Annotated in this window: 48 protein-coding genes (1 of these 48 running past the window's edge); 13 read left to right on the forward strand and 35 right to left on the reverse strand. The window is 63.4% G+C overall.

Annotated features, from left to right (window positions below):
- Positions 1-212: 212 nt before the first annotated feature.
- The 7 genes from SB822_RS07415 to SB822_RS07445 form a co-directional block, all read right to left on the reverse strand.
- Complete coding sequence (locus SB822_RS07415; protein ID WP_090835996.1) at positions 213-950, reverse strand: SDR family oxidoreductase; 738 nt, start codon at positions 948-950, stop codon at positions 213-215.
- On the reverse strand, positions 947-2491 hold the full coding sequence (locus tag SB822_RS07420; RefSeq protein ID WP_090835995.1) for an FGGY-family carbohydrate kinase: 1545 nt from the start codon (positions 2489-2491) through the stop codon (positions 947-949). Before SB822_RS07420 ends, SB822_RS07415 begins: the two co-directional genes overlap by 4 nt.
- A gap of 51 nt (positions 2492-2542) precedes the next feature.
- Positions 2543-3631: an erythritol/L-threitol dehydrogenase gene (locus SB822_RS07425; RefSeq protein WP_007578918.1), complete on the reverse strand. Its 1089-nt coding sequence runs from the start codon at positions 3629-3631 to the stop codon at positions 2543-2545.
- A gap of 42 nt (positions 3632-3673) precedes the next feature.
- Positions 3674-4675 (reverse strand): ABC transporter permease, encoded by a 1002-nt coding sequence (locus tag SB822_RS07430; protein WP_007578919.1) that lies wholly within the window; start codon positions 4673-4675, stop codon positions 3674-3676.
- Positions 4662-6197, reverse strand: coding sequence for a sugar ABC transporter ATP-binding protein (locus SB822_RS07435; RefSeq protein ID WP_090835994.1), 1536 nt, complete (start codon positions 6195-6197; stop codon positions 4662-4664). The genes SB822_RS07430 and SB822_RS07435 overlap by 14 nt, the downstream gene beginning before the upstream one ends.
- Before the next feature lie 69 nt (positions 6198-6266).
- A complete protein-coding gene (locus SB822_RS07440) occupies positions 6267-7214 on the reverse strand; it encodes an ABC transporter substrate-binding protein (protein WP_090835993.1) in 948 nt (315 codons plus the stop codon).
- A 100-nt stretch (positions 7215-7314) separates the two neighbouring features.
- Entirely contained in the window at positions 7315-8337 is a 1023-nt protein-coding gene (locus SB822_RS07445; RefSeq protein ID WP_090836002.1) for an AraC family transcriptional regulator, read from the reverse strand.
- Between the two features lie 574 nt (positions 8338-8911).
- Between SB822_RS07445 and dalD the strand changes: the two genes are divergently transcribed.
- From dalD to SB822_RS07460, 3 genes are all read left to right on the forward strand, one after another.
- Positions 8912-10321: a D-arabinitol 4-dehydrogenase gene (gene dalD / locus SB822_RS07450; RefSeq protein ID WP_090835992.1), complete on the forward strand. Its 1410-nt coding sequence runs from the start codon at positions 8912-8914 to the stop codon at positions 10319-10321.
- 192 nt (positions 10322-10513) lie between these two features.
- Positions 10514-11998: a xylulokinase gene (xylB, locus tag SB822_RS07455; RefSeq protein WP_410854443.1), complete on the forward strand. Its 1485-nt coding sequence runs from the start codon at positions 10514-10516 to the stop codon at positions 11996-11998.
- Between the two features lie 127 nt (positions 11999-12125).
- Complete coding sequence (locus SB822_RS07460; protein ID WP_410854444.1) at positions 12126-13082, forward strand: sugar-binding transcriptional regulator; 957 nt, start codon at positions 12126-12128, stop codon at positions 13080-13082.
- Between the two features lie 27 nt (positions 13083-13109).
- On the opposite strand, the gene SB822_RS07465 is transcribed toward SB822_RS07460, so the two are convergent.
- From SB822_RS07465 to SB822_RS07495, 7 genes are all read right to left on the reverse strand, one after another.
- Positions 13110-14894 (reverse strand): tetratricopeptide repeat protein, encoded by a 1785-nt coding sequence (locus tag SB822_RS07465; RefSeq protein ID WP_244144572.1) that lies wholly within the window; start codon positions 14892-14894, stop codon positions 13110-13112.
- Positions 14895-15138: 244 nt separating this feature from the next.
- Positions 15139-16248 (reverse strand): ABC transporter ATP-binding protein, encoded by a 1110-nt coding sequence (locus SB822_RS07470; RefSeq protein WP_007578929.1) that lies wholly within the window; start codon positions 16246-16248, stop codon positions 15139-15141.
- A gap of 49 nt (positions 16249-16297) precedes the next feature.
- Positions 16298-16993 carry an HAD family hydrolase gene (locus SB822_RS07475; protein ID WP_086919524.1) on the reverse strand — a complete coding sequence of 232 codons (696 nt, stop codon included), beginning with the start codon at positions 16991-16993 and terminating at the stop codon, positions 16298-16300.
- Positions 16990-17856 (reverse strand): carbohydrate ABC transporter permease, encoded by an 867-nt coding sequence (locus SB822_RS07480; protein WP_007744646.1) that lies wholly within the window; start codon positions 17854-17856, stop codon positions 16990-16992. Before SB822_RS07480 ends, SB822_RS07475 begins: the two co-directional genes overlap by 4 nt.
- The gene (locus SB822_RS07485) at positions 17853-18791 is read right to left on the reverse strand and encodes a carbohydrate ABC transporter permease (protein WP_007744648.1); all 939 of its coding nucleotides are present in this window, start codon (positions 18789-18791) and stop codon (positions 17853-17855) included. Before SB822_RS07485 ends, SB822_RS07480 begins: the two co-directional genes overlap by 4 nt.
- Before the next feature lie 197 nt (positions 18792-18988).
- On the reverse strand, positions 18989-20311 hold the full coding sequence (locus tag SB822_RS07490; protein ID WP_007744650.1) for an ABC transporter substrate-binding protein: 1323 nt from the start codon (positions 20309-20311) through the stop codon (positions 18989-18991).
- Between the two features lie 108 nt (positions 20312-20419).
- Positions 20420-21202: an L-iditol 2-dehydrogenase gene (locus tag SB822_RS07495; protein WP_007744652.1), complete on the reverse strand. Its 783-nt coding sequence runs from the start codon at positions 21200-21202 to the stop codon at positions 20420-20422.
- A 279-nt stretch (positions 21203-21481) separates the two neighbouring features.
- Between SB822_RS07495 and SB822_RS07500 the strand changes: the two genes are divergently transcribed.
- From SB822_RS07500 to SB822_RS07515, 4 genes are read left to right on the forward strand one after another with little or no spacing between them, the layout of a single operon-like run.
- Positions 21482-21982: a Fur family transcriptional regulator gene (locus SB822_RS07500; RefSeq protein WP_090835990.1), complete on the forward strand. Its 501-nt coding sequence runs from the start codon at positions 21482-21484 to the stop codon at positions 21980-21982.
- Positions 21983-22037: 55 nt separating this feature from the next.
- On the forward strand, positions 22038-22958 hold the full coding sequence (locus tag SB822_RS07505) for a metal ABC transporter solute-binding protein (protein ID WP_007744654.1): 921 nt from the start codon (positions 22038-22040) through the stop codon (positions 22956-22958).
- A complete protein-coding gene (locus SB822_RS07510; RefSeq protein WP_090835989.1) occupies positions 22955-23881 on the forward strand; it encodes an ABC transporter ATP-binding protein in 927 nt (308 codons plus the stop codon). The genes SB822_RS07505 and SB822_RS07510 overlap by 4 nt, the downstream gene beginning before the upstream one ends.
- Positions 23874-24665, forward strand: a complete 792-nt coding sequence (locus SB822_RS07515) for a metal ABC transporter permease (protein ID WP_090835988.1) — start codon at positions 23874-23876, stop codon at positions 24663-24665. The genes SB822_RS07510 and SB822_RS07515 overlap by 8 nt, the downstream gene beginning before the upstream one ends.
- A 268-nt stretch (positions 24666-24933) precedes the next feature.
- Here SB822_RS07515 and fghA read toward each other — a convergent pair whose 3' ends face one another.
- From fghA to SB822_RS07530, 3 genes are all read right to left on the reverse strand, one after another.
- The gene (fghA, locus tag SB822_RS07520) at positions 24934-25779 is read right to left on the reverse strand and encodes an S-formylglutathione hydrolase (protein WP_090835987.1); all 846 of its coding nucleotides are present in this window, start codon (positions 25777-25779) and stop codon (positions 24934-24936) included.
- A 12-nt stretch (positions 25780-25791) separates the two neighbouring features.
- A complete protein-coding gene (locus tag SB822_RS07525; protein WP_007581381.1) occupies positions 25792-26898 on the reverse strand; it encodes an S-(hydroxymethyl)glutathione dehydrogenase/class III alcohol dehydrogenase in 1107 nt (368 codons plus the stop codon).
- A 206-nt stretch (positions 26899-27104) separates the two neighbouring features.
- The gene (locus SB822_RS07530) at positions 27105-28529 is read right to left on the reverse strand and encodes a xylulokinase (RefSeq protein WP_090835986.1); all 1425 of its coding nucleotides are present in this window, start codon (positions 28527-28529) and stop codon (positions 27105-27107) included.
- Between the two features lie 409 nt (positions 28530-28938).
- On the opposite strand from SB822_RS07530, the gene SB822_RS07535 reads away from it, so the two are divergent.
- On the forward strand, positions 28939-30354 hold the full coding sequence (locus SB822_RS07535) for a nucleobase:cation symporter-2 family protein (RefSeq protein WP_090835985.1): 1416 nt from the start codon (positions 28939-28941) through the stop codon (positions 30352-30354).
- Between the two features lie 88 nt (positions 30355-30442).
- Here SB822_RS07535 and SB822_RS07540 read toward each other — a convergent pair whose 3' ends face one another.
- From SB822_RS07540 to SB822_RS07560, 5 genes are all read right to left on the reverse strand, one after another.
- The gene (locus SB822_RS07540) at positions 30443-30967 is read right to left on the reverse strand and encodes a helix-turn-helix transcriptional regulator (RefSeq protein WP_007581387.1); all 525 of its coding nucleotides are present in this window, start codon (positions 30965-30967) and stop codon (positions 30443-30445) included.
- Complete coding sequence (locus SB822_RS07545; protein WP_090835984.1) at positions 30946-31323, reverse strand: hypothetical protein; 378 nt, start codon at positions 31321-31323, stop codon at positions 30946-30948. Before SB822_RS07545 ends, SB822_RS07540 begins: the two co-directional genes overlap by 22 nt.
- 244 nt (positions 31324-31567) lie before the next feature.
- A complete protein-coding gene (locus tag SB822_RS07550; protein WP_007742600.1) occupies positions 31568-33085 on the reverse strand; it encodes an efflux transporter outer membrane subunit in 1518 nt (505 codons plus the stop codon).
- 10 nt (positions 33086-33095) lie between these two features.
- Positions 33096-36290: an efflux RND transporter permease subunit gene (locus SB822_RS07555; protein WP_079484378.1), complete on the reverse strand. Its 3195-nt coding sequence runs from the start codon at positions 36288-36290 to the stop codon at positions 33096-33098.
- Between the two features lie 18 nt (positions 36291-36308).
- Entirely contained in the window at positions 36309-37538 is a 1230-nt protein-coding gene (locus SB822_RS07560) for an efflux RND transporter periplasmic adaptor subunit (protein WP_007581395.1), read from the reverse strand.
- Between the two features lie 427 nt (positions 37539-37965).
- Between SB822_RS07560 and SB822_RS07565 the strand changes: the two genes are divergently transcribed.
- Positions 37966-38601: a TetR family transcriptional regulator gene (locus SB822_RS07565; protein WP_090835983.1), complete on the forward strand. Its 636-nt coding sequence runs from the start codon at positions 37966-37968 to the stop codon at positions 38599-38601.
- Positions 38602-38701: 100 nt separating this feature from the next.
- Here the strand turns inward: SB822_RS07565 and SB822_RS07570 are convergent, their stop codons facing one another.
- Entirely contained in the window at positions 38702-39331 is a 630-nt protein-coding gene (locus tag SB822_RS07570; protein WP_079484375.1) for a cysteine hydrolase family protein, read from the reverse strand.
- Positions 39332-39479: 148 nt separating this feature from the next.
- Here SB822_RS07570 and SB822_RS07575 point away from each other — a divergent pair, with 148 nt between their 5' ends.
- Positions 39480-40562 carry a helix-turn-helix domain-containing protein gene (locus SB822_RS07575; RefSeq protein WP_090835982.1) on the forward strand — a complete coding sequence of 361 codons (1083 nt, stop codon included), beginning with the start codon at positions 39480-39482 and terminating at the stop codon, positions 40560-40562.
- Between the two features lie 28 nt (positions 40563-40590).
- Here SB822_RS07575 and SB822_RS07580 read toward each other — a convergent pair whose 3' ends face one another.
- The 6 genes from SB822_RS07580 to SB822_RS07605 form a co-directional block, all read right to left on the reverse strand.
- Entirely contained in the window at positions 40591-41343 is a 753-nt protein-coding gene (locus tag SB822_RS07580) for a CoxG family protein (protein WP_007581403.1), read from the reverse strand.
- 33 nt (positions 41344-41376) lie between these two features.
- Entirely contained in the window at positions 41377-41832 is a 456-nt protein-coding gene (locus SB822_RS07585; RefSeq protein WP_042310993.1) for a DUF427 domain-containing protein, read from the reverse strand.
- A 355-nt stretch (positions 41833-42187) separates the two neighbouring features.
- Positions 42188-42685, reverse strand: coding sequence for a hypothetical protein (locus tag SB822_RS07590; protein ID WP_007581409.1), 498 nt, complete (start codon positions 42683-42685; stop codon positions 42188-42190).
- 229 nt (positions 42686-42914) lie between these two features.
- A complete protein-coding gene (locus tag SB822_RS07595; RefSeq protein WP_090835980.1) occupies positions 42915-44429 on the reverse strand; it encodes a DegQ family serine endoprotease in 1515 nt (504 codons plus the stop codon).
- A 125-nt stretch (positions 44430-44554) separates the two neighbouring features.
- A complete protein-coding gene (locus SB822_RS07600) occupies positions 44555-45856 on the reverse strand; it encodes an ATP-binding protein (protein ID WP_090835979.1) in 1302 nt (433 codons plus the stop codon).
- Positions 45857-45860: 4 nt separating this feature from the next.
- Positions 45861-46523: a response regulator gene (locus SB822_RS07605; RefSeq protein ID WP_007581415.1), complete on the reverse strand. Its 663-nt coding sequence runs from the start codon at positions 46521-46523 to the stop codon at positions 45861-45863.
- Between the two features lie 348 nt (positions 46524-46871).
- On the opposite strand from SB822_RS07605, the gene dacB reads away from it, so the two are divergent.
- The 3 genes from dacB to SB822_RS07620 all read left to right on the forward strand — a co-directional run bounded on the left by dacB (position 46872) and on the right by SB822_RS07620 (position 51019).
- Positions 46872-48584, forward strand: a complete 1713-nt coding sequence (dacB, locus tag SB822_RS07610) for a D-alanyl-D-alanine carboxypeptidase/D-alanyl-D-alanine-endopeptidase (protein WP_090835978.1) — start codon at positions 46872-46874, stop codon at positions 48582-48584.
- 196 nt (positions 48585-48780) lie between these two features.
- Entirely contained in the window at positions 48781-49701 is a 921-nt protein-coding gene (locus SB822_RS07615; protein ID WP_090835977.1) for a sterol desaturase family protein, read from the forward strand.
- A 118-nt stretch (positions 49702-49819) separates the two neighbouring features.
- The gene (locus tag SB822_RS07620) at positions 49820-51019 is read left to right on the forward strand and encodes an SGNH/GDSL hydrolase family protein (RefSeq protein ID WP_090835976.1); all 1200 of its coding nucleotides are present in this window, start codon (positions 49820-49822) and stop codon (positions 51017-51019) included.
- A 161-nt stretch (positions 51020-51180) separates the two neighbouring features.
- Here the strand turns inward: SB822_RS07620 and SB822_RS07625 are convergent, their stop codons facing one another.
- The 6 genes from SB822_RS07625 to pyk form a co-directional block, all read right to left on the reverse strand.
- Positions 51181-52224, reverse strand: coding sequence for an L-threonylcarbamoyladenylate synthase (locus SB822_RS07625; RefSeq protein WP_090835975.1), 1044 nt, complete (start codon positions 52222-52224; stop codon positions 51181-51183).
- Between the two features lie 12 nt (positions 52225-52236).
- A complete protein-coding gene (locus SB822_RS07630; RefSeq protein ID WP_086919515.1) occupies positions 52237-53445 on the reverse strand; it encodes a 5-(carboxyamino)imidazole ribonucleotide synthase in 1209 nt (402 codons plus the stop codon).
- Between the two features lie 113 nt (positions 53446-53558).
- Positions 53559-54077 carry a 5-(carboxyamino)imidazole ribonucleotide mutase gene (gene purE, locus SB822_RS07635; RefSeq protein WP_042311006.1) on the reverse strand — a complete coding sequence of 173 codons (519 nt, stop codon included), beginning with the start codon at positions 54075-54077 and terminating at the stop codon, positions 53559-53561.
- Positions 54078-54104: 27 nt separating this feature from the next.
- The gene (locus SB822_RS07640) at positions 54105-54995 is read right to left on the reverse strand and encodes a phosphoribosylaminoimidazolesuccinocarboxamide synthase (RefSeq protein ID WP_007581426.1); all 891 of its coding nucleotides are present in this window, start codon (positions 54993-54995) and stop codon (positions 54105-54107) included.
- A 175-nt stretch (positions 54996-55170) separates the two neighbouring features.
- A complete protein-coding gene (gene fba, locus SB822_RS07645; protein ID WP_007581427.1) occupies positions 55171-56235 on the reverse strand; it encodes a class II fructose-bisphosphate aldolase in 1065 nt (354 codons plus the stop codon).
- 230 nt (positions 56236-56465) lie between these two features.
- A protein-coding gene (gene pyk, locus SB822_RS07650) for a pyruvate kinase (protein WP_090836001.1) crosses the window boundary here: on the reverse strand, positions 56466-57671 show its 3' portion. It continues 231 nt past the right edge of the window; 1206 of the gene's 1437 nt are visible here — the last part of the coding sequence; its start codon lies off the right edge, out of view; its stop codon occupies positions 56466-56468.

Consider the following 57671-nt stretch of genomic DNA (forward strand, 5'->3'; position numbering starts at 1 on the left):
GTTCGCTGATCGATGCGCTGGCATTGGGCTTTGCCGGATTCGTCGTTTCGCCTCTGGTTACCGCTGAATAGTTACGCGGCGGCAAAGAAAAGTAGGTGCCGCCCCGCACAGGGGCGACGCTTGAACGGCCAACACCATCACGCGGATGCCAGCGCAAACACAAGCAACCCACCCAGCGTCGCAAACAAAACCAAACCACCAAACCCAAAAAATCACCTGGCGGTATACCCCCCATCGATTGGCAAAGTCACGCCAGTGATCATAGAAGCCGCATCACTAAGCAAAAACAATATCGGCTCAGCAACTTCCCGCGGTTCAGCGAACCGCTTAAGCGGAATAGCCTGCAACGCAGGATCGCGTTTCGAAGGCTCGCTCCATGCCTTCACCGCCATCGGCGTCAAAGTGACAGTCGGATTAACGCTATTCACGCGAATCCCATACCCCCCAAGCTCGACACACAAAACCCGCGTAATCGCATCCATCGCAGCTTTAGAAGCGCAATAACTCAAATGATCCTCAAGCCCAACAAGCGCCGCCTGGCTAGAAACATTAACAATACTGCCTGCGCGCTTGGCATCGATCATCGCCCGCGCCACATGCCGCGCAACCAGTATCGCGCCGCGAGCATTAACGCTCATCACAGAATCAAAGCTCGACGCAGTCGTATCAATCGCACGTTCAAGCATCGCCGTGCCTGCACAATTCACGAGCCCATCGAACACATCGAGCGACGCAAGCGCCTCATCAATCGCAGCCTCATCACCGACATCGAGCACCAGGGGCTCACACCCCGTCTCCTCCGCAAGACGTGCAAGTTCGCCGACATTGCGCGCCGCCGCAACAACCTGCGCGCCGCTCGCGCACAACATCTCCACCGTCACGCGGCCAATGCCGCTCGATGCCCCCGTCACGAGTATCGAGCGCCCGGAAAAATCGAAGATCGTCTTCATTTCGCTTGCAGCCGATGCATGACCGGCTTCAACGCCGGATACAGGTCCGTATAAATGCCAAAGCGCTCCGCGTACACCGCCTGCCGCGCAGGATCGGGCTTCGCGCGCTCGATCAGCTTCACCCAGCCGCCGCGCGCCGTTTCCTGCGAAATCAGCTTCGTGCCGTACGCGGCAAGCAGCGCCGCGCCCATTGCCGCTTCCACGTCCTGCTCGATCGTGTAGACGGGAAAGCCCGTGATGTCCGCAATGATCGACATCCACAGGTCCGAATGCGCGGCGCCGCCGACGACGATCAGCTTGTCGTCGAGTGACTTCGCGCCCTTGCGCCCCGCGACGATGTTGTGCTGCAACGCGTACGCAACGCCTTCGAGCACCGCGCGATACAGATGCGCCCGCGTGTGATATAGGTTCAACCCGACAAACGCACCGCTCGCCTTCGCGTCCCACACCGGGCTGCGCTCGCCCATCAGATACGGCAGGAACATCACGCCATCCGAACCCGCAGGAATCTGCGCCGCGTCCTCTTCGAGTAATCGATGCGGATCGCCATGTGGGATCGCTTTCGCCGCTTCAATTTCCGCATGGCAGAACTGCTCGCGATACCACGTCACCGACGCGCCCGCCGTGATCGCGCCGCCGAACACATAGATATCCTGCAACCCGTTGAACACGTGCGGCATGCTGATAAGGCCATGATGCGCGTCAACGCTCTGATTGATATAGCCCCAGCACATGCTCGTGCCGATCATCGCAACGTGCTGGCCAGCGCGCGTGACACCCGCCGCATATGTGGCCATCGCCGCATCGACGCCGCCCGCGACGATCGACGTGCCCGCTTCGAGTCCAAGCTGCTCCGTCCATTGCGACAGCAAACCACCCACCACATCCGATGATTCGACCAGATGCTCCGGCATCATCGTCGCGGGTATGCCGAGCATGTCGAGGGCCTCGTCGGACCAGTCGCGCTTCGCGATGTCATACACGCCGCCGATGTTGCCCGCCGAACTGTGATCGACAGCCACTTCGCCCGTCAGCAGATAGATCACGTACGCGTTCGGCGGCAGGAAGAAGCGCGTGTTCGCCCACACATTCGGCTCGTTGTCGCGCAGCCACAGCATCTTCGTGTAGCCGTAGTAGCTGTCGACGCCATTGCCCGTGATCGCATACAGACGTTCTAGATCGACGTTCGCACGCACCGATTCGACCTGTGCCGTCGCGCGCCGGTCCATCCAGATCAGGCACGGATACAGCGGCTTCATGTCGGTATCGACGGGAATGCCCGAGCCGCCATACAGACTGCTCACGCACACGGACTTGATCGCATTCGACGCGACGCCCGCTTCACGCGCCTTCGCCACACAGCGCGAGATACATTCGATCACCGCTTTCATCCACACGGTCGGCCATTGCTCGGCCCACAACGGCTTCGGTGTGTCCGGGTGATAGCCGCTCGAATGCTGCGCGACGATTGCGCCGTTCTGGTCGACGAGCACGGCCTTCGTGCTCTGCGTGCCGATATCGACGCCGATGACGTAATTCATAGTGTCTCCGTGTGCGCGCCTCGAACGACGCGCACTGTTCATTTTTTCGGACTATCGGGCCGGCTTCATCAACACCTTGATCGAGTCGAGCGAATTCGCGACCTTGATCGCTTCGTCCCACTCTTCGAGCGAAAAGCCATGCGTGACGATGCCTTTCGATGTGACGAGCCCGCGCGCCAGTAGATCGATAGCAATCGGATAACAGTAAGGGCCCAGATGCGCGCCGCGCACGTCGAGTTCCTTGCGGTCGCCGATGATCGACCAGTCCATTGTAGTCTCCGCGCCGAACACGGAAAACTCGACAAAACGCCCGAGCTTGCGAATCAGGTCCATGCCCTGATTCACGCCCACCGGCACGCCCGTCGTTTCGATGTAGACATCGCAGCCGTAGTTGTCCGTCAGCGATTTGACGATGGCCAGCGCGTCGTCGTTCTTCGGATTGATCGTCACGTCAGCGCCGTATTCGCGCGCCAGCTCCAGCCGTTCGTCGACGAGATCGATCACGACCAGTTTCTTCGGCGTCTTCAGGTGCGCGACCTGCGTCATCATCAGACCAAGCGGCCCCGCGCCCGCGATCACGACCACATCGTCCAGTTGAACGTCGCCGCGATTGACGGTGTGAATCGCGCACGCGAGCGGCTCGATGATCGCGGCATCTTCGAGCGAGATGCCATCGGGAATCTTGTGGACAATAGCCGTCGGCGGAATGCGCATGTATTCGGCCATGCCGCCGTCCGCGACCTCGCGCTGAAAGCCGAAGATGTTGTGCACTTCGCACATCCAGTACTGGCCGGATTTGCAATAGCGGCATTTACCGCACGGCACGATCTGTTCGGCGATCACGCGGTCGCCCTTCCCCACGCCGAAATGTTCGGCCGCGCCTTCACCGATTTCTTCGACGTAGCCGAAAAATTCATGGCCCGGAATCACGGGCGCTTTCACCCACGGGCTCGGGCCGCCCCAGAACATTTTTGCGCCGGAATGGCACTTGCAGTCGCTGGCGCAGATGCCGCACGCGGCGATACGGATCACGAGTTCATGCGCGCGCGCCTGCGGCTTCGTCACGCGTTCGACGCGATAGTCTTCCGGCGCGTGACACACGATCGCCGTCATGCTTTTGCTGTTGTCCTGAGTGGTCATTGCATTGCCTTGCGATTAATGGAAACAAAGGAGTATGTGATTTCACTTCTTGCGTTCGCGGCTGATGTAGATCGCGAGCAGGATGATTCCGCCCTTGATCACGTTCTGCACGTACGGATTCACGCCGACCATGTTGAGGCCGTTGTTCAGCACGCCGAGCAGCAGCGCACCGATCAGCGTGCCGATAATCGAGCCGCGTCCGCCCGATATCGACGTGCCGCCCATCACCACAGCTGCAATCGCATCGAGTTCGAAGCCGACACCCGCGTTCGGCTGGCCGCTCATCAAACGCGACGTGAGCACCATGGCCGCGAACGACGACGTCAGGCCAGCCAGCGTGTAGACGATCAGCTTGACGCGCGCGACACGCACGCCGGACAGGCGCGTCGCCTGTTCGTTGCCGCCGATCGCGTACACATAGCGGCCAAACGGCATGCGTTCGAGCAACAGCCATGCAATCGCGTAGATCACGAGCATGATCAGCACGGGCGCCTGAATGCCGAGCACCTTGCCGCTGCCGAAGAAGCTGACCCAGTCCGGCAGGCCGTCGATCGGATAACCGCCCGTATAGATCAACGCGAGGCCGCGTGCGATACCCATCGTCGCCAGCGTGACGATGATGGGCGGCATGCCAGCGAACGCGACGAAAAAGCCATTCGCAAAGCCGAAGCCAAGCCCCACGGCAATGCCGATCGCGATCGCCGCGACGCCGTTGAGGCCCGCCACCATCAGACCCGCCGCGAGCGTGCCCGACAGCGCCATCACCGAACCGACGGACAGATCGATGCCGCCCGTCAGGATCACAGCCGTCATGCCGACGGCGATGATCGCGTTGATCGACACCTGGCGCAGCACGTTCTCGAGATTCGCCGCTGACAGAAAACTGTCGCTGGCAAACACCATCACGATGCACACAACAAGCAAACCGATAAACGGATAGAACAAGGTCGAGCGTTTGATGCTCGCCCAGTTGAGGCGAAACGGCGTGCCGGGCGTATCGGATGCGACCGTCGATGTCTTGGGAGAAGTATTAGGCGTGTTCATGCTGTGTTGCTCCACGAGTTGCAGCCGATGCACCAGCCGTTGCATAAGTCATCACGGCATTCGATTCGATCTGGTCGCCTTCGAGAATCGCTTCGATGCGCCCCTGCCGGAACACGGCGACGCGATCGCACATGCCGACGATCTCCGGCAATTCCGATGAAATCATGATGATCGAGTAGCCGCGCGCCGTGAGTTCGCGCATCAGTAGATAGATTTCCGCTTTCGCACCGACGTCGATGCCGCGCGTCGGCTCGTCGAAGATAAGGATGTTCGTGTGGTGATTCAGCCAGCGCGCGATCACCACTTTCTGCTGATTGCCGCCCGACAGCGTCGCGACTTCGGTGTGCATCGTCGGCGCCTTCACGCCAACGCGCTTCATGATGTCGGCGGTTGCCTTCGCTTCGCTGCGGTGATCGATGAAGAAGCGGCCGGTGCGGTACTTGCCGAGGTTATTGATCGAGATGTTCTGCTTGATCGAGAACGATGTGATCAGCCCTTCCGTCTTGCGGCTTTCCGGCAGAATGCCGATGCCGGACTTCAGCGCGTCGGCGGGATCGGACAGGTTCGCCGCCGCGCCGTTGATGCGGATGTCCTTCACATGTGCGGCATCCGCGCCGATCACGGCGAGCGCCGTCTCCGTGCGGCCCGAGCCGACCAGTCCCGCGAAGCCGAGAATCTCGCCTTTACGCAGCGTGAAGCGGTTGGTCGGTCCGTCCTTGTGCAACTGCAATGCGTTCACTTCGAGCACAGCTTTCGCATCGGCGGGCAATGTGGGCTTCGGCGGAAAACTGTTCTCGATCTTGCGCCCGACCATCATCTCGACGAGCCGGCTCACATCCGTCTTTGCGACATCCGTCATCCCAACATACTGACCGTCGCGCAACACGGTGATGCGGTCGCACACTTCGAAAATCTCTTCGAGATGATGCGAGATGAAAATCATCGCGACACCTTGCTGCTTCAGATCGCGCATGATCGTGAACAGATGCTCGGCTTCGGCGGGTGTGAGCGTGGCCGTCGGCTCGTCGAGAATCAGGATGCGCGCATTCAGCGACAACGCCTTGCCGATCTCGACGAACTGCTGCTGCGCAACCGATAGTTCGCGGATCGGCACGGACAGATCGATCGCAACGCCGAGCCGCCCGAAAATCTCCGACGCCGCGCGCCGCATCTTCGTCCGATCGAGCATGCCGAGCCGGTTGCGCAACTCGCGTCCGAGGAACATGTTCTCGACGGCATTCAGATACGGAATCAGACTGAACTCCTGGAACACAATGCCGACGCCCGCCGCGACGGCATCGTGATAATTCGTGAAGTGCCGTTCCTGTCCGTCGATCACGATCGTGCCGTCGTCGGGCTGATAGATGCCGCTCAGAATTTTCATCAACGTCGACTTGCCCGCGCCGTTCTCGCCGAGCAACGCGTGAATCTCGCCGCGCGCAATGTCCAGGTGTATGCCTTGCAGCGCCTTCACACCCGGAAAGCTCTTCGTGATGTTGTCGAGTTTGAGAATCGTGTCCATCGCCTTTCCTTTGCGTTTCACGGGGTGACGCAGGGCTTCGCCTGCGTCACCCCATGCACGACACGTCGCTTACCAGCTGAAACCCTTCGCGTTGTCCTTGTCGACGAGCTTCACGTCGACGGGAATCGTCTTCGGCACATTGGCGCCCCACTTCTTCGCGAGCGCCACGCCGATCGCGAGGCGAATCTGGTCACGCGGAAATTGCGCCGACGTTTCGATGAACTTCGAGTTCGGCTTCTGGAGCGCGGTGATCGCTTCCGGCGCACCGTCGACGCTCGTCAGCTTGATGTCCTTGCCCGACGATTCGATCGCGGACAACGCGCCCATCGATCCGCCATCGTTCACGCTGAAGATGCCCTTCAGGTTCGGATGCGCCTGGATCATGTTCTCGGTGACGGACAGCGCCGTCGCGCGTTCCTGCTTGCCGTTCTGCGTATCGACGATCTTCACGTTCGGAAACTTCGCGAGCGCCGCCTTGCAGCCGCGCACGCGTTCGAGAATTGGCACGACGGGAATGCCATCGAGTATCGCCACTTCGCCGCTGCCGCCAATGGCTTTCGCGAGGTACTCGCACGACATCTGGCCAGCGTCGAAATTCTTCGAGCCGACGAACGAATCGACGGGACCGTTCGCGTTCGCATCCACGGCAACGACCACGGCGCCCGCCTTCTTCGCCGCCGCAACGGCGGACTGAATGCCCGTCGAATCCGTCGGGTTCACCAGCAGAATGTCGATCTTCTTCTGCAGCATGTCTTCGACATCGCTTACCTGCTTGCTCACGTCATGATGCGCGTCGGTGACGACGACCGTTGCGCCGATCGATGCGGCCGCATCGTTCAGCGCCTTTTGCATCGTCACGAAGTACGGGTTGTTCAGTTCCTGGAACGTCATGCCGATCTTCAGCGGCGCGGGTTCGGCGGCGTGCGCAGCGAGCGGCGCGCCGAGCATCACGGCGGCAAAAGTCAGCGTGGCCCGCAGGCGCAAGGCGTGCGACTGAAGCGAAGTGTTGTGCGTCATGGCTTGTCTCCGTTTTTGAGGATGAGTGCGTCCCTCACGCGGTTTCAGCGCGTGATTAGACGATGCAGCGGTGAGCTACAGAAACGCTAGAGAAAGTGCCCTAGGTCGTCGCGAGCGGCGAGCCGTGAGGCGGATACGCCGCGGGCGCGGCGCGTGGCTGACCGTGCGTATGACTGGGCGTCTGCGCGGCCGGCACGATCGAAGGCGCGTTGGCGATGCCCTTGCCGAGCGCCGCCGCCGCTTCCGAAGCGACGCGGCTCGCGTCGTTCAGTTGCTGGAAGCGGCGGAACTTCGACGGAGCCATGCCTTTCGCGGTGAGAAACTGCCGGTTGAAGTTCGACAGATTGTTGAAGCCGACCTTGTAGCAGATGTCGGTGACGCTCAACTCGTCGTCCATCAGCAACTGGCACGCGAGATTGATACGCATGCGGTTCACGTACTGCACGAACGGCAGGCCCGTATGACGGCGGAAGTAGCGCGAGAACGCGCTCACGCTCTGACCCGCGAGTTGTGCGAGATCGGATTCGCGCAGCTCCGATGCGAGGTTCTTTCCGATATACGACAGCACATGATTGATGCGCGTCGAAGCGTAGCTGGTCGGATCGATCTGATACGCGGGGCTCGCAAGCAGTTCGCGGTCGCTCGCATTCAGCAGGATTTCCATCATCGAAAGAAACAGCACGATGCGGCGCAGGCCGCGCGCTTCGAGCAGTTCCATGAAGAGCGGCTGAATCAATGCGCTGGTCTGCGGGCCGAACGACACGCCGCGCCGCGAATCGGCGAGCAGCGCTTCGAGCGTACGCCACTCGGGAAAGCTCTCCATGCAATGCGCGACGAAGTCCTGGCCGAACTGCACGACGAGATTGCGCTGCGCAATCGTCACGCCTTCGGGCACTTCGCTGACCCAGTTGTGCGGCAGGTTCGGCCCCATCAGCACGAGATTGCCCGGTGCAAAGCCGCCGATGTAATCGCCGACGAACATCTTGCCCGTCGTCGCGACGATCAGATGGATTTCGAATTCGGGGTGGAAATGCCAGCGCACCGTGCGGTAGGGAAAGCCGTGATACCACGCTTTGAACGACTCATCGCGGCGCACGCTGACCAGTTCGAGATCGGGTTGCACGTCAGTCTCCTGTGGGCGCGGTTCAGAGCGAGGGCCGCGCATATTGCGCGCATTCCGCGCGACGCACATGCAGATCCGCATGTCGATGCGCGTGCAACCAGGTAACCGGCGTGACGATGCCCTTCATCTGTCTTCCTCCTGTTTCTTCATCAGCAGCGCGAGTTGAAGGCTCGCGGCATGAACATGCTTTATTGCTCTTGTCGTGTGTACCGAAAGTTAGACCCATGGCGCAATGGCGGCCACTAGAAATGAGACCGCCGACCGATACTTTTTTGCATTCGGGTTAGTCCTGGCCTCTGCGCTGTCAAATTTGATGCAATGCAACAGTCACGCGAATGCTTGCGCGACAGCATTCCGCGCATGTCGCGTGCGCTGCAGAAGCCCGTCCCACCGCGCTGCGCCACGAAAAGCCACGTGCTGTGCCTTGACTTTCAATCGGCCGAATACGATCATTAGTTCAAATGCAGAGCAAATGCTCTCATATTCTTCTGACATCGGCTCACAACGCCGGGACACCTTCTAGACTTATCCCAAGGAACGCACGCGAAAGACCGTGCGCATTTAGGAGACACATATGAACAGCGGCCAAAGCAGCGGCGCAAGCAAGCAGGTGATCCTGCATATCGGCGCGGGCTCGTTCCATCGCGCGCATCAGGCCTGGTATCTGCACCGGCTCAACGAAGCGCGCAAGCCAGGCGATCCGCACTGGTCGCTCAGCGTCGGCAACATCCGCAGCGACATGAACGCCGTCGCCGAAGCGCTCGCCGCGCAGAACGGCGTCTACACGCTCGAAACCGTCACGCCGCAAGGCAAGCGCGCGTACGAGACGATCCGCTCGATCGAACGTGTGGTGCCGTGGTCGGAGAATCTCGATGCGCTCGTCGAAGCAGGCGCCGATCCCGCGTGCAAGATCGTCGCCTTCACCGTGACGGAAGGCGGCTATTACCTCGACGAACACGACAAGCTCGACACGGCCAACCCCGACCTCGCCGCCGACCTGAACGGTGCGCGCACCACCATCTACGGCGCGCTCGCGGCGATTCTCGAAGCGCGCATGCAGCGCAACGCGGGCGCCGTCACGCTGCAGACCTGCGACAACCTGCGCAGCAACGGCGACCGCTTCCGCGCGGGCATGACGCAGTTCCTCGAGCGGCGCGGCGCGAGCGAATTGCGCAATTGGTTCGATGCGAATACCGCGTGCCCGAATTCGATGGTCGATCGCATCACGCCGCGTCCCACACCGGATGTGCGCGAACGCGTGAAGGCAGCCACGGGCTTCGACGATGCATGCCCCGTGATGGGCGAATCGTTCATCCAGTGGGTGATCGAGGATCACTTCATCGCCGGACGGCCGGCGTGGGAGCAGGTCGGCGCCGAGTTGGTCGAATCGGTACTGCCGTACGAAGAAGCGAAAATCCGCATTCTCAACGCGACGCATAGCTGTATCGCTTGGGCGGGTACGCTCGCCGGGCTTTCGTATATCCACGAAGGCACGCTCGACGCCGAGATTCGCCAGTTCGCTTACGACTACGTGACGCAAGACGTGATTCCGTGCCTCACGCCGAGTCCGCTCGATCTCGCGAAGTATCGCGACGTCGTGCTCGAACGCTTCGGCAATCCTTATATCCAGGACACGAATCAGCGCGTCGCGGCCGATGGCTTCTCGAAGATTCCAGGCTTCATCGCGCCGACGCTGTCCGAGTGCTTCGAGCGCAAGGTCGAGCCGAACGCGACGGCAATGCTGCCCGCGCTGTTTTTCCGCTTTCTCGACAGGTGGCAGCAAGGCAAGCTGCCGTACACGTATCAGGATGGCGTGATGGACGAAGGCGTCGCGCGCGGCTTCTTCAGCGCAGCCGATCCCGTGCAGGCGTTCTGCTCGGACAAACTGCTGTGGGGCAGCATGGCGGGCACGGCTTCGCTCGAGAAGGTGGTCCGTTCGGCAGTCGGTCGCGTCGATGCGTGGCTTGCAAAGCGCAACGGCTGAGCGCATTCATACCGGCTCGTTCTGCACATGACATCCCGGCCGCGCATGGCGACGAACCACGCGCGGTCGATCCCATTGAGCGCCGTATCCGATGGATGCGATACATGCGATGCGTCAGGTCTTTTGCGCATGGCATCGCACGCGGCATGCGGCTAAAGTAGCGCATCTCCTACCGACGAAGGTTTCGCGCCCATGTATCTCGGCATCGACCTCGGCACGTCCGAAGTAAAAGTTCTGCTGCTCGCGTCCGACGGACGCGTGGTCGGCACGGCAGGTTCTCCGTTCACCGTTTCGCGTCCGCATCAACGCTGGTCGGAGCAGAACCCGTCCGACTGGTGGCAAGGCACGCGCGCCGCGCTATTCGCGCTGCGCGACCGCTACCCGGAGCAGTTCGCGCAGATTCGCGGCATCGGGCTGTCAGGACAGATGCACGGTGCCGTGCTGCTCGACAGCGAAGACCGCGTGCTGCGCCCCGCGATCCTGTGGAACGACATGCGCGCCGTCGAAGAATGCGAGGAGCTGCTTCGGCGCGCGCCGGATCTGCATCGGATCGCCGGCAATCTGGCGATGCCCGGCTTCACTGCGCCGAAGCTGCTGTGGGTTGCGCGTCACGAGCCGGAGATCTTCCGTCAAACGGCCTGCGTGCTGCTGCCGAAGGATTATTTGCGCCTGCAACTGACGGGCGACAAGGTTTCCGATCCGTCCGACGCCGCCGGCACGCTCTGGCTCGACGTCGCACAGCGAGACTGGTCCGATACGCTGCTCGCCGCCTGCGATCTGAACCGCTCGCACATGCCGCGTCTGGCTGAAGGCAGCGCGCCGTCGGGCATGCTGCGGCCCGAACTCGCGCGCGAACTAGGCTTGCGCGAACCCGTCGTGGTCGCGGCGGGCGGCGGCGACAACGCGACGAGCGCAATCGGCATCGGCGCGACGCAACCCGGCGACGGCTTCGTGTCGCTCGGTACGTCGGGCGTGTTGTGCGTGATCGGCAACAGCTTCCGCCCGAACCCCGAATCCGCTGTGCATGCGTTCTGTCATGCGATCCCCGACCGCTGGCATCAGATGAGCGTGGTGCTGTCGGCGGCGAGCTGCCTGCGCTGGGTCTGCAAGCTCACCTCCACCGACGAGCCGACGCTGCTCGCCGAAGTCGAAAAGCTACCCGACGATGCGCTCGCAACCGCGCCATTGTTCCTGCCGTATCTGTCGGGCGAACGCACGCCGCACAACGATCCGTATTCGCAAGGCGTGTTCTTCGGCATGACGCACGCAACCGATCGCGCGCTGCTCGGCTATGCGGTGCTCGAAGGCGTGACGCTTGCGCTGACGGACGGCCTCGACGCGCTGCGCGCGGCGGGCGCCGAAGTACACGCGCTGTCGCTGCTGGGCGGCGGCGCGCGCAGCAACTACTGGGCGCAACTGCTCGCCGATTCGCTGAACACCACCACGCGCAAGCACGGCGGCGGCGAAACGGGCGCGGCGCTCGGTGCGGCGCGTCTGGGCTGGCTCGCGGCGGGCGGCGATCCGGCGAAGGTGCTGACCAAGCCGCCCGTCGAAATCGAATTCACGCCGAACGCGCGGCGACATGCGATGCTGCGCGAGCGGCTCGCGAGTTATCGCGCGCTGTACCGTCATGTGAAGCCGATGTTTGCGCCAGCGCCTGAAGCAGACGCGACGTGAACGCGTGAACCACCCGTGAAGACAGCGATGAATCTCCACAACAGGCAGCGCACCAGATCGCCTGACACTAGCTTCCTGGTGACATATCGACGTTGTGCGCATTAGAGACATTAAGACCGACAACATCGTGCCCAAGTCCACTGAAAAGCTCGATCTCGCGACGCGCGCCGCCTGGCTCTACTACGTCGCCGGCAATACGCAGAATGAGATCGCGGAAAAACTGCAGGTGTCGCGGCCCGTCGCGCAACGGCTCGTCGCGTTCGCCGTCGAGAAGAACCTGATTCGCGTGCGTGTCGATCATCGGCTGGCGGACTGTCTGTCGCTCGCCGATCAGCTGTCGAAGCGCTATGGCCTGTCGATGTGCGAAGTCGTCCCCGTCGACAACGACAAGCCCGAAGAAATTGACCGCAAGCTCGCCGTCGCGGGCGCGCAGGTGATGGAACGCTATCTCGGCGAAGAAAAGCCGATGGTCGTCGCGGTGAGCAGCGGCCGTACGCTGAAGGCCGTCGTCGATCAGGTCGGGCAACTGGAGCGGCCGCAGCATCGGCTGGTGTCGATGGTCGGTGCGATTGCGCAGGACGGCTCGTCCAACCGCTACGACGTCGCGCTGCACATCTCGGAGAAGACGGGCGGCAAGCACTTTCTGTTGCCCGCGCCGTTGATCGCCGATAGCGAAGCGGAACGCGCGCAGTGGTGCAATCACCGTCTGTACCGGATCGTCGAATCGCTGTCGGGCGACGCGGATGTCGCGTTCGTCGGGATCGGCAATATCGGGCTGCGTTGCCCGCTGCATGAAGACGGCTTCATCACATCGGATGAAGTGGAAGAACTGGTGTCGCTGGGCGCGGTGGCGGAACTGCTCGGACTACCGATCGATGCGAACGGCGCGCGCGTCGAATCACCGACGGGGCGCCGCGTGACGAGCTTGCGACTCGATTCACCGCCCAAGCGGCCCGTGATCGGCTTCGCGGGCGGCGAACGCAAGCGCAATGCGGTGATTGCCGCGTTGAAGGGCGGCTGGCTGTCGGGGCTCGTGACCGACGAGTTGTGCGCGCGCGCCGCGCTGAATCACGGCGCCGCTTAGTCCGCGCCTGCGCGCGGCTCGCTTGCGCTAGAGGGCTTCGAGCGCGCTGCGCAGCGCTTCGACGACGGGCGACCAGTCGCCCAACACCTGCTGCCGGAAAAGCCGCGCGCCTGGGTACCACGGGTTCGTCTCACCCGACATCATCCAGCGCCAGTCGGCCTGCTTCGGCAGCATCACCCATACCGGTTTGCCGAGCGCGCCCGCCAGATGCGCGACGGACGTATCGACGGTGATGACGAGATCCAGTGATTGGATCACGGCTGCCGTCGTGTAAAAGCTGTCGAGCGACTGGCCAAGCGCGCAGATCGGCCAGCGATGCGCAACGCCATCGAGTTGCGTCTCTGGCGCTCCCTTCTGCAACCCGAACCATGCAAGACCGCCGACCGACGCAAGCGGTTCCAGCGCCGCGAGCCGCGCCGAACGGTAGACATCGAGGTAATGCCCCGGATTGCCCGCCCATACCAGGCCGATCTTCTTGCGCGACCCTGCGGTCTGTTCGAGCCGCGCGCGCCATGCGGCAACCTGCGTGTCATCCACGGACAGATACGGCACTGCGCTCGGAATCGCGTCGTCGTGTAGCCACGCGGGCACGCTCATCATCGGGCAGCAGTAGTCGTAACCGGCGCCTTTGGGTAACGCCGTCAACACGTCGTTCACGCCGCGCACGCGGGCAAAGAGCGGCGCCAGTTCCTCGCTGGTCCACACGTCGACGGTTGCGCCCATGTCGTGCAGCACGCTCGCATAGCGAATGAACTGCAACTGATCGCCTGCACCCTGTTCACGCGTCAGCAGAAAGCGCTTGCCTTCGACCGGCTCGCCCCGCCATTCGGGCATCTCGCACTCTGGGTAATCGCGCAATCCGCTCGGTGTCGTCTTGCGATGCTCGTAGTGCTCCCAGCCCTTGCGAAAATTTCCGCGCCGCAACTCCGACATGCCGAGCAGCTTGTACGCATTCGAAAGATCCGGCGTGAGTTCGATTGCGCGCCGTAAGTGATGATCCGCTTCGTCGTAACGCGACATGCACGTCAGCGTGAACGCGACGTTGTTGTGCAGCGTCGGCGAATCGGGCAAGGCCTCCAGCGCGCGCTGATATCTGACGAGCGCATCCTCGAACTTCAACTGGCCATCCGTTGCAAACGCGATCCCGAACAGCGCGTGCACGTTTTCCGGTTCCTTTTGCAATGCGCGTTCGAAACAATCCGCGGCTTCCGCATGGCGGCGCACGGCGTTCAGCGTCAAGCCGAGACCCAGCAGCACGCGCAGATCGTCGGGCGCGTAACGTGCGGCGTATTCATAGGCTGCCACGGCATCATGTGGACGGGAAAGGACTTCGAGCATGTCCGCGCTGCCGAGCGCCGCTTCGAACAAGTCGTGATCGAGAGCAAGTGCGCGCTGGAAGTGGTTCAGCGCTTCTTCGGGTTTGGACAGACGCCGCAGCGCCTTGCCCAAGTTGCAGTGCGCGAGCGCATCCTGCGGCGCGCATTCGACTGCTCTTCGAAAAAAATCGGCCGCGCCTTCGTTGTCACTGCGCGAAAGCGCAGCGATTCCGCGATCGTTCAGACAGTCCGCGTCGTCAGGCCGCAGCGCAAGCGACGTATCGAAGCATTCGATTGCGCGCTCGAGATCCGCGCGCTGCAAGTACAGCACGCCAAGCATGTAGAACGTGTTCGCATCGTGGGGCTGTGCGTCGAGGATCGCGCGATACGCCTGTTCGGCGCGATCGAGCTGGCCGGCGCTGTGCAGCGCGAGCGCGTGATCGACAGCCGGTGTCGAGACGGTTTCTTGAGGTGTGAGAGTGGAAGCGTTGTGCATGGCGTCTTGAGTCGGCCGCACGCGCATGGTCGCGCGGTCTTGGGAGCAATCGCGCGGATGACGTGTTCGGGGCAATGGACGGAGAACGGACAGAACCCACCTGAAGAACCGCTCAGATGCGCGCTGTCAGACGATGCACAATTTTGATATGAGATAGGTGGCAGATAAATCGGAAAAGTCCGAGTCTGCAAATAGGAAAGGCGCCGTTGCAAAGCATGCAACGGCGCCTTCTTTGCGTGCAGGATCAGGCCGCGAGCACTTCGACGATCTTGCGATGGAACGCCTGTCCGTCGCTGTCGAACAGATGGCAGTGATCGGGCGTTGCGCCGACCCGGATCGTGCCGCCCTTCTCATGTCGCTCGAGCGGCGGAATACGCGCGATCAGGCCATCCGGCGCAACGCTGCTTTCAGCGTACAGATACGCTGCATCGCCGAGCGATTCGATCGCCATGACGCTGGCCGACACGCCATTGTCGGGCAGGTCGAGATGCAGATGCTCGGGGCGAATACCGACGGTCACCTTGTCGCCTTCTTTCGCGCGGCCCGGCTCGACCAGCACGAGCTGCGTCTCGCCCGTTTCGTACTTGACGAGCACACCGCTCGCCGACACCGACTGCACGACGCCTTCGAGGAAGTTCATCTTCGGCGAGCCGATGAAGCCCGCCACAAACCGGTTCGCCGGCGCGTGATACAGCATGTTCGGGCTGCCGACCTGCTCGAGATTCCCCGCCGACAACACGACGATCTTGTCGGCGAGCGTCATCGCTTCGACCTGATCGTGCGTCACGTAGATCATCGTGGTCTTCAACTCGTCGTGCAGGCGCGCAAATTCGAGGCGCATCTTCACACGCAGCGCGGCGTCGAGGTTCGACAGCGGTTCGTCGAACAGGAACACCTTCGGCTTGCGCGTGATCGCGCGGCCGATCGCCACACGTTGACGCTGGCCGCCCGACAGCTGCTTCGGCTTGCGTTCGAGCAAATGGTCGATATGCAGGATCTTCGCGGCGTTGCGCACGGCGGCGTCGATCTCCGGCTTCTTCGTGCCCGCGAGCTTCAGGCCGAACGCCATGTTGTCGTACAGCGTCATGTGCGGATACAGCGCGTACGACTGGAACACCATCGCGATGCCGCGCTTGGCGGGCGGCACGTCGTTCATGCGTGTACCGTCGATATTCAGGTCGCCGCCCGAGATGTCTTCGAGGCCGGCAATCATCCGCATCAGCGTGGACTTGCCGCAGCCGCTTGGGCCGACGAACACGACGAACTCGCCGTCCTGGATGTCGAGGTTGATGTTGCGCATCACCTCGTTGTCGTCGTAAGCCTTTCTGATGTTGCGCAGAGTTACGCTTGCCATGATGTGTCTCCGAATTTCCGTACTACGTTTAATCGTTTCGCCGATGCCTTCACGCCACCGTCACGCGCTGCAACCATCGCGCGACCAGTTCCGGCAATTGCGTCATGTCGTCGAATACGTGTTGCGCGCCCACGCGGCGCAGCGCGCCGACCTGATCCTCGCTCGCATGGCCGCCGCCGATGAACCCATACACCGTCATGCCCGCTGCCGTCGCAGCCGTCACGCCCGCCACGCTGTCCTCGATCACGAGGCACGCTTCCGGGTTCACGCCCAGCCCGCGCGCGGCGGCGAGATAAACGTCGGGCGCCGGCTTCGGATGCGCGACGGAATCGGCGCAGAAAAGCCGGTCGCCGAAATGCTTCACGAGGCCCGTGCGCGCCAGCGCCGCTTCGACATACGCGCGAAAGCTGTTGCTCGCGCAGGCCTTCGTCAACGGAATGCTCGCGAGCGCGGCCTCGATGCCGTCGACCATCGGTGCCTTGACGGCCGCGCGTTCGACTGCGCTGCGAATCGCTTCGACGTCGACTTCGGCGAGCGTCCTGCCGAGCGCCGATGCCGTGCCTGAGAGCACGCGTTCCGTGCGCAGGCCGAGCAACGGCATCACGACGGGCGCGACATCCGTGCCGGGCCAGCGCGCTTCCAGCTCCTCGACGAGCACCGCGGCGGCGACGGCTTCGCTGTCGATCAGCACGCCGTCGCAATCGCAGATGAGCGCAAGCTTCGCCTCTGTTCTGATCTCCGTCACTTGACCGCCCCGAAGGTAAGGCCACGCACCAGCTGTTTCTGCGAAACCCAGCCGACGATCAGGATAGGCGCGACGGCCAGCAGCGACGCCGCCGACAGCTTCGCCCAGAACAAGCCTTCAGGACTCGAATACGACGCGATGAACACCGTCAGCGGCGCGGCGTTAGAACTGGACAGGTTGATGCTCCAGAACGCCTCGTTCCACGACAGGATCACGAGCAGCAGCCCTGTAGATGCAAGCCCCGGCAACGACATCGGCATCAGCAGATAGACGATTTCCTGCCACGTCGCCGCGCCGTCGATGCGCCCCGCTTCGAGAATGTCGCGCGGAATTTCCGCGAAGTACGTGAACGACATCCACACGGCAATGGGCAGATTGATCAGCGTGTAGACGATCACGAGGCCGCTCACGCTGTCGAGCAGTCCGCTGTTCTTCCACAGCAGATAGATCGGCACCAGCACGCCGACGGACGGCATCATCTTCGTCGACAGCATCCACAGCAGCACTTTCTGCGTGCGCCGCGTCGGGAAGAACGCCATCGCGTAGGCGCACGGCACGGCCAGAATCAGGCACAGCAGCGTGACGCCAACCGAGATCAGGATCGAGTTCCACGCGAAGCCGAAGTAATTGCTGCGCGCGAACACTTCGCGGAAGCTTTCGAGCGTCGGCATGAAGAACAGCGACGACGCGTAAGCCTGCTGCTCCGTCTTGAATGCCGTGATGGTCATCCAGAAGATCGGGAAGAACAGCAGCAGCGCAATCAGCCACGCGAGGATGCCCGGAATGCTGCGCCGGACGATGGCCAACGGCGAGTTCGTTTTCGAAAGATTCGTCGTAACAGGTGTAGCGGCGACCTGGCTCATTTTTCGTACTCCCCTTTCAGGTTCTTCGCGAGCATGCGCACGAGGAAGAACGACACGATATTCGCGAGCACCACAGCGAGAATCCCGCCTGCGGACGCGAGGCCAACGTCGAACTGTTGCAGGCCGAGCGCGTAGATCAGGTACGACAGGTTGGTCGTCGCGTTGCCCGGACCGCCGCCCGTCGTCGTGTAGATTTCAGCGAAGATCGACAGCAGGAAAATGGTTTCCATCATCACCACGACCGCGATCGCGCGTCTCAGGTGTGGCAGCGTGATGAAGAAGAACATCGCGAACGGACCGGCGCCGTCGATCTTCGCCGCTTCCTTCTGCTCCTGATCGAGCGACTGGATCGCCGTGAACAGAATGAGAAACGCGAACGGCAACCACTGCCACGCGACGATGATGATCACGGCGATCAACGGATAGTCGGCGAACCAGTCGATCGGCGTCATACCGAGCGCACGCATGCCTTGCGCGATCAATCCATACACCGGGTGCAGGATCATGTTCTTCCAGATCAGCGCGGAGACGGTCGGCATCACGAAGAACGGCGCGATGGCGAGCAGCCGCGCGACGCCCTGCCCGTAGAACTTGCGGTCGAACAGCACCGAGAGCAGCACGCCGCCAACCACCGTGATCACCAGCACCGAGATGATCAACTGCATCGTGTGCAGGATCGACGGGCCGAAGGACGGGTCACTGGCAAGAAACTTATAGTTTTCGAGACCCGCGAAGCCCTTTACGTCAGGATTCAGCAGGTTGTAGCGCGAGAACGAAAACCAGATCGTCATCGCGAGAGGAATCGCCATCCACAGGACGAGAACGCCTACGGACGGCATGACGAGCCAGCGCGCGTGCGCGGCCTTGCGCTCTTCGCGCTCGTGTTCGGTTTGGGGATGGGCATGCATGAGGGGTAGACGCAAGTGTTGACGCATGATGGACCACCTCTTCGGTAGTGCGCGGTCCGCGGGGCGTGCGGCACGCTGTGCTGCCAGGGTCCGGCTGACGATGCGCTGTCAGCCGGCGCTTTCCATCTGATCCGGCTTACTTACTTCGAGGCTGCGATTCAATTCCTGGACACGCCGCGTCCGCGTAGGGATCGAGCAGACGGCATGCCATTAGGCCTTGACGCTTATTTCTGATAGCCGGCCTGCTTGACGGCGCGATCCGCCGTCGCGTTGCCGGCTGCCAGCGCCTGATCGACCGTCATCTGGCCTGCCACCGCGCCCGAAACGCTCTGACCGACCACCGTGCCGAACGACTGGAACTCGGGGATGCCGACGAACTGCACGCCCGTGTACGGCACCGGCTTCAACGTCGGATGATCGGGATCGGCGGTTTCGATCGCCTTCAGCACGAAGTCGCCGAATGGCGCGGCCTGCTTGTACTCGGGGCGCGCATAGGTCGACTGACGCGTGCCGGGCGGCACCGAGGCCCAGCCTTCATCCTTCGCTGCGAGCTCGATGTACTGCTTCGACGTCGCCCACGTGATGAACTTCTTCGCCGCGTCCGCCTGCTTCGACGACTTCGGAATCGCGAGCGCCCACGCCCACAGCCAGTGCGAGCCCTTCGGCGTGACGGCCGTCGGCGCGGCTGCAAAGCCGACCTTGTCGGCGATCTGCGATTGCTGCTTGTTGTAGAGCATGCCGGCGGCAACCGTCGCGTCGATCCAGATCCCGCATTTGCCCGACGACATCAGCGTGAGGTTTTCGTTGAAGCCGTTCGAACTGGCTCCCGGCGGGCCGTACTTCTTCAGCAGATCGACGTAGAAGGAGATCGCCTTCTTCCATTCGGGCGTCGTCAGTTGCGCGTTCCACTTCTCGTCGAACCAGCGGCCGCCGAACGTGTTCACGACGGTCGTCGCGTAGGCCATGTTCTCGCCCCAGCCCGCCTTGCCGCGCAGACAGATGCCGTAGACGCCGTTGGCCTTGTCCGTCAGCTTTTCGGCGAACTGCGCGATCTGGTCGTAGGTCGGCTGATCGGGCATCTTCAGGCCCTTCGCCGCGAACAGATCCTTGCGGTAATACGTCATCGAGCTTTCGACGTAGAACGGCAGCGCGTACAGCGAGCCGTTGTACGACAGGCCGTCGCGCGCCGTTTTCACGACGTCGTTCAGGTCGTAATCGGCGGGCAGGTTCGTGAGCGGCGTGAGCCAGCCGCGCTTGCCCCATTGTGGCGTTTCATAGGCGCCGATCGTCATCACGTCGAACTGGCCGCTGCCCGTCGTGATGTCCGTCGTGGCGCGCTGACGCAGCACGTTTTCTTCGAGAATCACCCAGTTGAGCTTGATGTCGGGATTCGCTTTCTCGAATGCCGGCGACAGCTTCTTCAACTCGATCATGTCGGGGTTGTTCAACGTGGCGATCGTGACGGTCGCCGCGTTCGCGCTGAATGCGGCGCACGCGAGTGCCGCTGCGCCGAATACGTTGAGCGCGGGTTTGCAGGTGGGCTTCATCGTTTGTCTCCTTTATTCGTACTTTGCGTTTTGGTACTTGATCGGGTACGTGACCGGCGCTTGCGGTTGTGTGGCGCCGTATTGCGGATGCCGGTGAATGAATGACGGTCAGCTCATCCAGTTGCCGCCGTCGACGTTCAGGGTTTGCGCGGTGATGTAATCCGCATCCGAAGACGCGAGGAACAGCGCCGCCCCCGTCAGATCCGCGGGCAGCCCCATCCTGCCCAGCGGCACCGCTTCACCGACGAGACGCTTCTTCTCGCCCAGCGGCCGGTTCTCGTAACGCGCGAAAAGCGCATCGACCTGTTCCCACATCGGCGTATCGACGACGCCCGGTGCGATGCCGTTCACGTTGATCTTGTGCGGCGCGAGCGCCAGCGCGGCCGACTGCGTGTAGCTCAGCACGGCTGCCTTGGTCGCGCAGTAGTGCGACACGAGCGCCTCGCCGCGGCGGCCCGCCTGCGACGACATGTTGATGATCTTGCCGCCGTGGCCCTGGTCGACCATGCGCTGTGCGACGGACTGCATCAGAAAGAACATGCCCTTTACGTTGACCGCGAAGAGCTTGTCGAAGATGTCCCAGGATTCGTCTAGTAGCGGACGCATGTCGAACAGCGCCGCGTTGTTGAAGAGAATGTCGATCTGGCCGAAGCGCTGCACCGTCTGCTCGACAATGCGCGCGATGTCTTCGCGCTTCGTGACGTCCGCGCTGAGTGTCAGCACGCGGTCGCCGTCCGTTTCGCGCAGTGCGTGTGCGAATTCGTTGGCCGGCTTCACGTCCACCAGCACGCAGCGCGCGCCCTCGTCGAGATACCGGCGCGCCACCGCTTCGCCGATACCGCTCGCCGCGCCCGTGAGAATCGCCACTTTGCCTTGCAGTCGGGCTGTCACAACCTGTCTCCGGTTCGTTTGATTCTTCGATTCAACCTGAGCTAACGCTCGGTGATCGAGCAATTGCTCTCGTTGTGATCGAATGATCGGATACGTGTCCGGTCATGTCAAGGCGCGCCGCGCAATTTCGATGGTGCAGCGCGGCAGCACCGGAATGCGCGCCTACGGTTGTTCCTTCCTAAGAATCGGCGATGACTTTGCAACGGGCAATGACATTTTTTCGAGATACGTTATATCATTGCGCCTTCGTTCAAACTGACGCTGTCCGGAGTTCGCGCCATGGCCCGCTCATCCGATGCTCATGTTCATCCTGTCGCAGATCCTGCACAGCAAGCCGCCCGTCTCGCGCACAAGCTCGCGCGCGCCGATGCGCTCGCCGCCGAGCGCGGTCTTGCACTGACGACGCTGCGTCGTCAGGTCTACGCGCTGATCGCGCAGAGTGAGCGTCCCGTCGGCGCGTACGACCTGCTGGCCGCACTGCAACCGCAGCGCGGCCGCGTGCCGCCCACTACCGTCTATCGCGCGCTCGATTTCCTCGTCGAGCATGGCCTCGTGCATCGGATCGAATCGAAGAATGCGTTTTTCGCGTGCTGCCAGATGGGCGAGCCGCATCAGAGCCAGTTCCTGATGTGCGATTCATGCGGCGAAACCGTCGAGATTCCCGGCGACGGAGTGGCCGCGCAGTTGTCGGGCAGTGCGCCCGCCCATGGATTCGAAGTGCATCACCAGGTCGTCGAGCTGAGCGGGCTGTGCGCCGCCTGCAAGCACGGCCATCCCTGACCAAAACAAACCGCTCCATTCAACCCAGACGCCTCTCAGGCAACAGGTCATCCCGATGAAGAAGAACAATTCGATGTGGAAGTTTCTGATGCGCGCCGTCGCTTCGACGGTATTCGTCTTTGCATTCGGCCAGGCCGCGCACGCGCAGGACGCGAAGATTCCCGTGGTCGCCGCGGAGAATTTCTACGGCGATGTCGTGCAGCAACTGGGCGGCGACCGCGTCGACGTGACGAGCATTCTCAGCAATCCGGACCAGGACCCGCATCTCTTCGAAGCCAGCCCGAAGACGGCGCGCGCATTGCAGCACGCGAGCCTTGTCGTCTACAACGGCGCCGACTACGATCCGTGGATGACGAAGCTGCTGAACGTGTCGAAGAACGACAAGCGCAAGACGATCGTCGCGGCAGAACTCATCGGCAAGAAAAGCGGCGACAATCCGCATCTGTGGTACGACCCGTCGACGATGCCCGCTGTCGCACGCGCGGTGAGCGCGGCGCTCGCATCGGCTGATCCGGCGCACAAGGCGGCGTATGATGCGAACCTCGCGAAGTTTCTCGACTCGCTCAAGCCGATCGCCGACAAGGTCGCGGCGCTGCGCAGCCAGTATGCGCACGTGAGCGTGACTGCGACGGAGCCGGTGTTCGGCTACATGTCGGATGCGATCGGCCTGGACATGCGCAACCAGCGCTTCCAGCTGGCCGCGATGAACGACACGGAAGCGAGCGCGTCGGATATCGCCGCGTTCGAACGCGATCTTCGCGAGCGACGCGTGCGCGCGCTGATCTATAACAGCCAGGCAACCGAGGCGCTGACCAAACGCATGCTGAAACTCGCGCAGCAATCGCATGTGCCGACGGTGAGCGTGACGGAGACGCAACCGGCCGGCAAGAACTACCAGCAATGGATGCTGGCGCAACTCGATGCGCTCGGCAACGCGCTCGCCGCGGGCAGCGCGAATAAGGGAACGACTCAATGAACATGTCGTCGGGCAACGCGCCCGTGCTCGAACTGGATCGCGTGACGCTCGAACTCGGCGACCGGACGATCCTGCGCGACACCAGCCTCACGATCCGCCAGGGCGAATTCATCGGCGTGCTTGGGCCGAACGGCGCGGGTAAGACGACGCTGATGCGCTCGGTGCTTGGCCTCGTCCCGGCGGCGAGCGGCACCGTGCGCGTGCTCGGCGAGCCTGTGGTGCGCGGCAATCCGTCGATCGGCTACATGCCGCAGACGCGCAGCGCGCTTGCCGGCCGTCGCGTGCGTGGCCGCGATTTCGTCGCGATGGCTGCGGACGGTCATCGCTGGGGCCTGCCGCATGCGGATGCGAAGGCGCGCGCCGATGTCGAGCGCGTGCTGGAACTGGTCGGCGGCACCGCGCTGGCTGCGCGTCCGTTGTCGGAGCTGTCGGGCGGCGAGCGGCAGCGGCTGCTGCTCGCGCAGTGTCTGCTCGGCAGTCCGCGTCTGCTGCTGCTCGACGAGCCGCTCATCAGTCTCGATCCGCATCATCAGAAGACCGTCGTCGAACTGGTGAAGCGCGTGCAGCAGGAACTCGGCATCGCCGTGCTGTTCTCCGCGCACGAACTCAATCCGCTGCTGCATGCGCTCGACCGCGTGCTGTATCTCGGCAATGGCGTCGCCGCGCTCGGCACCGTCGATGAAGTGATTACGAAGCCGGTGCTCTCGCGCCTGTACGGCTCGACCATCGACGTAATGCGCGTGAATGGCCGCATCTTCGTGATGTCGGGCGACTTCGACGTCGAGAAGCACGATCACGAGCACGAAGACGACGACCATCAGCATGGCGAGCCGCATGGCCACGGACATTCGCACGGTCATGCGCATGGGCAAAAGCACGCCCACCATCACGCCTCAAGCGACGGACACACGCACGATGTTTGAATACGATTTCATGGTGAACGCCTTCGCGGCGTCGGGGATCGTCGCGGTGCTGTCGGGCATCGTTGGCTACTTCCTCGTGATGCGCGGGCAGACCTTCGCGGGGCACGCGCTGTCGCACGTCGGCTTCACGGGCGCGACGGGCGCAGTGCTGATCGGCGTCTCGCCGATCTGGGGGATGATCGGCTTCACGCTCGCGGCGGGCGTCGGCATGGGCGCGCTGGGTGAAAAGCTCGCGGGACGCGATGTGGCGATCGGCGTGGTGCTGTCGCTGGCACTGGGCTTCGGCTTGCTGTTTCTGCACTTCTTCACCGCGTACGCGACGCAAGTCACGGCGCTGCTGTTCGGCAACGTTCTCGGCGTCAGTTCGTCGACGCTGGTGGTGCTGGCCACGCTCGGTGTCGTCAGTCTGGTTGCGTTGGCTGCGATCATGCGGCCTTTGCTGTTCGCTTCGTTGCAGCCGGAACTGGCCGAAGCGAAAGGCGTGTCGCTGCGGCTTGTGTCGGTACTGTTTCTCGCGATCGCGGCGCTTGCAGTCGCCGCGTGCACGCAGATCGTCGGCGTGCTGCTCGTGTTCACGCTGATGGTCGGACCGGCGGCCGCGGCGCAAAACCTGTCGACGCGTCTTTCCGTCGGACTCGTACTCGCCGCGCTGCTCGCGCTCGCGCAGGCGTGGATCGGCGTGACGCTCGCTTTCTACACCGACTGGCCGACGAGTTTCTGGATCACGCTGCTTGCGGCACTGGTCTATGGCGCGAGTTTGCTGGCGCAGCACATGCGCCGGTAATGCAAACACAGCTTTGCTGGCACGACATACGCGCTGGTGATTTGAACAAAAGTTTGCTGGCGCAGCACATGCGCCGGTAATGCAAACGCAGCTTTGCTGGCACGACATACGCGCTGGTGATTCGAACAAAAGTTTGCTGGCGCAGCACATGCGCCGGTAAATGCAAACGCAGCTTTGCTGGCACGAAACACGCGCTGGTGATGCCGATAAAAAAACGGGGTGGCTCGCGAGCCACCCCGTTTTGCTTTGGCGCCAACGACCCCGAAGATCAGCCGAGCAACACCTTCGCGTGATGTGCGAGATGATCCTCGATGAACGTCGAGATGAAGAAATAGCCGTGGTCGTAGCCTTCATGTCGGCGCACCGTGAGCGGCTGTCCGGCGGCCTTGCATGCGGCGTCGAATACGTCCGGGTTCAGTTGCTGGGTCAGAAACTGGTCGGCCATACCCTGATCGACCAATATCCCTTCCGCAAACTTGCGCGTCGCCTTGCCCACGAGTTCGCTCGCGTCGTACTGCTTCCACGCTTCGCGGTCCGCGCCCAGATAGCCGCTGAACGCCTTCTCGCCCCACGGACAACGCGTCGGCGCGGCAATCGGCGCGAACGCCGAAACCGACCGATAGATGTCCGGATTGCGCAGCGCGAGCATCAGCGCGCCGTGGCCGCCCATCGAGTGGCCGAAGATGCCGAGCCGCCCGCCATCGACAGGCAACTCGTTGATGACCGTCTCGCGCAGTTCGTCCCGCACGTACGAGTACATCCGGTAGTGCTTCGACCAGGGCGCCTGCGTCGCGTCGACATAGAAGCCCGCGCCGACGCCGAAGTCCCACGCGTCCGTCTCGCCCGGCGCGCCTGCGCCGCGCGGACTGGTATCCGGCGAGATCAGCGCGATGCCGTGTTGCGCGGCGAAGCGCTGCGCGCCCGCCTTGATCGGAAACGTCTCTTCGGTGCTCGTCAACCCTGCTAGATAGAACAGCGCCGGCACCTTCTTCTGCGACGCCGCTTCAGGCATGAAGACCGAAAAGCGCATCGGCAAACCGATCGCCTTCGACTCATGCTTATAGATACGCTGCGTGCCGCCGAACGACGCGTGCGATTCGATCAGTTCGAGCATCGCGCCACTCCTTTAGTAGATGACAACCGAGCGGATCGACTCGCCCTTCTTCATCAGATCGAAGCCTTCGTTGATCTGGTCGAGCTTCAGGTGGTGCGTGATCAGATCGTCGATGTTGATCTTGCCTTCCATGTACCAGTCGACGATCTTCGGCACATCGGTGCGGCCGCGCGCGCCGCCGAACGCCGAGCCCTTCCACTGACGGCCCGTGACCAGCTGGAATGGCCGCGTGCTGATCTCTTCGCCCGCCGCTGCCACGCCGATGATGAACGACTGACCCCAGCCCTTGTGTGTACATTCGAGCGCCTGGCGCATCAGCGTCGTATTGCCGACGCATTCGAACGAATAGTCCGCGCCGCCATCCGTCAGTTGCACGATGTGATCGACGACGTTCTCGACTTCCTTCGGGTTGATGAAGTGCGTCATGCCGAACTTCTTCGCGAGTTCGACGCGGCCCGGATTGATATCGACACCGATGATCTTGTCCGCACCTACCATTTTGGCGCCCTGGATCACATTCAGGCCGATGCCGCCCAGACCGAACACGACGACATTCGCGCCCGCCTCGACCTTGGCCGAATAGACGACAGCGCCGACCCCCGTCGTCACACCGCAGCCGATATAGCAAACCTTGTCGAACGGTGCGTCTTCGCGGATCTTCGCGACGGCGATCTCCGGCACCACGATGTAGTTCGAGAACGTGGACGTGCCCATGTAGTGGAACAAAGGCTTGCCGTCGAGCGAGAAGCGCGACGTCGCATCGGGCATCAGGCCCTTGCCTTGGGTCGAGCGGATCGCCTGACACAGGTTCGTCTTGCGCGACAGACAGAACTTGCATTGGCGGCACTCGGGCGTGTAGAGCGGAATCACGTGATCGCCCTTCTTCAGCGTGCCGACGCCCGGTCCGACATCGACGACGACGCCCGCGCCTTCATGGCCGAGGATCGCCGGGAAGATGCCTTCCGGATCGGCGCCCGACAGCGTGTAGTAGTCGGTGTGGCAGATGCCCGTCGCCTTCACTTCGATCAGCACTTCACCCGCGCGCGGACCTTCGAGGTCGACTTCTTCGATCGTCAACGGTGCGCCTGCCTTCCATGCGATTGCTGCTTTCGTCTTCATCGTGAATGCTCCTGTGGTTCTGTAGATCCGTTACCTAAAGCTGATGATCTTTGAATCTGTCCGTTACTGTCGTGAACCGTTGCGGCCCGGATTGTCCCGCATGTTCGCGCGCCGCGCTGTGAACATGATCGCGCAAATGCAAGGCGCGTGAATGGCACGCCGCGCCGCGCGATTGTCCTCATGCGACGGCGCATGGCGAGCGCACGTCACGCGGACGGCGACGCGAACCAAGGTTCGACGCGGCCATACAGATCGATAAAGCGCGCATAACGCGCAGCGAGTTCCGTCTCGTCACGCGGCCCGGCGACGCGCGTCGCGGCAGGCGCGAGCGCTGCAAGATCGTCTGCGTTCCAGTGACCCACAGCGATGCCACCGAGCATCGCTGCGCCACGCGCCGCCGCGTTCGGACAATCGACAGCATGCAGTTCGACTTGCAATGCATTGGCGAGCAACTGCCGCCAGCGCGCATCGACGGAACCGCCGCCCGCGAGACGCAGTTCCGGCACGCGCGCGCCGCTTTGCCGGATCGCGTCGAGCCCCGCGCGCAACGAAAACGCGACGCCTTCGAATGCCGCGCGCATCATCGCGCCGCGCGATGTGCCGAGCGCAAGGCCAAGCCATCCGCCGCGCGCGGCCGGATTGAGCCACGGCGTGCGCTCGCCCGTCAGATACGGCAAGAACGTAAGGCCCGGGGCTGCCTCGAACTCGAACGCATCGCGATACGCGTCATTCCATTCATACGACAGCCAGCCACGCACGGCTTCGAGCGCGACACCGACGTTTTGCATCGCGGCCATCCGATACCAGTGATCAGTCGCGGCCCGATAGCGATGCAGACCTGGCGCAGCGTCGGGTTCGTCGGTGGCGAGCACGAGAATCTGGCCGCCCGTGCCCGTGGTGAGCAGCGCGTCGCCGTCGTTTGCAAGGCCGCTGCCGAGCGCTGCGCACGGCGTGTCGCCGGCACCCGTGGCAAGCACGATGCCGGCGCGCAAGCCGAGCGCATTTGCCGATTCGGCGGACAGTGTGCCGCACGCGGCATACGACGCAGCGAGCGGCGCGAACCAGTCGCGCGGCAGCCCGAGCCGTTCGAGCAACGCGTTGTCCCACGCGCCGGATGGATCGGCAAGCGCGGTCGCGCAGGCATCGGAGGGATCGGTTGCGATCGTGCCGCCCAGCCTGAAGCGCAGCCAGTCTTTAGGTTGCAAGGCCCAGCGCGCTGCATGCATCGATTGCGGCTCGTGCTGCGCGACCCATCGCAGCAGCGGGCCGGCCATGCCGGGCGCGACGGGGTTGGGTTGCGGCGCAGGCCATGCATCGAGCAAGGGCAATGCGCGCGTGTCGGGCCAAAGCATCGCAGGACGCACGGCCTTGCCTTGTGCGTCGCTCAGCACGACGCCATGCATCTGACCGGAAAAGCCGACCGCGCGCACAGCACTGCGTTGCGCATCGGGAAAACGCGATGCCGCTTCGCATAGTGCGCGCCACCAGACCTGCGGATCGATTTCCGCCCAGCCGGGGCGCGGCGTATCGATTGCATACGCGACGCTCGTCGCGCATTGCTCGCGGCCTTCGTCGTCGATGATCGCGAGTTTCAGCGAGCCTGTGCCGAGATCGATACCAAGATAGGACATGAATGCGATGCGTTGATCAGGTGGTTGCTGTGGAGGCTATTGCACGCGGGCGCCTGCTTCGCGCGGACCGGGCGACGGACGATCATTTTCACACGTCACCGCCGATTGGCGCGGGTTAACCCACCCCAAACGGAGCGCGCCCCGAAAACGCATTATGTGCGAACCGCAATACACATCATATGGGCACGCGTACGTGGCGACGGCGCGCCGGATTGATGAAATTCCCGCAAGCCACCACGGCACAAGGACTTCCGGCGAATTTCTCCAATCTCGCATAACGTAGCCGTTCCAAATCTGGTCTACGCATATCGCCCCGGCAAAGGTTGAAATAGGAAGCAGTGGTCTTGTCGCGCTTTTTCGTCCCGCATACCTTGGAGTCATCCCAAAACCAGATGTGGAGAGAGACAAGATGCACTCGAACACGGTTCATCCGTGCGACGAGCGACTGCCCTTCGGCCAGTTGCTGACGCTCGGCATTCAGCACGTACTGGTGATGTACGCAGGGGCCGTTGCCGTGCCGCTGATCATCGGCAGCGCGCTCAAGCTGCCGAAAGAGCAAATCGCCTTTCTCATCAGCGCCGACCTCTTTTCCTGCGGTATCGCCACACTGATCCAGACGCTCGGCCTGTGGATCTTCGGCATCCGCTTGCCCGTCATCATGGGTTGCACGTTCGCCGCCGTAGGCCCGATGATCGCGATCGGCACGAATCCCAGTCTTGGCATACTCGACATCTTCGGATCGACGATCGCTGCGGGTGTGATCGGCATCATCGCCGCGCCGATGATCGGCAAGATGCTGCGCTTCTTCCCGCCCGTCGTGGTGGGCGTGGTGATCTCGGTGATCGGGCTTTCGCTGATGGAAGTCGGCATCAACTGGGCGGCGGGCGGCGTCGGCAACCCGGACTACGGCAATCCCGTCTACCTCGGGCTGTCGTTCGTCGTGCTCATGCTGATTCTGCTCATCAACAAGTTCGGCAAGGGCTTCGTCTCCAATATCTCGGTGCTGCTCGGTATCGTGGCGGGCTTCGTGATTGCCGCGCTGCTGGGCCGTGTGAACATGGAAGGCGTGACGAGTGCGCCGTGGGTCGGCTTCGTGATGCCGTTTCACTTCGGCTTGCCGCACTTCGATCCGCTTTCGATCGCGACGATGGTCACCGTGATGTTCGTCACGTTCATTGAGTCGACGGGGATGTTCCTCGCGGTCGGCGACATGGTGGACCGGCCCGTCAATCAGAAGACGCTCGTGCGCGGCTTGCGCGTGGACGGTCTCGGCACGCTGATTGGCGGCCTCTTCAACTCTTTCCCGCATACGTCTTTCTCGCAGAACGTCGGCCTGATCGGCGTGACGGGCGTCAAGAGCCGCTTTGTCTGCGCGACGGGCGGCGTGATTCTCGTGCTGCTCGGCCTGTTCCCGAAGATGGCGCAGGTGGTCGCGTCGGTGCCGTCGTTCGTGCTGGGCGGCGCAGGCATTGTGATGTTCGGGATGGTGGCGGCGAACGGGATCAAGGTGCTCTCGAAAGTCGACTTCGTGAAGAACCATCACAACCTCTTTATCGTCGCGGTCAGCATCGGTCTTGGTCTCGTGCCTGTCGTCTCGCCGCACTTCTTCGCGAAGCTGCCGCCCGCGCTGTCGCCGCTTTTGCATAGCGGCATTCTGCTGGCGTCGGTTTCGGCCGTGGTGCTGAACCTGATTTTCAATGGCGTGAAGGGCGAACGCGCCGCGACTCGCGATATTCGCCGCGCTGGCCACGACTTCGACGGACGCGGCGGCAAAGACGACGCCATTCCGGGCGACGACATGCTGCGTGCCGCCGACATTCACTAACCGATAGCCATAGCCATCTATACCGCGTGCGCATGACCCCGAGTCGTGCGCACGCCGTCAGCCCACCGCACTCCCACCTGCGCGACCATCAGGCGACCAGATTGTTGAAGTGTCGCGTTACCTTCGGCTCCAGGTTGCGAGCCTCCTTCATCAGATTGAGCTGTTTCGCCGACCTCGCGACTTCGAAGACTTCCGGCGCGATATCGTAGTCGCCACGATCGTGCATCCATTCGAGCACGTCCGACAGATGCCACAACGACGTGCTGCCCTCGTGGACAGGCGCGGGGAATTCCGTGGCATGCGATTGCATCAGCTTGCGCATGTTCTGGCGCGATACGCCCGCCACTTCTGCGACATCCGTCAGCCCGACGAAGTCCGGCGCGGCCTCGACCAGCTGCGCCGTGGGCACCGCGCGAAGTACGTCCTTCAACGCGCTCACGAGTGCATGTGTCGCGCTCTTCGCCTCGCGCGCGAACGCGAGTGCAAGCCGCCCCGCTTGACCGACACCCACGGTGGCATCGTCGCAACCCTCGGCCGCGAGACGCTCGACGATCTCGTCGAAATCGCAGTCTTCCGCGCTCAGACGGTACTTCAGCGTGAAGGTGTATTCCATGTTTGCTCCTTTTCCTTCCCTGGTTGCTGCTCCTGTTGCTGCCCGTGCTGATCCTGCTCGCAAGTGCGCCGTTTTGATTCGGCGATCACGCGCAAAGAGATGACCTTCTGACGATGCGGCGCACAGTTCTCGACAATGCGACGCAACGTTCTTGCGTGACCGGTTGCATTGCGCGGCGTGCACCAGATACTGGCGATGCAGAACTCGCCGCATCTGCAATCGGTGTCGTTGTATGGGCAATACATGCGCCCCCAGGCGTGCCCGGTGCCCGTACCAGGCACGACGCGCCAGCCGTTTGCTTCCGCATGGCCGAGCGCCGACTCGATTTCCTTCTTCGAATGACTTCGACGACTCATCAGTAACTCCAGTGTAGAGCGCCCTCAATTAGTTGTCAATTGACAACCACGCTGCGGATCATCAACCTTGGTTGATCCGTACGCGATGCTAACGGCTAACTCTGCTCAAAAACGATCTGGAGAACTGAACTGACCATCTGGACAAGGTTTGTAGGAGAGCGGCTCAAAAAAAAAACGCCACGGCATGCCGTGGCGTTTCGTACTGCAAGAAATGAGAAGCGGCTGTCGCTCGAGCCCGAGACCCTCAGCCCGCCGTCGCCGCCGAAGCGGCAACGGGCGCGCTCGCTGCGCCGTAGTCGACGGGTGCGTCGGCGGGACGCGGCTGTTCGCCCGCGCGTTCGATCCATCCGCCGCCCAGCGCCTTGTACAGATCGACGAGGTTCGTCAGGCGCGCCGTGCGTGCCGTGATGAGCGACCGCTGCGCGTCGTACAGGCCGGTCTGCGCGGTCAGCACGGCGAGATAGCTGTCGACGCCGTTTCGGTAGCGCAGGTCCGACAGATCGAGACGGCGCTGTTCCGCAAACGTGTTGCGCTCGAGCGCCGCGATCTGCTGATCGTACGTGCCGCGCGCGGCCAGGCCGTCCGCGACTTCGCGGAATGCGGTCTGGATCGCCTTCTCGTACTGCGCGATCTGGATATTCTTCTGTACCGTCGCGAGATCGAGGTTCGCCTTGTTCGCGCCGCCTTCAAAAATCGGCAGCGTGATCTGCGGCGCAAAGCTCCACGCCGCCGAGCCCGGCTTGAACAAGCCGCCAAGCGTCGGGCTCAGCGTGCCGAAGCTGCCCGTCAGCGAGACGCGCGGGAAGAACGCCGCGCGCGCCGCGCCGATATTCGCGTTCGCCGCGAGCAGGTTCTGCTCGGCTTCGGCGATATCGGGACGGCGCGTCAGCAGATCCGACGGCAAACCGGCGGGGATGTCGGTCAGCAGGTCCTGGTCGTTGAGCGCGAGACCTCCCGGAAGATCGCGCGGCAACGGCTCGCCGACCAGCAGGACCAGCGCATTCTCAGCCTGTGCGCGCAGACGCACCTGCGACTGCAGATCCGCTTTCGCCTGCTCGACGACCGTCTCAGCCTGACGCAGATCCAACTCAGAACCCGTGCCCGTGTCGTACTGCAGCTTTGTGATGCGATACGACTCTTGCGCGGTCTTGAGCGTGTTCTCCGTGACTGTCAGCAGATCGTCAAAGGCCAGCACGTTCAGATACTGATCCGCCACCGACGCAACCAGCGCGATCTCCGCCGCCTTGCGCGCCTGCGCCGTCGACAGATACTGCGCCAACGCCTGGTCCTTCAGGCTGCGGATGCGGCCGAAGAAGTCGATTTCCCACGAAGCGTTCAGGCCAACCGAATACTGGTTGGAGATCGTCTGGTTGAGGAACGACAGGTCCTTCGGCGTGCGCGATTTCGACTGTGACGCGGACGCGTCGAGCGTCGGCATCAGCGCCGCGCGCACGATCTGATACTGCGCGCGCGAGGCCTCGATGTTCAGCACCGATACGCGCAGATCGCGGTTGTTCTTCAGCGCGATCTCGATCAACTGTTGCAGGCGCTGATCGACGAAGAAATCGCGCCAGCCGATGTCGACGGCCGCCTGTCCGCTCGCCGAGCGCGCACCCGCGCCGGGAACCGGCTGCGTCGCGTAGACTCCGTCGCTCGGGAAGGCACCCGACACGGGCGCAGCCGGCTGGTGGTACTTCGGCTCCATCGTGCAGCCCGCGGCGACCAGCGCGACGGCCACTGCCATCAAAGAATATTTAGGCATCTCAATGTCCTTAGCTGGCGTTGCCCGGGCCGCTGCCACCCTGCGGGTCATGCGGATGGTGCTCGTTGTAGTGCTTCATCGCTTCGTCCGGGTCTTCCTTGTCGCCGGTGAACTTCGCGCGAATCACGACGAAGAACATCGGGATCATGAAAATCGCGAGGAAGGTCGCCGTCAGCATACCGCCGATCACGCCCGTACCGATCGCGTGCTGGCTTGCCGAGCCCGCGCCGTTACTGATCGCGAGCGGCAGCACGCCGAGAATGAACGCGAGCGACGTCATCAGGATCGGGCGCAGCCGCAGACGCGCCGCTTCGAGCGCCGCTTCCACCGGGCCCATGCCTTCGCCCTGCTGCAACTCGCGCGCGAACTCGACGATCAGAATCGCGTTCTTCGCGGACAGACCCACCGTAGTCAGCAGACCAACCTGGAAGAACACGTCGTTTTCCAGCCCGCGCAGCGTCGCGGCGAGCAGCGCGCCCAGCACGCCGAGCGGCACCACCATGATCACCGAGAACGGAATCGACCAGCTTTCATACAGTGCGGCCAGACACAGGAACACGACGAGGATCGAGATGCCGTAGAGGATCGGCGCCTGCGAACCGGACTGGCGTTCCTGGAACGACAGGCCCGTCCATTCGTAGCCGATACCCGCCGGCAGCTTCGCCGCGAGCGCTTCCATCGCCGTCATCGCCTGACCCGTCGATTTGCCCGGCGACGCCTGGCCCTGGATTTCGACAGCCGAGATACCGTTGTAGCGTTCGAGCTTCGGCGAACCGTAGGTCCACTGGCCGCTTGCGAACGACGAGAACGGCACCATCGTGCCTCCCGAGTTGCGCACGTACCAGTCGTTCAGGTTTTCCGGCGTCATGCGGAAACGCGGGTCGGCCTGCACGTACACCTTCTTGATCCGGCTGTCCGTATCGAGGAAGTTGTTCACGTACTGCGACGCCCACGCAATCGAGAACGTCTGGTCGATGGCCGCGAGGCTCACGCCTTGCGACGCCGCCTTCTCGTGATCGATCGACACCTTGAACTGCGGCGTGTCGTTCAGGCCGTTCGGACGCACCTGCGCGAGCATCGGGTCCTTCCCTGCCATGCCGAGCAGCTGGTTGCGCGCCGCCATCAGCTTTTCGTGGCCGAGACCCGCGCGGTCCTGCAGTTCGAAGTCGAAGCCCGACGCCGTACCCAGTTCGGGAATCGACGGCGGATTGACCGGGAACACGGTCGCGTTCTTGTAGCCGACGAAGTGCATGAACATCCGGCCCACCAGCGCCTGCACCTTCTGGTTGGCATGCTGGCGTTCCGCGTAGTCCTTCATCCGCACGAACACGAGACCGGCGTTCTGGCCGCGGCCGGCAAAGCTGAAGCCGTTCACGGTGAAGGTCGATTCGACGATGCTCTTTTCATCGTTCAGCAGATAGTCGGACACGTCCTTCAACGCGCGCGCGGTGGTTTCCTGCGTCGAGCCCGACGGCGTCTGCACCAGCACGAACATCGTGCCCTGGTCTTCATCCGGCAGGAACGACTTCGGCAGACGCGCGAACAGCAGACCCACCGCGACGATCACCACCAGATAGATGATGAGCCAGCGGCCCGAGCGCTTGATCACGTGATGCACGCCCGAGTGATACTTGTCGCGGCTCTTGTCGAAGTTGCGGTTGAACCAGCCGAAGAAACCCTTCTTCTCTTCGTGATGGCCCTGCGGAATCGGCTTGAGGATCGTCGCGCACAGCGCCGGCGTCAGAATCAACGCGACCAGCACGGACAGCACCATCGCCGCGACGATGGTCAGCGAGAACTGACGGTAAATCGCGCCGACCGAACCGCCCGAGAACGCGACGGGAACGAACACGGCGGACAGCACCAGCGCCACGCCGATCAGCGCGCCCGTGATCTGGTCCATCGCCTTGCGAGTTGCCTCGCGTGGCGACAAGCCCTCTTCCGACATCACCCGCTCGACGTTCTCGACCACCACGATCGCATCGTCCACCAGCAGGCCGATCGCGAGCACGAGACCGAACATCGACAGCACGTTGATCGAGAAGCCGACGGCGCTCATGATCGCGAACGTGCCGAGCAGCACCACCGGCACCGCGATCGTCGGGATCAGCGTGGCGCGCAGGTTCTGCAGGAACAGGTACATGACCAGGAACACCAGCACGATACCTTCGAGCAGCGTCTTGACCACTTCTTCGATCGACAGACGCACGAACGGCGTCGTGTCGTACGGATACTTCACGACGAGACCGTGCGGGAAGTATTTCGACAACTGGTCGATCTTGTCGCGCACGGCCTTCGCCGTCGCCAGCGCATTCGCGCCCGTCGCCAGCTGGATACCGAAGCCCGCCGTCGGCTGACCGTTGTACTTGGTGTCGAAGTTGTAGTTTTCGCCGCCCAGATCGATGTGCGAGACGTCCTTGAGGCGCACCTGCGAACCGTCCTGGTTCACCTTCAGCAGGATGTTGCCGAACTGCTCGGGCGTGGTCAGCAGCGTTGCTTCGCTGATCGTCGCCTGCAGCAACTGGCCCGGCACCGACGGCGTGCCGCCGAGCGAGCCGCCCGCCACCTGGACGTTCTGCGCCTGCAGCGCGGCCTGGACATCCACCGGCGTGAGGCCGAAGTTGGTCAGCTTGTTGGCGTCGAGCCAGATCCGCATCGCGTACTGCGTGCCGAACAGCGTGACGGTACCCACGCCGTCGATACGGCTAACGGGGTCCTGTACGTTCGACGCGACATAGTTCGCGAGGTCGTACTTGTTCATGCTGCCGTCGGTCGACACGAACGCCATCACCAGCAGGAAGCTGCTGCTCGACTTCGTCACCTTCGTGCCGAGCTGCTGCACCGCTTGCGGCAGCAGCGGCGTCGCGAGCTGCAGCTTGTTCTGCACCTGAACCTGCGCGATGTCGGGGTTGGTGCCCGCCGCGAACGTCAGCGTGATGGTGGCCGTGCCCGAATCGTCCGAAGTCGACGACAGGTACAGCAAGTGGTCGAGGCCGCTCATCTGCTGCTCGATCACCTGCGTGACGGTGTTTTCAACCGTCTTCGCCGATGCGCCCGGATACGTCGCGCTGATCTGCACGGCCGGCGGCGCAATCGTCGGATATTGCGCGACCGGCAGCGTGAAGATCGACGCCAGACCCGCCAGCATCAGAATGATGGCGATCACCCACGCAAAGATCGGGCGATCGATAAAAAACTTTGCCATGAAACAGGCTCCCTTTGATTACGCGCCCGATGCAGCAGAGGCCGCGGCCGCGCCGCTGGCTGGCTGTGCGGCGGCCGGAGCCGACGCGGCTGCGTCCGAAGCGGGCGACGGCGGCAGTTGCGCCGGCACGGCCTTGGCCGTTGCACCCGGACGCACCTTGTCGACGCCGTTCAAGATCACGCGGTCGCCCGCATTCAGGCCGCTTTCGACCACCCAGTACTGGCCGTACGTCGCCGTGGCCTGCAGCGTGCGCAGCTCGACCTTGTCTTCCTTATTGAGGACGAGCGCCGTCGGCTGGCCCTTCTGGTCGTGCGTGACGCCGATCTGCGGCACCAGCAGCGCGCTTTCGTTGACGCCTTCCTCGATGCGCGCGCGCACGAACATGCCCGGCAGCAGCACGTGATCCTTGTTCTGGAAGATCGCGCGGATCGTCACGGAGCCCGTGGTCTGGTCGACGGTGACGTCGGTGAACTGCAGCTTGCCCTTCTCCGAATAGACGCGGCCGTCTTCTAGCACCAGTTCGACCTTCGCGGCGTCCGGGCCCGAGGTCTTCAGCCGGCCAGCCTGGATTTCGCGGCGCAGCTTCAGGCCCGCGAGGCTCGACTGCGTAACGTCGACGTAGACGGGATCGAGTTGCTGCACGGTCGACATCAGCGTCGCCTGGCTCGCCTGCACGTAGGCGCCCGGCGTCACCTGCGAGATACCGACCTGACCCGTGACGGGTGACACGACGTCCGTATAGCCGAGGTTGATCTGCGCGGTATCGACAGCGGCCTTGCCGGCTGCGACATCGGCGGCCGCCTGGCCTTCGGATGCGACGGCGTTGTCGTAGTCCTGCTTCGACACCGCGTTCGCCGCGACCAGCACCTTGAAGCGATTGGCCTGCGCAGTGGTCGACGCGAGGTTCGCCTGCGCCTTCGCGAGCGATGCCTTCGCGTTGTTCAGCGCCGCGATGTATGGCGCCGGATCGATCTTGTACAGACGCTGGCCGGCCTTGACCTGCGTGCCTTCCGTGAACTCGCGGCGCAGCACGATGCCGTCGACCCGCGCGCGCACCTGCGCGACGAGGTATGCGCTGGTGCGGCCCGGCAATTCGGTGACGACGGGCACGGCGTGCGGCTGGACCGTGACGACGCCGACTTCAGGGGTTTGAGGCGGAGGTGCTGATTGTTTTTGTCCGCATGCTGCCAGCATTACGGCAGCCGTCGCGGCAGTGAGTAAGCGGAATGGAACCCGTTCGACGCGCATGGAGCGACCTCTGTCAAAGACTGAGAAGGAAAAAGTGCGTGCATCTCTCTCCGGAGAAGGCTGCGCAAATTGGCGTCTCGAAGACGCCATGACCGGACGCTCACGAATGCTTTTCCTGCGGGTGCATTCACTGCGAAATGCGCCAAACCGGGAAATGCTGCACCGCGCTGCCCATCTCTTGAGACAGCGCAAAAATGCTTGCAAAGACAACAGTGACGGATCTTAACCGTTCACCCAAACGTAAGCCATCCGATCGATGGGGTGCTATTATATATACATTCATGAATGCACGTAAAAGTGTGTTAAACCGGGAAAAAGGGTTTCCTCCGGAAGATCTGCCAGGCATTAACGTGCGCGCGGAATGATCTTTATCAGGCGCGTTTAAAAACGTCAGGGGAAACCCCGCATTTATTGCAGGGCAATACGAATGGTCCGTCGAACCAAGGAAGAAGCGCAGGAGACGCGCACCCGCATCCTCGATGCAGCAGAACAGGTGTTTTCGGAGAAAGGCGTATCGCGGACTTCGCTGGCCGACATCGCGCAGACGGCGGGCGTCACGCGTGGCGCGATCTACTGGCACTTCGCCAACAAGGGTGAGCTCTTCACGGAAATGTTCGACCGCGTGCTGCTACCGCTCGACGAACTGAAAGCCGCTTCCGTCGATCCCAACGAGGCCGATCCGCTCGGCCGCCTCATCGATATCTGCACCGTCTGTCTGCGCGACACCGCGAACGACCCGCATCGCCGCCGGGTGTTCGACATCCTGTTTCACAAGTGCGAGTTCGTCGAGGAAATGGGCCCCGTGATGGCGCGCTATCAGAACACGATGCGCGAGAGCCTCGCGAGCATCCAGGCGGGCATGCGCAACGCGATTTCCAAAGGACAGCTGCCCGCCGACATGAACGTGCCCGTGGCGGCGTCGATGGTGCACGCGTTCATCAGCGGATCGTTGAAGGACATGCTGTTCGTGCCGGAAGTGCTGGACTTCGGCCGGCATGCGCGGCAGATGGTCGAAAGCATGATCGATGCGTTGCGCAGCCCGGCGCTGCGCATGGGCGCCTGAGAGCGGTTTCCTGTTTCACAGCGGCGCCCAGCCCTGAAAGCTGACGCGCCGCACAGGCGCCGGCAAGCCGGCCGCCCTTTTACCTTCATTTTCCGTTCACTCAGGCTGCCGTCTTCGCACGCGCCTTCTGGTTCGATGCATAGATCGAGCCGCGTTCCAGCTGACCACCCGACTGCACGGCCCCGATCCATTGCTGCGTGCTCGCGACGGCCGCGAAGCGCGACTGCAACACGACGCTGAACACGCGATGGATTTCCTCGGCGCTCGCCAGACCCGCGCTGTTTTCATATGGCACGGAACCCGTCGCGTCGTGCAGGAACTCGACGGCGAGGCCCATGTGCAGCGCGTGAACGATTGTCGACGCGTCGCAGTTGTGCGTCATGTAGCCGACCACGGTGAGCGTGTCGATCTCGCGCGCGGCGAGCCAGTCCGCCAGATCGGTGTCGGTGAACGCGCTCGGCAGCGCTTTCTCGACGTGGTGATCGTACTTGCGCGATGCGACCACGCCATGCAGTTCCGCGCCTTCGCTGCCGCGCGCAAAGATCGGCGAGCCGGGCGGCGTGAAGTTCTGCACGACGACGACGGGAATCTGCGCAGCGTGCGCCGCATCGATCGTGCGGCCGATGTTCGCGAGCGACGTCTGCACGTCCGGGTATTCGATCGGCAGGTCGCCCGTCACGTATTCGTTCTGGACATCGATGACGATCAGGGCTCGGCGGGGCGTCGGCATGGCAACTCTCCTTGATGGTTGAAGTCTGCGGCTGGCGGTTGCAGCCGCGATGTGCGCATTGTTCGCGTTCCGTCCATCGCGCGACAGTGACCCGAATGACAATTTTCGCTAGGATTGGGCCATTCGCATTTTCGAACGGGAGGCCGCGATGGCCCGCTCCGCTGTCCGCGCCGCTGCAACGCCTGTGTCAAAGGCTGCTTCAAAACCAGCGAAGCAGCGGACATCCCGCGCGAGTCCTCAACGCCGGGAAACGCAGACGTGCCGGACCGCCCCGAAGACACCGCATGTCGTCGCGGCCGTCGCCTTCGACGGCATCAGCCCGTTCCACCTGTCCGTGCCGTGCGTCGTGTTCGCCGAGGATCGCAGCGACGGCGGCGTGCTCGGCTTCGAGTTCCGGGTCTGCTCGATCGACCCCGGGCCACTTTCGACGACAGCCGGCTTTTCGATCGCCGCGACGCACGGTCTCGACGCGCTCGCCGACGCCGACACGATCATCGTTCCCACCTGGCGCGATCCTGACGAAGCGCCGCCCCCAGCGCTGCTCGACGCATTGCGCGCCGCGCACGCACGCGGCGCGCAACTGGTCGGCCTGTGTCTCGGCGCCTACGTGCTCGCCGCCGCGGGCCTGCTCGACGGACGTCCGGCGACCACGCACTGGGCGTGGGCCGCCGACTTCGCGCGGCGCTTCCCGGACGTGAAGGTCGATCCGCAGGTGCTGTATGTCGACGACGGCGACATTCTCACGTCGGCGGGCACGGCGGCGGGGCTCGATTGCTGTCTGCATGTGGTGCGCAAGCTGTGCGGCGCGCAAAGCGCGAACTACATCGCGCGGCGCCTCGTCGTGCCGCCGCATCGTCAGGGCGGCCAGGCGCAATACGTCCAGCAGCCCATGCCGCCCGACCTGCGCGGCGACCGATTGTCCGCGCTGCTCGACTGGGTGAACGGCACGCTCGACGCGCCGCATACCCTCGATTCCCTCGCCGGGCGCGCCGCAATGAGCCGCCGCACGTTCACGCGGCACTTCAAGGCCGCGACGGGAACGACCGTGAGCGCGTGGCTGCTGGCGCAACGGCTCGCGCGCGCGCAGCAGCTGCTCGAAAGCACCGACGAGTCGATCGAGTCGATTGCGGGAATGGCGGGATTTGGCTCGACGGCGTCGCTGCGCCAGCATTTCACTGACGCGTTCAGGACGTCGCCGTCCGCATGGCGCAGAGAGTTTCGCGGCGTGTGAGCCGCCGCGCGCACAGCGAAGGTAAAGACTAGCCTTGCGTGAAATACCGCGCCACGTAGAGCAGCAGCGCGACGAAGAAAATCATCGCCGCCCACGCCCAGTTCGGCAGCACATGCGGATCATGCTCGTGATGCAGGCCGTGCAGCAGCGAATGCGCGGCGCGGCCCGTCAGCGTGCTGCCTTGATGATGGTCGTGCAGCCGCGCACGGCGCGCCACGCCCGAAAGGCTGATCGGCCGCAGAAACACATGCTGGCGCCGCCCTTGCGTGCCCGTCGCGCGATTCGGCCCTTTGCCGTGCTTCGCCTGGACGACGGCGCAGAACTCGGTGAAGAAGTCGTCGGCCAGCTCGTGCAGCGCGTTTTCGATCTGCCGCGAGGGCAGTTGCGCGAGCGGTCCCGTCGACGTCGCCCACACTGAATAGTCGATGCGCGTGCTCGGGCCACGGCCAGGAAGATGCAGATGGAGATGATCGTCGGTGCGCAGCGACACGTCGATCTGTCCGCGCAGTGAGCCAACGCCCTCGGCGCGCGCCTTGAAGTTGAGCGTGCGATGCGGCTTTGCGCTGTTCACGCCGTCCTCGCTCGCGACGTGCGCACGTATGTGATAGTGCGCGCGCAACGGTCCGAGCGGCACCGTCATCGCCAGCAGATATTCGCCGCCCTGGAGCCGGCGCAAGGACTCGCAATTGTCGAGACTCGCGCGCAGCAACGCGAGATCCTGCAGCGCGTCCCAGACTTCGGACGGCGCCAGCGGCACTCTCAACGCGTCGTTCAATTCCATGGCAGCCTCCCCGATAACCGTGCGACGGCGGGATCAGGATGTCTGATCGATGCGGTCGACACTCGATGCGTAAAACGCAAGATACCCCGCGATCTGCTTCACCCGCTCCAGTGGGTTTTCGTAGCTCCAGACTGCATTCTCGATCGTCTCGTCTTCCGTTCGCAGATGGTAGTACGACGCTTCACCCTTGAACGGGCAGTGCGACGTGTGAGTCGATCGTTCGAGCCGCGCCATGTTGACGTCGGCCCGTGGAAAATAAAACACTTCGGGACAGCCTGTCTCGCACAGCGTGAACCCGGCATGCGTGTCCGCGAACGTCACGCCCTGGTGGATCACCCGTACCCGATGCCGGTTGGCCTTGATGGAAATCGTATGCCCCGCTTCGGCGTCGCCTCCGTGCGCTGGCGCACCGCCAGATGCATGGCCGCCGTGCCCGGCGCTACCGCTGTCCGCGTCTTCGGCGCTTCCGCCGGATGGGGCATCGTTCATGTGATCCGCTCCGCTGCTGGCACGTTCGCGCACGCTCCGATCAGCCGCCTGGCTGAATCGTCAGCCCGGCACCCTTGGCACGCGCGCGTCGTTGTCATTGTGCGGCGCGCGTCTTCCGGTCTGCGCAGCGTCGGCTCCGAAATGCGGAAGCCACGGAGCGTGTCCGTGGCTTCATTATTGACCAAACGCGCCGCGATTGCGCGGCCTTCGTTAGGGCATCGGGTCTCTACCGATTGCAGCGGCGCGCGCGTTGCGTCGCGGCCGTTACGAGCGGCGCGGCGGCGGATCGACGCGTGCATTCCCGCCTCATTGCGCCTCGTTTCCGCCGCCTTTTTGCCCGTTTCTTTCGCGTCGCTTACTGCGACTTCCAGTAGAACGCGGCCTTTGCCGTACCCTTTGCCGGAATGGTGATGGGCTTCGACTGATCGTTTTCCTTGTACGCGGCGTGCACCGTGTAGCGGCCCGGGCGCAGCTTCACCAGCATGTACGGCCCGCGCGACGTGGTGTCGAGCACGCTGCCACCGTGCGCGTCGACGATCTTCACCTTCACATCGGCGAGATAGTCCGAACCGGGGCCCGTGAAGCGCAGCGACAACGGCCACTGGCTCTGCGCGGACTGCAGCGCCTTCGATTCATCGAGGCCGACGCCGCCCGACGTGTACGACACGTCGCCCTGTTGCTGCACTTGCGGCAGGCCTTCGCCGTTGACATTGCCCGCGCTGGTGCTATCCGAGGTGGTACCGCCCGTGACTTCGCTTGCCTGCTGCGCGTACGCGCCGCCCGACAGGCCGAGCGTGAGAACTGTCGCTGCCGCAACCGAAACGGCGCGGGCGACGATATGACGATGAGTCATTGCGTGGCTCCTTGTTGGGCAAACCAAACGGTTCTAACGCGTATCCAGACGCAATCTGCATGCCCATCCCGCCCCATCAAGTCCGACAAACAGAACAGGCCCGAAAATCGGGCCTGTTCTGTTCGCAACGCGCGTCGTGCGCGAGCTGCAAACCTTCCATTTTTTCCATCACCGGCAGCTTTTACCGGCCGGCGCCCTCGGCACCGGCCAGCACGGCGAGTTTCCGGCCTCAACCGAGATCGACGGGCACGAAGATCTGCGAGTTGTCGCGCTGGATCAACAGCGCGATGCTATTGCCCGCCGCCGACACCGCCTGCTTCAACTGGTCGATGCTCGATACCGACCGCCCGTTGACGGCCAGAATCACGTCGCCCGGCTGGATGCCGGCGCTGGCGGCCGCGCCGCTCGCATCCTGCACCAGCAGACCATGCGACACGGAGGCGCCGCTCTTTTCCTGCGGCGTGAGCGGACGCACGGCAACGCCAAGGCGCCCTTGCATCTGCGCCGGGCCGCTGTCGGCGTTCGATGCAACTTTCGCGTCCGACAGCGAGCCGATCGTCACCTTCAGATCCTTGGTCGACTTGTCGCGCCACACCTGGACGTTAGCCTGCGTGCCCGGCGCGATGCCCGCGATCTGCGACGGCAGCGCCGACGAGTCCGCAACATCGACGCCGTTCACCGACAGGATCACGTCGCCCGGCTCCAAGCCTGCCTTCGCGGCCGGACCGCCCGGATCGACGGAACTCACGAGCGCGCCTTGCGGCTTCTTCATGCCGAACGAATCCGCGAGCGTCTGGTTCACGCTCTGCACGGCGACGCCAAGACGGCCGCGGCTCACGTGGCCCGTTTTGACGAGATCGTCCTTGACCTTCATCGCCTCATTGATCGGGATAGCGAACGAAAGGCCCTGGAAGCCGCCCGTCTGCGAATAGATCATTGAGTTGATGCCGATCACTTCGCCTTGCAGATTGAACAGCGGGCCGCCCGAATTACCCGGATTCACAGGCACGTCGGTCTGGATGAACGGTGTGTAGTTCTCGTCCGGCAAGGAGCGCGACTTCGCGCTGATGATGCCCGACGTCACGGTGTTATCGAAGCCGTATGGCGAGCCGATCGCGACGACCCACTGGCCGACCTTGCTCGAGCGCGGATCGCCGATCTTCACCGTCGGCAGGTCCTTCGCGTCGATCTTCAGCACGGCGACGTCCGACTGCTTGTCCGCGCCGACCACTTTTGCCTTGTACTCGCGCTTGTCAGTGAGCTTGACGGTGACGACGTTCGCGCCGTCGACGACGTGCGCGTTGGTCAGCACATAGCCGTCGCTGCTGATGATGAAGCCCGAGCCGAGGCTCGCGCTCGGACGGTCGCCGTCATCGCCACCACTGCCGCCACCATTGGGGCCGCCCGGCATCTGGCCGAAGAAGTGACGGTAGAACTGATAGAACGGATCACTCGGATCGATGGGAAGCTGACCGCTGTTATTGCCGTTGCCGCCGCGCATCGCCGTCTGCTTCACGACATGCTTCGCGCTGATGTTGACGACCGCGGGGCCATACGTTTCGACGAGGCCCGAGAAATCGGGAATGCCCGTTTTCGCCGCGGCTTCCGCAGGCATCATCGCGGCGGCCGCGGGCGAGATCACCTGGGGCGCGGGCACATCGCGATGACCGGCCACGTAGCCCGCCGACAATGCGATAACGACGGCCGCTGCAACGGCGCTACGGGTCAGTATTTTTGCTTGCATCGTGTACTCCTGATTGGGAGAGTTGACTCTTTGATGAGTCGAAGAGTACGTGGCGTCGCTTAAATCAATCTTAAACAATGCCAACTAGATGAAAGCCTTGCGCAAACCCTTGCTGGACGGGCGATTCAGAAACGCACGTTGACCCGCAGACCGCCCGACGCGGAGTCGTCGAGTGTGACTTTCGCGTGATGCTGAAGCGCGATGCGCCGCACGATAGCGAGACCGAGGCCGCTGCCTGCAACGTCGGTTCGCGCGCGATTCGCCCCCGCGCCAACGCGGTAGAAGCGGTCGAATACGCGGTCGCGTTCGTCGGGCGGAATGCCGGGGCCGCTGTCGGCGATCTGCACGAGCGGCCGGCCATCGTCGACACGCAGGCAGACATCGACACGTCCGCCGTCCGGCGTGTATTTGGTTGCGTTGTCGATCAGGTTGTTGAGCATCACGCGCAGCGATTCCGCATCGCCTGTGACGATTGCGGGCTCGCTAGCCTCGATGCCGAGATCGACGCCGCGCTTCTGCGCGAGCGGCAGATATGCAGTCACGCATTCATGCACGAGCGCGTCGAGATCGACACTGCCCGTTGCCGCGTGTCCATCCGGCTCGGAACGCGCGAGCGCGAGTAGCTGCTCGGCAAGACGCGTCGCGCGCGTGACGCCCGCCTGCAGATCGTGCAGCGCTTCGCGGCGCTCGGTTTCGTCGTGCGCGCGCGCCACCAGTTGCGACTGGATCTGCACGGCGGCGAGCGGCGTGCGCAGTTCGTGCGCGGCATCGGCGACGAAGGCTTTTTGCGTATCGAGCGCAATGGCAAGCCGTTCCAGCAGGCCGTTCAACGCGCGCACGAGCGGCTGCACTTCGAGCGGCAGGCGCGAATCGGGCAATGGATCGAGCGCTTCGGGATGACGCGTATCGAGCGCGCCCGTGACGCGCCGCAAAGGCGCGAGCCCGCGCCCGACCACGCCCCACACCGCGACGCCCATCAGCGGCAACAGCACGATCAGCGGCCACAGCGTGCGCAGCGCGACGTTCGCCGCGAGCCGGTTGCGCACCGACAGCGGCTGCGCGAGCTGCACGACGTTATCGCCGACGATCGCGCCATACACGCGCCAGTCGCCGCGCTCGGTACGCTCCGTCGAAAAACCGAGTTCGGCGCGCGGCGCGAGCGGCGCACGCGGATGCGAGTAGTACATCAGCACGCCGTTGCGATTCCAGATTTGCAGCACGATGCCTTCGTCGCCTGTATCGCGCGAACTGAGCACCTGCGAGAACGGCTCGGCGGGCAGCGCAGCGGCGATTTCCTGCAACTGGTAATCGAATAGTTCGTTGGCTTCGGCGAGCGCCTGACGGTAGATCAGCCAGCCCGCAATGCCGACGCCGAGCAACACGATAGCGAGCAGCCAGAACAGCAATTGACGGCGAATCGAACGCATCGTGTCAGGCTTCCTTGGCGATCATGTAACCGAGACCGCGCACGTTGCGTATCAGTTCCGCGCCGAGCTTCTTGCGCAGCGCGTGAATGTAGACCTCCACGGTATTGCTGCCGATCTCCTCGCCCCAGCCGTACATCTTCTCTTCGAGCTGGCTCTTCGACAGCACCGCGCCCGGGCGCGCGATCAGCGCGGCGAGCAACGCGAACTCGCGCGCGGACAGCGCGACGGGCGCGCCGTCGAGCGTCACCTGATGCGAGGCGGGATCGAGCGTGAGATTGCCGTGTCGGATCGTCGATTCGCTGCGCCCAGACTGGCGGCGGATCAGCGCGCGCATCCGCGCGCCGAGTTCGTCGAGATCGAACGGTTTCACGAGGTAGTCGTCGGCGCCCGCGTCGAGTCCTTTTACGCGATCCGCGACGGCGTCGCGCGCGGTGACGATCAGCACGGGCAACTGATGGCCGCGTGCACGCAGTGTGCGCAGCACATCGAGGCCGTCGCGCTTCGGCAAGCCGAGATCGAGCAGCACGAGATCGTAAGGCTGGCCCGCGACCGCGTTCAACGCCGATTCGCCGTCCTGCACCAGGTCTACCGCGAAGCCTTCGCCGCGCAGCGCCTTGCGCACGCCCTCCGCGATCATCCGGTCGTCTTCAACGAGAAGTATGCGCATCGCTATCCATCCGCTCCGGCTGTTCCGGCACTCACGTCCCGGCCATGTGTTTTCGATGCCAGCATTCTAGCGCCCGAGTGCTTTTTTCATCCCTGATGCATGCTGGCTGCATATCGGCTTTGCACGCTGCGCCGCGATTGAGTGACGCGCACGAAACACACGGCATCATTTTTTTCGCGACGTCATCGCAACTCTCTACAATGAGCGCTTTTGCACGACGCAGCTGATTTTGCAGGCCTCGCGTGACATTCGCTGCGCTCGTTGCCCTTGCATTTGCCTTTCCGCGCCGCCCGCCGCGCATCGCTATTTCGCCGCTATTTCGCTGCTTTTTGCCGATCCTGTCCGTACATGCCGCTCGCCTTCGTTTCACTTGCTTCGTCGTATGCCCGTTCGCTCGGGCGCCGCTTCAGGACGTTGACGTCCGCGCACGCTGATCCGGCGGCTGCGCTGCCCAAAACCGGTCGCGCCGCGAAACCGTCGCCGTTTTCGCATTCGCACCGCCGCGCCGCTGCGCGCGCCGCCGCCGTACTGTTCGCGTGCGCCGCGCTCGCCGTCGCCGCGCCCGCCGACGCGCGCAAGAAAGCGCAGCAACCCGCCGTCAACGTCACCACCGTATTGCCACCTGCCGTGATGGCGGGCCTGCAGCGCGCGCATGTGCCGCTGTCGTCGATCAGCGTGGTCGTCGAGAAGGTCGGCGACCGCACGCCCGTGCTCGCGCTGAACGCCGGCAAGCCGATGATGCCCGCGTCGACGATGAAACTCGTCACGACCTACTCGGGACTGTCGCTGCTCGGCCCCGACTACCGCTGGAAGACGACGGCGTACGCGCAGGGCAACATCGACGGCAACGGTGTCCTGCACGGCAATCTGTACATCCAGGGCACGGGCGACCCGAAGCTCGTGCCCGAAGAACTGATCGACCTGGTCCAGAAGATTCACAAGGCGGGCATCACGGGCATCGATGGCGCGCTCGTGCTCGACAAACGCTTCTTCGATCCATCTACTCGTGATCTGCCCGCATTCGACAGCGACGTCAATTCGCCCTATAACGTCGGCCCCGATCCGCTGCTGTACGCGTTCAAGTCACTGTCGTTCACGATGTCGCCATCCGAGGACGGCAAGGTGCAGATCGACGTGCTGCCCGCGCTCGCACAATTGCAGATCGACAATGAATTGCATGCGACGCGCGGCCCGTGCCGCGGCGAGCTCGTGACGCCCGCCGTCACACCGGCGGCGAATGGCGTGGTCAATGCGTCGTTCATCGGCGACTATCCGCTGCGCTGCGGCGAGCGCACCGTCAACGTGGCCGTGCTCGATCACACGACGTTCTTCGCGGGCGGCTTCCTTGCGCTGTGGCAGCAGACGGGCGGCACGTTCAACGGTACGACGCGCGAAGGCGCCGTACCCGTCGATGCAAAACTCGTCGCGACGCATCAGGGGCCGATGCTGTCCGACATCGTTCGCGACATCAACAAGTTCAGCAACAACACGATGGCGCGCAATCTGTTTCTGACGATCGGCGCCGTCATGAACCGGCCGCCCGCGACGCCCGCGAAGTCGGCGGAAGCAATCGAATCGTTCCTGCATCGCAGCGCGATGCCGATGGAATATCTGAGCCTCGACAACGGCTCGGGCCTTTCGCGCGACGAGCACATTACCGCGCTCGCACTCGCCGATCTGCTGCAAAGCGCGAACACCAGCCCCGTCGCGCAGGTGTTCGTCGATTCGCTGCCTATCGTCGGCGTGGACGGCACGATGCGCAACCGCCTGACTTCGAAGCCAGTGAACGGCAACGCGCACATCAAGACGGGCACGCTGCGCGACGTGCGCGCGATCGCAGGCTATGTCGCATCAGCCGATGGGCAGAGCTATGTCGTCGTCAGCCTGATCAACGATCCACACGCGGAAGCCGCGCGCACCGCGCATGACGAACTGCTCGAATGGGTGTACCAGGGACCGTCTGCGATGCTCGCCAGCACCGTCGCGCCGGCCACGACAGATGCCCCGGACGAGCCGCGTCGCAAGATCAGGAAAAACCCTCAGAAGCGCGGCGCGCACTGAGGATTCCTTCTATTGAAGCGGTGCGCGACGCGCCGCGAGGCGTTGTACGCTGTCGGGCAGTATGAAAAAGGCGCAGACAAACAAGCATGACGGCGCGCGCGACAGGCGCCGCATGATGAACAGCGCCGCATTCAAACAATAAAGACAATGCCGGCCTCCTCGAGGAGGCCGCAGGGACCCTCGGAGGGAGACGTCAATGCAATTCGATGCCGAATTGCTTCTGCTCGCCATGGCGCCGATCTTTCTCGCGTGCATCGGCTGGGAGGCGTGGCGCGCGCATCGCACGCAGCCCGAAGCGCGCATGTACAGCTGGCGCGACACGTTGTGCAATACCGCGCTCGCGCTGATGCACCAAGGCGCCGACAAGCTCGCGTGGCTGTTCGTCATCCCCGTCTATGCGTATTGCTACGAGCACTACCGGCTGCTCGACTGGCATGCGGGCTGGGTGTCGTTCGTCGTGCTGTTCGTCGCGCAGGATCTGCTCTACTACGTGTTTCACCGCTGCAGCCATCGCGTGCGCTGGTTGTGGGCCGCGCATGTCGTACATCACTCGTCGGAGCGGATGAATTTCTCGACGGCGTTTCGCCAGAGCCTCATGTATCCCGTCGCGGGCATGTGGCTCTTCTGGATTCCGCTCGCGTTTCTCGGCTTTCCGCCGAAGCAGATCGTCGGCGTCGTGCTGATCAATCTGGGGTTTCAGTTCTTCGTGCATACGCAATCGATCGGCAAGCTCGGCTGGCTCGAATACGTGCTGAACACGCCGTCGATCCATCGCGTGCATCACGCGCGCAACGACCGGTATATCGACCGCAACTACGCAGGCGTGCTGGTGATCTGGGACCGGCTGTTCGGCAGCCATGTCGATGAAGATCGGAACGAGGCGCCCGTGTATGGCATCGTCGAGCCGCTTCATACGTATAACCCGTTGAAAGCGACGTTTCATGAATGGGCTTCGATGGCGCAGGACTTCGTGCGGGTGCGCGGCTTGCGCGACCGGATGAGCGCGCTGTTCGCGCCACCCGCGTGGGCCGTGCAGTATCACGCGAGCCTGCGCGGCGATGAGCTTGCGCCCGATGCCGCTGGACACACACAACAGAACAACAACGCGGCCGTCTAGCGGCCGCAACAACAGGGAAGGCTTTGCAGGTTCGTCGCCGCGTCCAGACGACGCCTGCATCAGATGGCTCACGAGACACCAGGCTCAGGCCAGATACATACGAGGAGATAAGGACCTTATGAAGCAAGCATCAAACAACAAGGGCGTCGTGCGCTACGCGCGCATCGCCGTCGCGTGCGCGGCATTCGCCACGCTCGTCGCATGCGGCGGCAGTGACAACAATAATAACAACAACGCGAGCGCCACGCCTGCGGGCGGGGTCAAACTGCAGGTGGTGTCGTTCGGGGACAGCCTGTCGGATGTCGGCACGTATTCGCCCGTGATCACCTCGAGCTTCGGCGGCGGACGCTATACGACGAATCCTGGTGAAGTGTGGACCCAAAAGATCGCCGAGTACTACGGCGATACGCTGACGCCGGCTTATGTGGGCGGCTTCGGTCAGCCTCTCAAGGCGAACGGCGGGTTCGGCTATGCGCAGGGCGGCTCGGATGTATCGCGCACCGACGGCATTGGTTTCGCGCCCAACAACATGGCGCAAACGACATGGCCGGTCACACAACAGGTGCAGCAGTATCTGACGGACCACGGCAGCTTCAATTCGAATCAGCTCGTGCTGGTCAACGGCGGCGCCAACGACATTCTGCAAAACCTGTCCACCATGCTGACGACGATCCAGACGCAAGTCGCGCAGCTGACCGATCCGACCCAGGCGCCCGCCATCGTCCAGTCAGTCGCGGTAAGCACGGTCGGCCCGATGGCCCAGGCGCTCGCGGCCCAGATCGCCACGGTCCTCGCCAAGGGCGCGACCCACGTGGTCGTCATGGATGTGCCCGACATCGGCAAGACGCCGTTTGCAGCCGGTCTTGCCGCGCAGCTCGGCTCGGCGCAGGTGCCGTCGGTGATCTCGGGCATCGTCGCGACGTATAACGGCGTGCTGCAGCAGTCGCTGGCCGTCGCCGGCATCTCCAGCAAGGTTGTGTTCATCGCGACGGGCAACTGGCTCACGCCACTGCTCGCCAATCCGTCGGCGCAAGGCTTCAGCAATACGACGGGCACGGCCTGCACGATCGCGCAGATGTCTGCAAACGCAACGGCTTACGCAAGGGCGAACCCGTCCGTGCTCGTCGGCGGCATCACGGCGGAGCAGTACGGCCAGCTATTCGGCTCGTCGCTGTTCTGCTCGCCGAACACGTTGACGGTCGCGGGCGCGGACCAGTCGTATGTGTTCGCCGACACGATCCACCCGACGACGCATGCGCATGCCGCGTTTGCGACGTTCGTCGAAGGCAAGATCGCGGCGACGGGTCTCGGCAAGTAAGCGGCATCCGGCGGGGTTGCCCCGCCGCTTTCGGCTTCGCTCGATTTGAAAAAAGCCCGGCTCTCACGAGCCGGGCTTTTTGATTGGGTACGCCTGCTTTTGCGATTCGATTGCGATTCCGTTTGCGATCACGCGAGATGCGTGCCGCGCGCGGACGGCTCTCAGGCGTCGTGCGCCTCGAACGCCGCGGCCGCGCGTCCCAGCCTGTCGTTGACGGCGATCCATTCGATCGTATCCGGCAACTTCTCGATCAGTATCCGCGACACATTCGCGCGATCCAGCGCGCGCAGCAAGCCATATAGATCGCGCGCATAGAGATGTGGATCTTCCGGCGCGGCGACGAAATGCACGCCCTCCGCTTCTGCCCAGCGCCCTGCGCGCGAAACGCGCGCGACCAGCGCAACGCGTTCGCCGGACGCGCGCGCGGCCAGCAACGGCTCGATCACATCGAACGGCAGCAACGCGAGCGGCGTGCGCGGCGCATAGTGCGCCTTCAACGTACCGGATGCACGCGGCGCGCTCGCGTCCGAGCCGTCGGGCAGACGGGGCATTTCGCCGAGCACGTCGGCGATGTCTTGCGGCGTCACATGTCCCGGCCGCAGCAGCGCAGGAAAACCGCGCGACAGATCGACGATCGTCGATTCGATACCAACATCCGACGACCCGCCGTCGAGCACGTGAATCGCCTCGCCGAATTCCTCGCGCACATGCTGCGCCGTGGTCGGACTGACGTGACCAAAGCGGTTCGCCGATGGCGCAGCCACACCGCCATGTCCATTACGCAACGCACTGAACGCCGCGAGCAACGCCTGCGCAACAGGATGCGACGGACAACGCAATCCAACCGAATCCTGACCGCCGCTTACTGCCGCCGGAATATGCGCGGCGCGTTTAAGAATCAGCGTCAGCGGACCCGGCCAGAACGCGTCGATCAAACGCTGCGCATCGGACGGCAGTTGTTCGACCCAATAATTCGGATCGCCGCCCGGCGCCAGATGCACGATCACGGGATGATTCGCCGGCCTGCCTTTCGCCGCATAAATGCGCGCGACTGCGTCAGGACTTTCGGCATCGCCGCCCAGCCCGTAGACAGTCTCCGTAGGAAACGCGACGAGTTGCCCTGCATCGAGCAGCGCCGCAGCACGCGCGATCTCGTCGGCGCCGACGCTCGACGTCACGTCGGCAGGTTTCGTTTGATCCGGCATAAAGGCTCGTGCTCAGCTCGTCGGGATATGCAGCAGGCGCGCGCAATCGCGGGCAGCCGCGCGCGCGTGCTCAAGCGTCGCGGCCGTGAAGTTCACGTGGCCCATCTTGCGGCCGGGACGTGCGTCTTCCTTGCCGTATAGATGCAGACGCGCTTCCGGCATCGCAGCCACCTCGTGCCACGGCGGCGTGACAGCGGCGCTGGGCCGCTCGCCCTTCGCGTTGACCGGGAACCACACGTCGCCGAGGATGTTCAGCATCACGGCGGGCGAATGCTGGCGCGTGTCGCCGAGCGGCATGCCTGTCATTGCGCGCACCTGCTGTTCGAACTGGCTCGTCGCGCAGGCGTCGACCGTGTAGTGGCCGGAGTTGTGCGGACGCGGCGCCATTTCGTTCGCGACCAGCGTGCCGTCTTCGAGAATGAAGAACTCGACGCACAGCACACCGACGTAGCCGAGCTTGTCCGCGATCTGCAGCGCGGCCTGCTGTGCCTGTTCGACGAGCGTCGCGCTCGCGTCGGGTGCGGGCACGATGGTATGCGACAGCACGCCGTTGCGATGCGTGTTCTGCGCGAGCGGATACACGGTCGAGCAACCCGTCGCGCCGCGCGCGATCAGCGCCGACACTTCGAACTTCAAGGGCAAACGCTTTTCGAGCACGCACGGCACGCCGCCCAGCGACGCATGGGCCGCACGCACTTCAGCCGCGTTGCCGACCCGCACCTGCCCCTTGCCGTCGTAGCCCATGCGCGCAGTCTTCAGAATGCCGGGCAGCACGGCTTCGAGCGCGGCATCATTGAGCGCAGCGAGCGCATCCGACGATTCGATCACGACATGCGGCGCAACGGGCACACCCGACGACGCGATGAAGCGCTTCTCCGCAATGCGATCCTGCGCGACGGCGACGCAGCGCCCTGCCGGGCTGACGAACGTGGTGCGCGCAAGGAAATCGAGGCTCGCGGCCGGCACGTTCTCGAACTCGGTCGACACCGCCGCGCACAGCCGCGCGAGTTCGGTGAGGGCCGCTTCGTCGTCGTAGGCGGCGCGCAGATGGCGATCCGCGACGGCGCCGGCCGGACTGGTCTCGTCCGGATCGAGCACGGCGACGCGATAGCCCATCGCCTGCGCGGCGAAGCAGAACATGCGGCCGAGCTGGCCGCCACCGACCATGCCAAGCCATGCGCCGGGCAGAATCGGTGATACCGGAGTGTTGTCTGGATTCATCTTGGTGGTCGGTCGCGGCCGATGTGGGGATCGGCCGGGTGAAACATTGAACTGCGACATTGGAGTACGACGTTGCACTGCGACGCTGGACTACAACGTCTGACTGCTACGCGTTACAGCGGCGGCAGCGTCATCGCGTGAGCCGCCTGGTTCTGGCGCACGCGGAACGCGGCGAGCTTCTCCGCATATTCCGGCGACGTGCCGGAGAGCAGCGACACCGCGAACAGCGCGGCATTCGCGGCACCCGCTTCGCCGACCGCGAACGTCGCGACGGGCACGCCCTTCGGCATCTGCACGATCGAATGCAGCGAATCGACACCCTTCAGATACTTGCTCGCGACGGGCACGCCCAGCACGGGTACCGTCGTCTTCGCCGCGAGCATGCCCGGCAAATGCGCCGCGCCGCCCGCGCCCGCGATGATCGCGCGGATGCCGCGTTCGCGCGCGCTTTCAGCATAGGCGAACATTTCGTCCGGCATGCGGTGCGCGGACACGACCTTCGCTTCGTACGGCACGCCGAATTCCTGCAGGATCGCGACCGCGTTCTTCATGACGTCCCAGTCGGAACTGGAACCCATCAGCACGCCGACGAGCGGCGCGCTGTGCGTGTGTGCTGTCTGGACTTCACTCATCTTGCCTGTTTTCCATATGCGTGGCGCTCAGGCCAGTTTCTGACCCGTCAAGCGCTCGAGCGCTTCCTGATACTTCTCGGCCGTCTTTGTGACGACTTCGTCCGGCAGCTTCGGCGCGGGCGGCTCTTTCTTCCACGGCTGGGTTTCGAGCCAGTCGCGCACGAACTGCTTGTCGAACGACGGCGGGTTCGTGCCCACCTGGTACTGGTCCGCCGGCCAGAAGCGCGACGAATCCGCCGTCAGCGCTTCGTCCATCAGGTACAGTTGGCCCTTGTCGTCCAGACCGAATTCGAACTTCGTGTCGGCGATGATGATGCCGCGCGTGGCCGCGTAGTCGGCCGCTTCCTTGTACAGGCGGATCGAGATGTCGCGGATCGTCGCCGACAGTTCGGTGCCGATGCGGCGCTCCATCTCTTCATACGTGATGTTTTCGTCGTGGTGGCCCATTTCGGCCTTCGCTGCCGGCGTGAAGATCGGCTCAGGCAGCTTTTGCGCGTTCTGCAGGCCTTCCGGCAGCTGCACGCCGCACACGGCGCCCGTCGCCTGATAGTCCTTCCAGCCGCTGCCCGCGAGATAACCGCGCACCACCGCTTCGACGAGAATCGGCTCGAGGCGCTTGACCACGACTGCGCGGCCCTTCACCTGCTCGACCTCGTCAGGCGCGACGACCGTTTCCGGCGCGACGCCCGTCAAATGATTCGGCACGACGTGCGCGAGCTTGTCGAACCAGAAATTGGCCATCTGGTTCAGCACGCGTCCCTTACTCGGAATCGGCTCGCCCATGATGACGTCGAACGCGGACAGACGGTCCGTCGTGACGATCAGCAGCTGGTCGTTGCCCACCGCGTAGTTGTCGCGGACCTTGCCGCGGCCGAGCAGCGGCAGCGAGCGGAGCGTGGATTCGTAGAGGGTAGACATCGTCGTGATTCACAAAAATGGGGCAAAAACTGCCCGAAACAAAAGGGAAACGCCGTTCCCCTGATCATGCGGGAACGGCGATCTGACGACAACCTGGCCAGATGGCCAGGTGCGTACCACGCAAGCAGCGAACAAACGGGCGCCAGACAGACATCGAAGCGCGCCCGCCCGCCGCTTAGCGAACGACTTGCGCGAGCTCGCCCGCCTTGTACTTCTCAGCAATCTTGTCCAGCGAGACCGGCTTGATCTTCGACGCCTGGCCTTCGCAGCCGAACGCCAGGTAACGGTCCACACACACCTTCTTCGCGGCTTCGCGAGCCGGCTTCAGGTAGTCGCGCGGATCGAACTTCGAACGGTTTTCCGCCATGTAGCGGCGGATCGCGCCCGTGATGGCAAGACGCAGATCGGTGTCGATGTTGACCTTGCGCACGCCGTACTTGATGCCTTCCTGGATTTCCTCGACGGGCACGCCGTAGGTTTCCTTCATGTCGCCGCCGAATTCGCGGATTTCCGCCAGCAGTTCCTGCGGCACCGACGACGAACCGTGCATCACCAGGTGCGTGTTCGGAATGCGCTGGTGAATTTCCTTGATGCGCTGAATGGACAGGATATCGCCCGTCGGCTTCTTCGAGAACTTGTACGCGCCGTGCGACGTGCCGATCGCAATCGCCAGTGCGTCGCATTGCGTGAGCTTCACGAAGTCGGCGGCCTGCTCGACGTCCGTCAGCAGTTGCTCGCGCGTCATCGTGCCTTCCGCGCCGTGGCCGTCTTCCTTGTCGCCCTTCATGGTTTCCAGCGAACCGAGCACGCCCAGTTCCGCTTCAACCGTCACGCCGATCGAATGCGCCGCTTCGACGACCTTGCGCGACACATCGACGTTGTACTCGTACGACGCCACCGTCTTGCCGTCGGCTTCGAGCGAGCCGTCCATCATCACGCTCGTGAAGCCGCTGCGGATCGCGGCCATGCAGACTGCCGGCGACTGGCCGTGGTCCTGGTGCATCACGACGGGAATGTGCGGATACGACTCCACAGCCGCTTCGATCAGATGACGCAGGAACGGCTCGCCCGAGTACTTACGCGCGCCCGCCGACGCCTGCATGATCACGGGCGCATTGACCTGATCCGCCGCCGCCATGATGGCCTGCACCTGCTCCAGATTGTTTACGTTGAATGCCGGAAGTCCATAACCGTGTTCGGCGGCATGGTCCAGCAGTTGACGCATTGATACGAGAGGCATTGATTACTCCATAGATTGAAACGAAATCTGTGCCGACGGCATCTATTTATGCAATTTCGTGCAATTTTATCGCGAAGCAGACCGTGTCCCGAGCGCACTCTCCCAAACTGGGTGCGCCGCCTCTTTCGGGGACACGGCACTCTGCTTCACGCGTGCCGTTCAGCCGCGCCGTTTCCGGCTCGCTGTAACTCGCTCTGACGGCGGTTTATGGCTGGCTCATCAAGCGCCGATCAGACCGGCTCGCCTACGCGCACGATCTTCAGGGTGTTCGTGCCGCCCGCCTGGCCCATCGGCTCGCCGACCGTCAGCACGACCATATCGCCGCGCGCCGCGTAGCCCTTGCCGACCACCACTTCGAGCGCCTGCGCAAGCGCGATGTCGCGGTCGCTGCTGGTGTCGAGGTGCAGCGACGTCACGTTGCGGTAGATCGCCATGGCGCGCTCGCTGCCCGTACGCGGCGTGAGCGCGAAAATGGGCACATGCGTCCAGTGACGCGACATCCACAGCGCGGTCGAGCCCGATTCCGTCAACGCGACGATCGCCTTCGCGCCCAGGTGGTAAGCGGTGAACAGCGCACCCATTGCGATGGACTGGTCGATACGCGTGAACGTGCGGTCGAGGAAATCCTTGTCCAGCTCGACATGCTCGGACTTCTCGGCTTCGAGGCAGATGGCAGCCATCGTTTCGATGGTCTGCACCGGGTACTTGCCCGCCGCCGATTCCGCCGACAGCATCACGGCATCCGTGCCGTCCAGCACCGCGTTCGCGACGTCCGACACTTCGGCGCGTGTCGGCACGGGTGCGTGGATCATCGACTCCATCATCTGCGTGGCCGTGATCACGAACTTGTTCGCGTCGCGCGCCATCTTGATCATGCGCTTTTGCAGCGCGGGCACGGCCGCGTTGCCGACTTCGACGGCGAGGTCGCCGCGCGCGACCATGATGCCGTCCGATGCTTCGAGAATGCCTTGCAGCGCCGGGATTGCCTCGGCGCGCTCGATCTTCGCGATCATCTTCGGCTTGATGCCGTACGGCGCGCCCGCGATATTCGCGAGCTGGCGCGCCATTTCCATGTCCGTCGCGTTCTTCGGGAACGACACGGCCACGTAATCCGCGCCGAGCGACATCGCCGTGCGGATGTCTTCCATGTCCTTCGCGGTCAGCGCCGGCGCCGTCAGGCCGCCACCCTGGCGATTGATACCCTTGTTGTTCGACAGGTCGCCGCCGATCTTCACGACAGTGTGAATCTCAGTGCCGATCACACGTGCGACGTTCAGCACGATCAGGCCGTCGTTGAGCAGCAGCGTGTCGCCGGGTTTCAGGTCGCGCGGCAGATCCTTGTAGTCGAGGCCGACGCGGTCGTCATTACCGAGCTCGCACTCGGCGTCGAGGATGAAGGTGTTGCCGGCAATCAGCGTGGTTTTGCCGTTTTCGAA

The organism is Paraburkholderia sp. SIMBA_054 (assembly GCF_046534875.1).
GTDB classification, from domain to species: Bacteria; Pseudomonadota; Gammaproteobacteria; order Burkholderiales; family Burkholderiaceae; genus Paraburkholderia; species Paraburkholderia hospita.

Coding starts and splice junctions, on each gene's coding strand:
- SB822_RS07525 (WP_007581381.1), bottom strand. CDS start 26,898: ATGAAGACGAAAGCAGCAATCGCATGGAAGGCAGGCGCACCGTTGACG.
- SB822_RS07600 (WP_090835979.1), bottom strand. CDS start 45,856: ATGCGTTCGATTCGCCGTCAATTGCTGTTCTGGCTGCTCGCTATCGTG.
- SB822_RS07465 (WP_244144572.1), bottom strand. CDS start 14,894: ATGCACAACGCTTCCACTCTCACACCTCAAGAAACCGTCTCGACACCG.
- SB822_RS07425 (WP_007578918.1), bottom strand. CDS start 3,631: ATGACCACTCAGGACAACAGCAAAAGCATGACGGCGATCGTGTGTCAC.
- SB822_RS07585 (WP_042310993.1), bottom strand. CDS start 41,832: ATGAACGATGCCCCATCCGGCGGAAGCGCCGAAGACGCGGACAGCGGT.
- SB822_RS07565 (WP_090835983.1), top strand. CDS start 37,966: ATGGTCCGTCGAACCAAGGAAGAAGCGCAGGAGACGCGCACCCGCATC.
- SB822_RS07435 (WP_090835994.1), bottom strand. CDS start 6,197: ATGGACACGATTCTCAAACTCGACAACATCACGAAGAGCTTTCCGGGT.
- SB822_RS07580 (WP_007581403.1), bottom strand. CDS start 41,343: ATGGAATTGAACGACGCGTTGAGAGTGCCGCTGGCGCCGTCCGAAGTC.
- SB822_RS07485 (WP_007744648.1), bottom strand. CDS start 18,791: ATGCGTCAACACTTGCGTCTACCCCTCATGCATGCCCATCCCCAAACC.
- SB822_RS07540 (WP_007581387.1), bottom strand. CDS start 30,967: ATGGAATACACCTTCACGCTGAAGTACCGTCTGAGCGCGGAAGACTGC.
- SB822_RS07625 (WP_090835975.1), bottom strand. CDS start 52,224: ATGCCGGATCAAACGAAACCTGCCGACGTGACGTCGAGCGTCGGCGCC.
- dacB (WP_090835978.1), top strand. CDS start 46,872: ATGCCGCTCGCCTTCGTTTCACTTGCTTCGTCGTATGCCCGTTCGCTC.
- SB822_RS07515 (WP_090835988.1), top strand. CDS start 23,874: ATGTTTGAATACGATTTCATGGTGAACGCCTTCGCGGCGTCGGGGATC.
- SB822_RS07490 (WP_007744650.1), bottom strand. CDS start 20,311: ATGAAGCCCACCTGCAAACCCGCGCTCAACGTATTCGGCGCAGCGGCA.
- SB822_RS07575 (WP_090835982.1), top strand. CDS start 39,480: ATGGCCCGCTCCGCTGTCCGCGCCGCTGCAACGCCTGTGTCAAAGGCT.
- SB822_RS07500 (WP_090835990.1), top strand. CDS start 21,482: ATGGCCCGCTCATCCGATGCTCATGTTCATCCTGTCGCAGATCCTGCA.
- SB822_RS07640 (WP_007581426.1), bottom strand. CDS start 54,995: ATGTCTACCCTCTACGAATCCACGCTCCGCTCGCTGCCGCTGCTCGGC.
- xylB (WP_410854443.1), top strand. CDS start 10,514: ATGTATCTCGGCATCGACCTCGGCACGTCCGAAGTAAAAGTTCTGCTG.
- fghA (WP_090835987.1), bottom strand. CDS start 25,779: ATGCTCGAACTGATCGAATCGCACGCGTCGTTCGGCGGCACGCAGCGT.
- SB822_RS07590 (WP_007581409.1), bottom strand. CDS start 42,685: ATGACTCATCGTCATATCGTCGCCCGCGCCGTTTCGGTTGCGGCAGCG.
- SB822_RS07630 (WP_086919515.1), bottom strand. CDS start 53,445: ATGAATCCAGACAACACTCCGGTATCACCGATTCTGCCCGGCGCATGG.
- SB822_RS07420 (WP_090835995.1), bottom strand. CDS start 2,491: ATGAATTACGTCATCGGCGTCGATATCGGCACGCAGAGCACGAAGGCC.
- dalD (WP_090835992.1), top strand. CDS start 8,912: ATGAACAGCGGCCAAAGCAGCGGCGCAAGCAAGCAGGTGATCCTGCAT.
- SB822_RS07470 (WP_007578929.1), bottom strand. CDS start 16,248: ATGGCAAGCGTAACTCTGCGCAACATCAGAAAGGCTTACGACGACAAC.
- SB822_RS07555 (WP_079484378.1), bottom strand. CDS start 36,290: ATGGCAAAGTTTTTTATCGATCGCCCGATCTTTGCGTGGGTGATCGCC.
- SB822_RS07440 (WP_090835993.1), bottom strand. CDS start 7,214: ATGACGCACAACACTTCGCTTCAGTCGCACGCCTTGCGCCTGCGGGCC.
- SB822_RS07570 (WP_079484375.1), bottom strand. CDS start 39,331: ATGCCGACGCCCCGCCGAGCCCTGATCGTCATCGATGTCCAGAACGAA.
- SB822_RS07480 (WP_007744646.1), bottom strand. CDS start 17,856: ATGAGCCAGGTCGCCGCTACACCTGTTACGACGAATCTTTCGAAAACG.
- SB822_RS07550 (WP_007742600.1), bottom strand. CDS start 33,085: ATGCCTAAATATTCTTTGATGGCAGTGGCCGTCGCGCTGGTCGCCGCG.
- SB822_RS07605 (WP_007581415.1), bottom strand. CDS start 46,523: ATGCGCATACTTCTCGTTGAAGACGACCGGATGATCGCGGAGGGCGTG.
- SB822_RS07505 (WP_007744654.1), top strand. CDS start 22,038: ATGAAGAAGAACAATTCGATGTGGAAGTTTCTGATGCGCGCCGTCGCT.
- SB822_RS07545 (WP_090835984.1), bottom strand. CDS start 31,323: ATGAGTCGTCGAAGTCATTCGAAGAAGGAAATCGAGTCGGCGCTCGGC.
- SB822_RS07595 (WP_090835980.1), bottom strand. CDS start 44,429: ATGCAAGCAAAAATACTGACCCGTAGCGCCGTTGCAGCGGCCGTCGTT.
- SB822_RS07430 (WP_007578919.1), bottom strand. CDS start 4,675: ATGAACACGCCTAATACTTCTCCCAAGACATCGACGGTCGCATCCGAT.
- SB822_RS07510 (WP_090835989.1), top strand. CDS start 22,955: ATGAACATGTCGTCGGGCAACGCGCCCGTGCTCGAACTGGATCGCGTG.
- fba (WP_007581427.1), bottom strand. CDS start 56,235: ATGCCTCTCGTATCAATGCGTCAACTGCTGGACCATGCCGCCGAACAC.
- SB822_RS07560 (WP_007581395.1), bottom strand. CDS start 37,538: ATGCGCGTCGAACGGGTTCCATTCCGCTTACTCACTGCCGCGACGGCT.
- SB822_RS07620 (WP_090835976.1), top strand. CDS start 49,820: ATGAAGCAAGCATCAAACAACAAGGGCGTCGTGCGCTACGCGCGCATC.
- purE (WP_042311006.1), bottom strand. CDS start 54,077: ATGAGTGAAGTCCAGACAGCACACACGCACAGCGCGCCGCTCGTCGGC.
- SB822_RS07530 (WP_090835986.1), bottom strand. CDS start 28,529: ATGTCCTATCTTGGTATCGATCTCGGCACAGGCTCGCTGAAACTCGCG.
- SB822_RS07615 (WP_090835977.1), top strand. CDS start 48,781: ATGCAATTCGATGCCGAATTGCTTCTGCTCGCCATGGCGCCGATCTTT.
- SB822_RS07535 (WP_090835985.1), top strand. CDS start 28,939: ATGCACTCGAACACGGTTCATCCGTGCGACGAGCGACTGCCCTTCGGC.
- SB822_RS07415 (WP_090835996.1), bottom strand. CDS start 950: ATGAAGACGATCTTCGATTTTTCCGGGCGCTCGATACTCGTGACGGGG.